This is a genomic window from Nocardiopsis lambiniae, from assembly GCF_031845465.1.
GTDB lineage: Bacteria > Actinomycetota > Actinomycetes > Streptosporangiales > Streptosporangiaceae > Nocardiopsis > Nocardiopsis lambiniae.
Genome location: NZ_JAVREP010000006.1, coordinates 229,189 through 286,859 on the forward strand (window position 1 = coordinate 229,189; position 57,671 = coordinate 286,859).

Consider the following 57,671-nt stretch of genomic DNA (forward strand, 5'->3'; position numbering starts at 1 on the left):
CCTCGTGGAACGGCCCTTCGAGCAGGTCAAGCTCGACCTGGGCCACCAGGAGGCGGGTGCGGTCCTGGTGGGCATCGGCGGCTCCTACGACGCCTCGGAGGAGGGCCGCACCCACCAGGCGCCCGGGGACGTCGCCCTGCTCGACACCCTGCCCGGATGGACGATCCACGTGCCCGGCCACGCCGACGAGGTGCGCGACGCCCTGCGCGACGCGCTGCCCGGGGACGACCGGGTGTACCTGCGCCTCTCGGGCACCGCGAACCGGACGCCGATGCCCCTCACCAAGGAACTGACGGTGGTGCGCTCCGGCTCACCCCGCTCCGCCGGGGTGGTGGTCGCCGTCGGGCCCATGCTCGACCGCACCCTGGAGGCCACCGCCGACCTCGACGTCACCGTCGCCTACACCGCCACCGTGCGGCCCTTCGACCGTGCCGGGTTGAACACCCTGGTCGCGGCGGCCGGCAACGCCGACGTGATGCTGGTCGAGCCCTACCTGGGCGGCACCTCCGCGCACGAGGTCGCCGAGGCGTTGTCCGACCGCCGGCACCGGCAGCTCGGCCTGGGCGTGGCCCGGGAACTGGAGCTGCGGGCCTACGGCACACCGGCCGATCACGCTCGGGCGCACGGGCTGGACGCCGAGGGGATCGCCCGGTCCGCGAGGGACTTCTTCCTGTAGGTCCGTGTCCGGAGCACCCCTCGATGTCCGGTGGGGGCGAAGGACTGATATCCAGGGACACGGATCAGCCCGGGGCCTTGCGTGGTGCGGCCCCGGGCCCGCCCGTTCCGGGCGCCCCCTTCCACCCGGGACCGTCCAGGGCACCCGGCGACACCCGGGACAATGGAGACGATGACGAATCTGGTCAACCTTCAGGACGTGTCCCTGGCCTACGGGCCCCTCGTGCTCCTCGACTCCGTGTCCCTCGGGGTCGACGAGGGCGAGCGCATCGGTGTGGTCGGCCGCAACGGCGGCGGAAAGTCCACGCTGATCTCCGTGCTGGCCGGGGCCCTGCCCCCCGATTCCGGTCGCGTGGTGCACAACCGCGGTCTGCGCGTGGGTTTCCTGCACCAGCGGGACGACTTCCCCGACAGCACCGTCGGGGCCTTCGTGCTGGGGGAGCGGGCCGAACACGAATGGGCCGGCGATGCCCGGCTCCGCGACATCCTGCGCGGCCTGCTCGGCGGCTGGGACCTGGACGCCCCCATGTCGGGGCTGTCCGGAGGCGAGCGCCGACGTTCCGGTCTGGCCCGCCTGCTGGTCGGCGACCACGACCTCATCGTCCTCGACGAGCCCACCAACCACCTCGACATCGAGGGCATCCACTGGCTCGCGGAACACCTGCGCGGTCGTGCCGAGTCCCTCGTGGTCGTCACCCACGACCGCTGGTTCCTGGACGCCGTCACCACCCGCACCTGGGAGGTCGGGCGCGGCGCCGTCGAGCGCTACGAGGGCGGGTACGCCGCCTACGTGCTGGCCAAGGCCGAACGCGAACGCCAGGCCGCCGTCTCCGAGGAGCGCCGCCAGAACCTCATGCGCAAGGAACTGGCCTGGCTGCGCCGGGGCGCGCCCGCGCGCACCTCCAAGCCCAAGTTCCGCATCGAGGCGGCCAACCGGCTCATCGAGAACGAGCCGCCGGCGCGCGACGCCGTCGAACTCGTGCGGTTCGCCAGCTCCCGCCTCGGCAAGAGCGTCATCGACCTCAAGAACGTGACGGCGACCGTCCCCGGCCGGACCCTGCTCGACCACCTCACCTGGCAGCTCGGCCCGGGCGACCGGGTCGGCCTGGTCGGGGTCAACGGCGCCGGCAAGTCGACGCTGCTCAAGATCCTCGCCGAGGAACGGGCGCCCGACGGGGGCAACGTCCGCACCGGGCGCACCGTCAAGCTCGCCCACCTGTCGCAGAACGTCGTCGAACTCGACCCCGAGGCCCGGCCGCTCCAGGCCGTGATGGACGTGCGCGAGCACGTGACCATCGGCAAGCGCGACTACACCGCCAGCCAGATGCTGGAGCGCTTCGGGTTCCGCGGCGAACGCCAGTGGACCCCGATCGGCGACCTGTCCGGCGGTGAGCGCCGACGCCTCCAGCTCCTGCGGCTGCTCATGGACGAGCCCAACGTCCTGCTGCTCGACGAGCCCACCAACGACCTGGACATCGAGACCCTCACCGAGCTGGAGGACCTGCTCGACGGCTGGCCCGGCTCCATGGTGCTGGTCTCCCACGACCGCTACTTCCTGGAGCGGGTCACCGACAGGGTGCTGGCGCTCATGGGCGACGGGAGCCTGGCGTTCCTGCCCGGAGGCGTGGACGAGTACCTGGAACGGCGCGCGGGCGCCCTGGGCGAGGTCGCCGTGCCCACGCTGGGCGGAGAGCGTGCCGAGCCGGAGCCCGAGGCCCCCGCGGTGTCGGCGGCCGACCGCCGCGCGGCGCAGAAGGACATGCAGCGCATCGAGCGGCGCATGGACCGGATCGGCGTCCGGGAGGCCGAGCTGCACGAGCTCATGGCCTCCGCCGGGGACGACTACACCCGGCTCGCCGAACTGGACGCCGAGGCCAAGGCCCTGGCCGCGGAACGCGATCAGCTGGAGGAGGCCTGGCTCGAACAGGCCGAGACCGTCGGCGACTGACGGTGCCCGAAGGTCCCGTTCCGAGAAGAATCCCCGGGGGTCGGTGTGTTCGGGGGCCGGGACGGTTACCGTGGGCAGCATGGTCATGTGGGCTTCGGACAACCGGGCGGGGAAGGTGCGGGAGGGGTTGACCCTGCTGCTGTCCCAAGGGCTGATCGACGATTTCGAGATCCGCCCGGACGACGACCTGCCCTACCGGGTCACCATGCCGGTGGGGATCATCTCCCTGACCGAGCACCAGGCGGCGCACTTCCTGCTGGGCGCGGTCACCGCCCGCTTCGGACCCCTCGCCCGCGACCGCGGCCCCGGAACCCCCTGACCGTCGACGGACACGGCGAGGGCGCCGGGGCCGTGGGGCTCCGGCGCCCTCGGTGGGGACGGGGTGGGGGGAGGGGTCAGCGGACCAGGCCGGCGAACTCCTCGGCGATGACCGTCGCGCCCGCCTTGTTCGTGTGGATGTCCGGACCCAGGTCCGCGTTGCACATCCACGTGAAGTCGCAGATCGCCTTGAGGTTCGTGGGCATGGTGCCGTCGGCCGGCACGTCGAAGTCGGTGGAGTCGAACGCCGCCTCCACGTCCGCCACGTCGATGTCCTCGGCGGCGTAGGCCGACCGCAGGGACTCGTTCATCGTCTCCAGGACGTCGGTGGCGTATCCCGCGAAGGTCGCGTCGAAGGGGATGTCCCCCTCGACCTCGCCCAGGCGCGGACCCTCGTCGGCCGAGGCGGACTCGGCGGGCTCGTCCGAACCCTCCTCCCCCTCTTCTTCGGCGTCCTCGTCCGTCTCGGGTTCGAGCAGCATCGCGGCCAGGAACGGGTTGTAGTAGGTCATCGCGATGATCTGGGTGTCCGGACCGGCCGCGGCGCGCAGGCGGGAGGCGATGACGGGGATCTCCGTCTCGATGCGCTCCAACCCGTCGTCGACGCACTCGGTGTCGACCACGGGCCGGTCGCCGCCGGCCGCGCCGTCGATGCCCCGCACGCAGCGGGTGAAGTTGTTGCCGCCGATGGTCAGCGTGACCAGGTCGACCCGGCCCGCGTGCTCGGAGAGGAACCCCTCGGCGACCTCGATCTGCGAGCGGCCCTCGTAGAGGTCGCCACAGTGGGGGATCCCGCCTTCGAGGAACGTGGTGGTGTCCTCGCCACCGCAGCCGCCTCGTTCGTGGCGCAGGGTGGAGTCCGCGTCGTACAGGGTGCGGTACAGGATGTCGGTGTACCCGTCCGGGGTCTCCCCGGGACCGTTCTCGCCCGGTTGCACACCCACCGTCAGCGAGTCGCCCAGGGAGAGGTAGTGGCGCTCCTCGGCCCCGGCCGGCCCACCATCGTCGCCGCCCGCGCAGCCGGTCGTCGCCACGGCGGTCGCGGCGGCCGCGATCAGGGCGACGTACCGGACGTTCCACCGGATTCTCACAGTCGTTCTCCAACCAAGTGAAGCAAGGGATGCGCGCCCGGAGACGGACCCGGTGAGAGGACGGGTACCGCCGGGTAACAGACTTACCGACCGGAAGGTTCGGTGTCGAGGGGGGCCAAGAGGCATCTCAGTAACGATGCCAGGTGCTCGCGGTCCTCGGGGGGCATCGGGGTGAGGATCGTCTCCTCGTACCGCAGCAGCGACTCCAGCGCCGCGTCGATGCGCTCGGCGCCCTGGTCGGTCAGGCGCACCAGCACGCCGCGCTTGTCCGCCGGGTCGGGGCGGCGGCGGACCAGGCCGGCGGCGGCCAGCCGGTCGACACGGTTGGTCATGGTCCCGGAGGTGACCAGGGTGGCGCGCAGCAGCCGACCGGGGCTCAGTTCGTAGGGCGGGCCCGAACGGCGCAGTTCGGCCAGTACGTCGAACTCCCAGGGTTCCAGGGAGTGCTCGGTGAACACCGTGCGCCGGGCCCGGTCCAGGTGTCGGGCGAGCCGGGACACACGACTGAGCACCTCCAGTGGCGTCACGTCCACGTCCGGGCGTTCGGAGCGCCACGCCTCGATCAGCCCATCCACCTCATCGCGCATGGACCCAGCATATCTCTTGACATCAAGATAGTGGGGCGGGTATGCGACGCACACCCGCCCCACGAGAGATTCCGTGCCTCGGAGCGCGCTCAGCGGCTCCGCTTGGTCCGCAGCCTCGGCTTGGCCTCCAGACTCGACAGGCCGTTCCACGCCAGGTTGACCAGGTGCGCCGCCACCACCTCGCGCTTGGGCCTGCGCACCTCCAGCCACCACTGTCCGGTCAGCGCCCACATGCCCACCAGGGCCTGGGCGTACATCGGGGCGAGCGCGGGGTCGTAGCCCCGCTCGGCGAACTCGTCCACCATGATGTACTCGACCTGGCTGGCGATGTCGTTGATCAGACTCGCGAAACTCCCCGTGCCGGAGGCCACGTGCGAGTCACGGGTGAGCACCCGGAACCCGACCGTGTTCTCTTCCACATAACGCAGCAGGGCCAGAGCCGCCTTCTCGATCTTGTTGCGCGCGCTGTCGGCGTCGAGAGCCTCCGAGACCATCCCCACCAGGGTGCGCATCTCCTGGTCGACGACGATCGCGTACAGACCCTCCTTGCCACCGAAGTGCTCGTACACCACGGGCTTCGACACACCCGCGCGCGCGGCGATCTCCTCCACGGAGGTCGCGTCGAACCCGCGTTCGGCGAACAGTGCCCGACCGATCTCCAGCAACTGTCGCCGACGCTCCTCGCCCGTCATGCGCTTACGGCGCACACGGACCCTCTGCTCGCTGTCGGCTGCTCCCATTATGGTTCGGAATCCTAGACGCTGACCCGCTTGGCGGCGAGCCGTTCGTTGTCGGGCCAGCGCACCTTGGTCGCCCAGCCGAACTTCTCGAAGACCCAGATGACGCGGGCGGAGATGTCGATCTGACCCTTGAACACACCGTGCCGGGCGCAGGTCGGGTCGGCGTGGTGCAGGTTGTGCCAGGACTCGCCGAACGAGGGGATGGCCAGCCACCACACGTTGCGGGAGCGGTCGCGCACCTCGAAGTTCTCCTCGCCGATGGTGTGGCAGATGGAGTTGATCGACCAGGTGACGTGGTGCAGCACGGCCACGCGGACCAGGCTCGCCCAGAAGAACGCGGTGAGCGCGCCCCACCAGGACATGGTGACCAGACCACCGATGAGGGCGGGGGCGCCCAGGGAGAAGAGCACGATCGGCAGGAACAGCTTGTCGACCAGGACGATGTCCTTGTCCTTCAGCAGGTCCGGGGCGAACCGGCGCGGAGAGGTCTTCTTGTCGTCCAGGTACATCCACGCCATGTGCGCGTAGTAGAGGCCCTTGGCGACGGACTTCCAGTCGTCGCCGAACCGCCACGGCGAGTGCGGGTCGCCCTCGGCGTCGGAGTACTTGTGGTGGCGGCGGTGGTCGGCGACCCACTTGATGACGCTGCCCTCGATGGCCATCGAGCCGGCGACCGCCATCGCGATCTTGAGCGGGCGGTTGGCCCGGAAGGAGCCGTGGGTGAAGTACCGGTGGAACCCGACCGTGATGCCGAGGCCGCTGATCACGTAGAAGACGCCGGCGATGGCGATGTCGAGCAGGCTCAGGCCCCAGCCCCAGAAGAACGGCACGGTGGCCAGCAGGGCGATGAGCGGGATGAACACGAAGGCGAACACCGTGAAGCGTTCGGCGCGCCCTCGCAGTTCCGGCTCGTACTCGGGGATGGGAGTGCGCTTGGAAGCGCCCTCCGATGTCGTGGCCGACCCATCGGTGGGCAGCTCGGGAGCGGCGGTCATGGTGGTCCCTACCTCGTCGTCAACGGCAACGTCGTCGGTGGCCAGGACCGCGTGACACGGAACACGGGGATCCGTCGCGATGACCCGACCTATACCTACGTAACCGTAACCTACGAACCCGTAGGTTTGGCAAGGGCCGTGCAGAAGGCGCTATCTTGGTGACCGTCACGCAGTCGCGGCGCATCCGCGCCCGACGTGTTCCCGGATGATGTAATCGGCAGCATGTGGGGTTTTGGTCCCCATCGTCCAGGTTCGAGCCCTGGTCCGGGAGCCGATGGTCACGGCCCGCGATCCCCCGGAGCGGCGTACATCACAGCCCTACCCGGAAACCGGGTCCGTACGCGGGGAGCGATCGCACGCCTCTCCCGGGACGGCCATGGCCACCGCTGCGGGCCTGTGACGCGGATGTATCCTTCCCATGTCGGCCGCACGACGGTGCCGGCCGCGCTCGGCATGCGGGTCGCCCCGCCGGAACGCCGACCGCGAGAACGTCTTCTTCTTAGCCAGCTATCACGAGGGGTCTCCTCCAGTGAGCGTGAACCGCCCGGCTGCCGTCATCGTCCTCGCCGCAGGCGAGGGCACCCGGATGAAGTCCCGGCTCCCCAAGATGCTCCACGAGATCGGCGGTCGCAGTCTGGTCGGCCACGTGCTGGCCGCCGCCCGCGAACTCGATCCGCTGCACACCGTCGTGGTCCTCGGGCACGCTCGTGACCGCGTCGGCGCACACCTGGAGGAGATCGCCCCCGAGGCCCTCACCACGGTCCAGGAGGAGCAGAAGGGCACCGGCCACGCGGTGCGCATCGCCCTGGAGGACCTGGCCGGCCGGGGCATCGAGCCCACCGGTACGGTCGTGCTCACCTGTGGCGACACCCCGCTCCTGCGCGGTTCCACGCTCGCCGACCTGGTCTCCTTCCACGAGAAGGAGGGCAACGCCGTCACGGTGCTGTCGGCCCGCGTCCCCGACCCCCACGGCTACGGACGCATCGTCCGCGGGGCCGACGGCGACTTCACCGCCATCGTCGAGCACGCCGACGCCACCCCCGAGCAGCTCGACGTCGACGAGATCAACTCTGGCATGTACGCCTTCGACGGCGCCCTGCTGGCCTCCGTCGTCCAGCGCCTGAACAGCGACAACGCCAAGGGCGAGGAGTACATCACCGACGTGGTGGGCCTCCTGCGCGGTGACGGCCACAAGGTCGGCGCCCGGATCGCCCGGGACGCCGACGAGGTCCAGGGCGTCAACAACCGCGTCCACCTCGCCGAGGCCCGCCGGCTCCTCAACGACCGCGTCCTGAACGAGCACATGCTCGCCGGCGTCACGGTCGTGGACCCCGCCACGACCTGGATCGACGTTCAGGTGCGCGTCGGCCGCGACACCCTCATCGAGCCGGGGAGCCGCCTGCGCGGCGCCACCGTCATCGGTGAGGACGCCGTCGTCGGCCCCGGCGCGGACCTGACGGACACCCTCGTGGGCGACGGCGCCACGGTCCGCCACACCACCGCGGACCGGGCCGAGATCGGGCCCGAGGCCGCCGTCGGTCCCTACACCTACCTCCGGCCGGGCACCCGCCTGGCCGACCGGAGCAAGGCCGGTGCGTTCGTCGAGATCAAGAACGCGAACGTCGGCACCGGCTCCAAGATCCCGCATCTGACCTACGTCGGCGACGCCGACATCGGCGTCGGCAGCAACATCGGCTGCTCGTCGGTGTTCGTCAACTACGACGGGGTCCACAAGTCCCGGAGCGTCATCGGCGACCACGTGCGCATCGGCAGCGACAACACCATCGTCGCGCCGGTCACCGTGGGCGACGGGGCCTACTCCGGGGCCGGGAGCGTGATCCGGGACGACGTCCCGCCCGGCGCGCTGGCCGTGTCCGAAGGACACCGGCAGCGCAACGTGGAGGGGTGGACCGTGCGCAAGCGCTCGGGCACCGCCTCGGCGGAGGCGGCGGAGAGGGCCCTTTCGGCCGAAGACGCCGAGCGGCACAGAGCCGGCGACCAGTAGTGACTGTGGGGGAGAAACGCGTGACCGGGATGAAGGCCACCGGCCAGAAGAACCTGATGTTGTTCTCGGGGCGTACGCACCCGAGCCTGGCCGAGGAGGTCGCGAAGGAACTGGGGATCGATGTGGTCCCCACCCGGTTCGACACCTTCGCCAACGGTGAGATCTTCATCCGTTACCTGGAGTCGGTCCGCGGGTCCGACGCCTTCGTCATCCAGGCGCACTCCGACCCGATCAACGAGTCGATCATGGAGCAGTTGATCATGGTGGACGCGCTCAAGCGCGCCTCCGCCAAACGGATCACCGTGGTCACCCCGTTCTTCGGGTACGCGCGCCAGGACAAGAAGCACCGTGGCCGCGAGCCCATCTCGGCCCGCCTGATGACCGACCTGTTCCGCACCGCCGGCGCCGACCGCATGATGGCCGTCGACCTGCACACGGACCAGATCCAGGGCTTCTTCGACGGGCCGGTGGACCACCTGTTCGCGCTGCCGATCCTGGCGGACCACATCGCGAACCGGGTCGACCGCTCCGAGATCACCGTGGTCTCCCCCGACGCCGGTCGGGTGCGCACCGCCGACCGCTGGGCCGACCGGCTGGGCGCCCCGCTGGCGATCATCCACAAGCGCCGCGACCCGGACGTGGCCAACCAGGTCCGGGTCCACGAGGTCGTCGGTACGGTCAAGGACCGGGTGTGCGTGCTGGTGGACGACATGATCGACACCGGCGGCACCATCGTGAAGGCCGCCGAGGCCCTCTTCGAGCAGGGTGCCAAGCAGGTCCTGGTGGCCGCCACGCACGGTGTGCTGTCCGGCCCCGCCGCCGAGCGCCTCCAGAACTCGCCCATCTCCGAGGTGGTCATCACCAACTCGCTGCCGGTGCCCGAGTCGCGGTCCTTCGAGAAGCTCACGCAGTTGTCGATCGCGCCCCTCGTGGCGCGCGCGATCAGCGAGGTCTTCACCGACGGTTCGGTGACGAGCCTGTTCGAGTAGGACCTCGCGCGGGTGGGGGATCCGGGCGGATCCCCCACCCGCGCGTCCGTTCCCCCCGGCGACACACCGGTCCCGGTCGTTGTGCTGTCGGTGACGGAACGTCGGTGGGGTGTGTTCGGAGTCGTCGGCGGAGCCAGTAGACTTGGCCGAGTGTCCCCGTGCCCGAGCGGAGCCTCGTTCGGCTTCGTGAGGACGCGCGGGCAGGGGTGCGCGACGAGCGTTCCCGGGCCGGACGGGTCCGGTGACGGCTCGCCGGGCACGCCTGGAACCAGGGCGGTCGCGTCCCCTACCGGGGAGACCCCGCCACTGACCCGCCCGAGAGCGGGAATCGTTCGTACTACTGGAGTCGTGTTCCCCGTGCTGCGGGGTTGAACCCGAGGAGTTTTGTCGTGTCCGAGGTACGTATCGCTGCCGAGCCCCGCACGGAATTCGGCAAGGGCGCCTCCCGTCGCGCCCGCCGCGCGGGTAAGGTGCCGGCCGTCCTCTACGGCCACGGCACCGAGCCCCGCCACCTGAACCTGCCGGGCCACGAGCTCATGCTCGCCCTGAAGACCCCCAACGTCCTGCTGCGTCTGGAGGGCCTGGACAAGGACAACCTCGCCCTGCCCAAGAGCGTTCAGCGCGACGCCATCAAGGGCTTCCTGGAGCACATCGACCTGCTGGTCGTCTCCAAGGGCGAGAAGGTCGAGGTCGAGATCTCCGTCAACCTGGTCGGTGAGATCAAGGGCACCGGCGTGCTCACTCAGGAGCTCGTCACCGTGACCGTCGAGGCCGAGGCCACCCACATCCCGGAGGGCATCGAGTTCGACATCGCCGGCTTGGAGATCGGCACCGTCGTGACCGCCGCCGAGCTGAAGCTGCCCGCCGGTTCCATCCTGGTGACCGACCCCGAGGCCATCGTCCTCAACGTCTCCGCCCCGCGCGTCGAGGAGGAGGGCGCCTCCGAGGGTGAGGCCGCCGAGGGCGAGACCGCGGGGTCCGCCGCCGAGTAGTCCCAGCGCGTACATCACACCGAGCGTGCGGTTCTCCGGAGCCGCGCGCTCGGTGTTTTCTCTGTAGGCTCGCCCCCATGTGGGGATGGTGGAGGAAGAAGGACATGGCGGAGACCGAGCGTCGGCTGGTCGTCGGCCTGGGCAACCCCGGCCCCAAGTACGCGGGGAACCGGCACAACGCCGGTTTCATGGTGGTGGACGCCCTCGCCGGGACGGAGCGCTGGAAGGCGCACAAGGCGCACGCCGAGGCGGTGGAGACCCGCCTGGACGGTGTGCCGGTGGTGCTGGCCAAGCCGCGCACCTACATGAACCTGTCCGGGGGTCCGGTGTCGGCGCTGGCCGCGTTCTACAAGGTCCCCTTGGGCCGGGTCATCGTCGTGCACGACGAGATGGACATCGACTTCGGCGCCCTGAAGTTGAAGAAGGGCGGCGGCTCGGGCGGGCACAACGGGCTCAAGTCCGTCACCGCGTCCCTGGGCGGGCCGGGCTACGTCCGGGTCCGTTTCGGGGTGGGCCGTCCCCCGGGCCGCATGGACCCTGCGGCGTACGTGCTGCGCGACTTCTCCTCGACCGAGCGCGCCGAGCTCGATCTCAACGTGGAGCGCGCCGCCGACGCGGTGCGCGTGCTCCTGGCCGACGGCCTGGAGCGGGCCCAGAACATCTACCACACCGCCGTCTGACACCGGCGGCGAACGGGAGGGGCCGCGCGGGGATCCCCGCGCGGCCCCTCGCCACGTCCGGCGGTACCCGCCCGGGTCAGCGGCGGTGGACCGGCGCCGGCAGCCGGAGGAGATCGCCGGGGACTGAGGAGGGTTTCGGTCAGGACATTGCAGGGACCTTTATGACCCTTCCTTGACACGTTGAGTGACGCCGGTTGGTCTCGGGCGGGATACATTCTCGGGCCGACCGGCCTCTCTTTGCCGACAATCGGCAACTCAGCGCGACTTTTCAACTACTTTTGGTTACGATCCAGGGCGTCGACCCTGAACCCATCGCCATCGCCGCACCTCGCTCACACCCTCCCTGGTGGGCTCTGCACGGCCGGAGGCGATGACTGGAAGTAATGATTTTCGGACGCGCGCAGGTCTTGGGGGACACATGGTCGCAAACAGTGGGGTGAAAGAGGTTCGCGAGCGGCCGGCGGTACCGGCCGCCGGTGTCGTGGGCGATACGGCCGTCATGCCGGCGATCCGGGCCCTGCCCGCACCGCCCAAGGCCTGGACCCGCTCCTACGTCGCCGGCCTGGTCCTGTTCGACCTGCTCTGCGCCCTCGGTGCGGGTCTGATCGGAACCACGGTCCGCTTCCACGGCGCGCTGACCGCGGCCACCACCCTCCCCTACCTGTGGTTCTCCCTGGCACTGCCGGCCGTGTGGGCCCTGTTCATCTACCTGTCCGGCGGGTACGCGCGCCGTTTCATCGGGGTGGGCACCGAGGAGTACCGACGTGTCGCCGTCGCCGGCCTCACCCTGGCCGCCTCGGCCGCCATCGTCGCCTACGCCGTCAAGTTCGACCTGGCCCGGGGGTACGTGCTCCTCACCCTGCCCGTGGTGGTGTTCGCCACTCTCGCCCTGCGGTACGCCCGCCGCAAGGCACTGCACCGCCGACGCCGTTCCGGCGAGTGCATGAACGGGGTCGTCGTGGTCGGCCACCGGGTGGCCGCCGGTGACCTCATCCGGCGCTTCCGCGACGAGGTCTACCACGGCATGCGGGTGGTGGGCGTCTGTCTGCCCGAACACGAGCTGGGGGAGGGCCTCGCCGAGATCGAGGACTGCCCCGTCCTGGGTTCCTTCCGTGGCGCCGCCGACGCCGCCGCGCTGGTCGGCGCCGGTACCGTCGCGGTCCTGGCCTGCCCCGAGATGGACGGCGTCGAACTGCGCCGACTGGCCTGGCGGCTGGAGAAGACCGACACCGAGCTCATCGTCGCCTCCGCCCTCATGGAGGTCGCCGGCCCGCGCACCACGATCCGTCCGGTCGCCGGGCTCCCCCTGCTGCACGTCGAACATCCCGAGCTCGTCGGAGCGCGCCGCCTCCTCAAGGGGGTCTTCGACCGCTGCGCCGCCGTGCTGGCCCTGATCCTGCTGTCCCCGCTGTTCATGGCACTGGCCGCGCTCATCCGGATGGAGGACGGAGGGCCGGTGTTCTTCACCCAGACGCGCGTAGGGCGGGGTGGCTCCGAGTTCCCCGTGTACAAGTTCCGTACCATGGTGGTCGGGGCCGACGCGTTGAAGGCGGCGCTGCGGTCCCGCAACGAGCACGACGGTGTGCTTTTCAAGATGCGACGCGACCCCAGGGTGACCTCGGTCGGGGCATGGTTGCGCCGGTACTCGCTCGATGAGCTTCCCCAGCTCGTCAACGTGGCCCGGGGTGAGATGTCCCTGGTCGGCCCGAGGCCGCCGCTTCCGGAGGAGGTCGCCCGATACGGGCACGACGTCCGCCGCAGGCTGGTGGTCAAACCCGGGCTGACGGGGCTGTGGCAGGTCAGTGGACGGTCCGATCTCTCCTGGGAGGAATCGGTCCGCCTGGATCTGCGCTACGTGGAAAACTGGTCGCTGACGTTGGACATCCAGATCCTGTGGAAGACGTGGTCAGCGGTGATCCGTGGGGCGGGGGCGTACTGAGCCGGTGAAGAACATCCGAGACGACCATGAGGTGGCCCGCGATCTGGCGAGCGAGGCCGGTCAGCTGCTGCTGCGCCTGCGCGCCCGGCACGGTTTCGACGAGCCCGACGTGCTGCGCACGCTCGGGGACCGGACCTCCCACGAGTTCCTGTTCTCCGCGCTCGGGCGGTTGCGCCCCAGCGACGCGGTGCTCTCGGAGGAGGGTGTGGACGACCCTGCCCGGCTGCGGGCGCGTCGGGTGTGGATCATCGACCCCCTCGACGGCACCCGTGAGTTCGCCGAGGCCGGCCGGGTCGACTGGGCCGTCCACGTGGCCCTGTGGGAGAACGGCGAACTGGTCGCCGGGGCGGTGTCGCTGCCCGCCCAGGGCAGCACGCTGTCGACGGTCGACCCGCCCTGGCTGCCCGAGGAGCGTCCGGCCGGACAGCGGCTGCGGATCACGGTGAGCCGTTCCCGTCCGCCGGCCTTCGCGCAACGGATGGCCACCCAGTTGGGCGCCGAACTGGTCCCCATGGGTTCGGCGGGCGCCAAGATCTGCTCGGTGCTGCTCGGCATGGCCGACATCTACGTGCATGCCGGCGGTCAGTACGAGTGGGACACGGCGGCGCCCGTGGCGGTGGCCACGGCAGCCGGGCTGCACGCCTCCCGCGTCGACGGCTCGCCCCTGCGCTATAACGTGGCCGACCCGCTACTCCCCGATGTCCTCGTATGCCGATCGGAATTGTCGGGTATGTTGTTGGCTAGCATCCGCGACGGCGCGGACCTGGACAGCGCCGGTCCGCACGCGGGGGGCTAGACGACAGGCCCCCGCCGTCGGTCGAACCGGTGCCCCCAGCGGTATCTCTAAGGCGGATTCATGGGTCAGGCGAGTCAGCAGGCGCCCGGACGCTACCAGCTCTCACAGCTGGACGTTCTGGAGGCCGAGGCGATCTTCATCATGCGCGAGGTGGCCGCGGAGTTCGAGCGGCCGGTGCTGCTCTTCTCCGGCGGCAAGGACTCCATCGTCATGCTCCGACTCGCCGAGAAGGCCTTCTGGCCCGGCGCCGTCCCGTTCCCGGTCATGCACGTCGACACCGGGCACAACTTCCCCGAGGTCATCGACTTCCGCGACCGTCGGGTGGCCGAGGCCGGGGTGCGTCTGGTCGTCGCCTCCGTCCAGGAACAGATCGACGCGGGCAAGGTCGTCGAGTCCACCGGCCGTTGGGCCAGCCGCAACCGGCTCCAGACCGCCGCGCTGCTGGAGGCGATCGAGGACCACGGGTTCGACGCCGCCTTCGGCGGCGCCCGCCGCGACGAGGAGAAGGCCCGCGCCAAGGAGCGCGTCTTCTCCTTCCGCGACGAGTTCGGCCAGTGGGACCCCAAGAACCAGCGCCCCGAGCTGTGGAGCGTGTACAACACCCGCATCGCCCGGGGCGAGCACATCCGGGTCTTCCCCATCTCCAACTGGACCGAGCTGGACGTGTGGGCCTACATCCAGCGGGAGCGCCTGGAGCTGCCCTCCATCTACTTCGCCCACGAGCGCAGCGTGTTCGAACGTGACGGCATCCTGCTCGCCGACTCGCCGCTCATCGAGCGCGACGACACCGAGGTCCCCTTCACCGAGACCGTGCGCTACCGCACCGTCGGCGACCTCACCTGCACCGGGGCGGTCAAATCGACCGCCGTGGAACTCGACGACATCATCGCCGAGATCGCCGCGACCCGGATCACCGAGCGCGGACAGACCAGGGCCGACGACCGTGCCAGCGAGGCGGCCATGGAGGACCGCAAGCGCGAGGGCTACTTCTAGGGAGTGTCCCGCGGACACCCGCCCACCCTCCCCTCCTTCGGCCGCACCTCTTCCCACATTGGACCAGCGAGCATGAGAAACGACATTCTGCGGTTCGCCACGGCGGGCTCCGTGGACGACGGCAAGAGCACCCTGATCGGTCGCCTGCTGTACGACTCCAAGTCGATCTTCGAGGACCAGCTCGACGCGGTGGAGCGCACCAGCGCCGCGCGAGGCGAGGAGCACACCAACCTCGCGCTGCTCACCGACGGTCTGCGGGCCGAGCGCGAGCAGGGCATCACCATCGACGTGGCCTACCGGTACTTCGCCACGCCCAAGCGGACGTTCATCATCGCCGACACCCCCGGCCACATCCAGTACACGCGCAACATGGTCACCGGGGCCTCCACGGCCGACCTCGCGATCATCCTGGTGGACGCCCGCAAGGGCCTCCAGGAGCAGAGTCGCCGACACGCCTTCCTCACCACGCTGCTCCAGGTGCCGCACCTGGTCCTGGCGGTCAACAAGATGGACCTGGTCGGCTACGACCAGGCCCGGTTCGAGGAGATCAAGGCCGAGTTCGCCGACTTCGCCGCCAAACTGGACGCGCGCGACCTCACCTTCGTGCCGATCTCGGCGCTGCACGGCGACAACGTCGTGGGGCGTTCGGAGAACATGCCCTGGTACAGCGGCCCCTCGTTGCTGCACCACCTGGAGAACGTGCACATCGCCTCGGACCGCAACCTCATCGACGCCCGGTTCCCGGTCCAGTACGTGATCCGGCCGCACAAGTCCGCCGACCCCGAACTGCACGACTACCGGGGATACGCCGGCCAACTGGCCGGCGGTGTGCTCAAGCCGGGCGACGAGGTCGTGCACCTGCCGTCCGGGCTGAGCACGCGGATCTCGAAGATCCTCACGGCGGACGGGGACGTCGCCGAGGCCTTCGCGCCGATGTCGGTCACCCTCCTGCTGGAGGACGAGATCGACATCTCCCGGGGCGACATGATCTGCCGTCCCAACAACACCCCGACGGCGTCGCAGGACATCGAGGCGATGGTCTGCTGGATGACGGACGCGCGCAAGCTGACCCCGCGCTCCAAACTCATCGTCAAGCACACCACCCGCACCGCGAAGGTCATGGTCAAGGACCTGCGCTACCGGCTGGACGTCAACACGCTGCACCGGGACGAGCAGGCCGACCACCTGGCGCTCAACGAGATCGGCCGGGTGCGGCTGCGCTCCACCCAGCCCCTGTTCGTCGACGAGTACTCCCGCAACCGGCAGACCGGCGGGTTCATCCTCATCGACGAGTCCACCAACGCCACGGTCGGCGCCGGGATGGTCGTCCGGGCCGACTAGCGCACTCGCCCCGGCGCGACGGGATGCGTGAAACGGGGGTCGCCCACCGGGGCGACCCCCGTCGCCGCGTGTGCGGTGCTCCCCGCCGTACGGGACCGCCGACCTCCCGCTCAACGTTCGGGGTCTGCGGTACGGGTCGGGTCGTGGAGACCCCGCGCGTCCACACCCCGCCCCCGGATCGATGAGGAAGCGACGGCCCCGGCCCGGGACCGCTCACGTACCGGAGAACGTCACCTCCAGGGATGATCACATATAGCCCACACTTAGTCACCGAAAGTAATAGCCTGGGCGGGTGGATGAGGCATATCGGTTGGTGTTCGTCGGCGGCATGGGCCGCTCCGGGTCGACCCTGATCGAGCGACTGCTGGGCGAACTGCCCGGGTTCTGCTCGATCGGCGAGACGGTGCACCTGTGGAGACGCGGGTTGTTGGAGAACGAGCGGTGCGGCTGTGGTCTGCCGTTCGCCGACTGCGGCTTCTGGGCCGAGGTCGGACGGGAGGCCTTCGGCGGCTGGGGGCGACTGAACCCCCACGAGGTGCTGGGGCTGAAGGACGGCGTGGACCGCACGCGCTTCCTGCCCGTCCTGCTCAACGGCTCCGAGGACGGTCTGCTGGCCGCGCGCAGCGCCCGCTACACCGAGCTCTATCACCGCCTGTACTCGGCGATCGCCCTGGTCAGCGGAGCGAGCGTGATCGTCGACGCCAGCAAGCACGCCTCCTTGGCCGCCTGTCTGCGGTGGCGTTACGGGGCGCGGATGCGGCTGCTGCACGTGGTGCGCGACCCCCGGGCGGTGGCGCACTCGTGGAGCAAACGGGTGCCCCGTCCCGACGCCTCGCCGGAGAGCAGCGAACCGGAGATGGCCCGCTACTCCGCAGGTCGCTCGGCGGTGCAGTGGGTGACCCAGAACACCTGCTTCGACGCCCTCGCCCGCCAGGGGGTCCCCACCCTCCGGGTGCGCTACGAGGACTTCGTCGGCGCCCCCACGGAGGAGTTCGCGCGCATCGCCGGATTCGCCGGGCACACCGGCTCGTGTCCGGACCTGGGTGACGGTGTGTCCCTGTCGCGCGGGCACGCGCTGTCGGGCAACCCGATGCGCTTCTCCTCCGGGCCGGTCGGGGTGCACGCGGACCAGGGCTGGCGTGAGGCGCTGCCCCCGTGGCGCCGTCGTCTGGTCGCGATGATGACGACCCCCGCGCGGCGGCGGTACGGCTACTGAACCCGGCCCGTTTTGTCTGGTGGAGGTGTTGCGCCCGAAAAAGATAACGTATGGTATTCATGTGAATACCATCTGTAGTGACGCATAGGGGGCATGTGTCGTGGACAGCGGACCGGTACGGGTGATGGCGTCGGCGGGGGCATTGCTCCTCACCCTCACACTGACCGGAGCGGGCGGCGACGTGCCCGATCCGACAGGCCCCCCATGGCCCTCCCGGGGCCTGTTCACCACACACGCCTCGGGGACGCCCGTCGGCACCGAACGCCGCTGCACCGTCTCGGAGATCCTCGAACCCTCCTGCGGCGTCTGGTGGGGCGGCAGCCCTCACGAGAACCGGCTCGAAGAACTCGAACACAACGCCGGTCGCCGCATGGACATCGTCTACACCTGGCGCGGCATCGACCAGGCGAAGATCCCCGGGGACCGGGAACGCCGGATCCTCGCCGAGGGCCGGTTCGTGCACACCAACATCGAGGCCCGGCGCTTCACCCGGCCCGGCCACCCCGCCGTCTCCTACCGGGCGATCCTGCGCGGGGAGTTCGACTCCGTCCTGCGCGACCAGGCCCGGGGCGTGGCCGAACTGGAGGCGCCCTACTTCCTCACGTTCGACCACGAGGCCGACGCCAACAAGCGTTACAACAAGCGCGGGACCCCGCAGGAGTTCACCCGCGCCTGGCGGCACATCGTCGACATCTACCGCGACGAGGGCGCCGACAACGCCATCTGGGTGTGGAACGTGACCGGTTGGGAGGGCAACCTCGGGCGGCTGCCCGGCCTGTGGCCGGGCAACGACCACGTCGACTGGATCAGCTGGGAGGCGTACAACATGACCGGCTGCGACCTCATGCCGAACTGGAAGCACGTCGACTCCTTCGAGGACGCGCTGCGCCCGGCCTACGAGTGGATCCAGAACGAGGGCCCCCGGCACGGGATCGATCCCACCAAACCGGTGATGATCGGCGAGATGGGCACCACCGACATCGGCCCGCGCGAGACCATGCGCTGGTACACCGACGTCCCCCGGGTGCTGCGCGAGTACGAGCGCATCCGCGCCGTCAAGGTGTGGGACAGCAAGGTCTCCAGCGGCTGTGACTTCAGGATCGGCGCCAACCGGTACGCCCGGCAGGGGTTCGAGGCGGCCGGCCGCGACCCCTACGTGAACCTGCCCGACCGGGTGCGCCGCCTGGCCGAGCACGCCCACCGGGACTGACCGGCGGGGCGTGCGGAAAACCCGGTGACGGGGCGGGGTGTCCCGTGGTCGAATCCGCTCCATGAGTACCGACCTGTGGAACATCGTGGACGTCGAGGCGACCTGCTGGAAGGGGCCGCCGCCCCCGGGCTCCGCCAACGAGATCATCGAGGTCGGGCTGACCGTGGTGGACGCCGCCTCGGGTGAGCGGAGGGGGAGGCACGGGGTGCTGGTCCGGCCGCGGCGCTCCGAGGTGAGCCCGTTCTGCACCGAGCTGACGGGGATCACCCCGGAGATGGCGGCCGGCGGGGTGGGCTTCGCCGAGGCCTGCCGTTGGCTGGCCGATGAGCACGGCGCGGCCGAACGTCCGTGGGCGAGCTGGGGTGACTACGACCGCAGACAGTTCGAGCGCCAGTGCGCGATGACCGGGGTCGGCTATCCGTTCGGCGTTCGCCACGTCAACGCCAAGAAGGTCTTCGCCGAGGTCCACGGGATGCGCAAGCGGGCGCCCGGCATGGCCCGGGCCCTGGAGGTCGCCGGGCTGCCCCTGGAGGGGCGACACCACCGGGGCGAGGACGACGCGTGGAACATCGGGGCCCTCGTGGCGCACCTCGTCGCCCGCGACGCCTGGCCGGACGCCGCCGTGGTCGTGGACCGGGCGCCCACGACCTGAGCGTTCAGCCGGTGTCGGTGATGACGACGCCCGCCCGGGCACCCATCGCCCACCGGGAGGGCGCGTGCCGGGGTGACTTCTTTCGGAGGTCACCCCGGGTGCGTGGTCGGTGTGGGTCAGTCGAAGAGGTCTTCGGCGTGGTCGACGTCGAGGGCCTTGTCCACCCAAGAGTTGAGGGTGTCGATGTCGTTGCACGACTCGATGCGGGTGCGGACCTCGTCGGAGACGGTTCGGCCGCGCTTGGTCAGGATGCGCAGCACGCTGCCGGCGATGCCCTTCTCCAGTCCCTCTTCCCGGCCCTCTTCCCGGCCTTCCTCACGGCCTTCTTCGCGGCCGATGCCGACGTACTTGCGGGCGAAGTCGCTCTGCCATTCGTAGGTCTCCACGGACATCAAGCCCTCCAGCTCCTGACGAGCCGCCTCGTTGAGGCCGGCCAGTACATAGTCATAGTAGAACGGACGGTTCCTTCCACCGGTGGAATCCAACGCCTCCACCAGTGCCTTCAACACCCCCGGGTCCGTGTCACCGTGGGCGTAGGCCGACAGCACCGCCAACTCCGGCAGCTCTCGGGCCTGGCCCGGGTCGGTGATGACCGGGGTGTCGTCCGGGCCGATCACCAACGGCCGCAGCGTGAACCCCGGATGCCCGATCTCGATCGGATGGGCGCACCACCGCGCGATGGCCTGGTCCGGGCACAGCACCACCAGCACCGCCGGGCACTCCAGCCGCCCGTACAGGGTGGCCAAGTAGGCGGGCCAGCTGAAGTGCTTCTCCGTGTCGCGGTCATTCTGGCGTTCCACCACCACCGCGAGCACGGGCCGGTCGCCGTCGCGCAGCAGGACCGCTCCGTCGGAGTTCCACTCCTTGGGGTCGCAGTTGGTCAGCACCGAGGAGGTCAACACCGCCTCGGTGTGCTCGGGCACGGGGTAGCCCAGCGCCTCGCGCAGCAGGACCGGGACCATCTCGGGCCGGTTCTGCACGATCCGCAACGGGATCTCATGGGATCGACTCGGCATCGAACTCCTTCACATCGGTCGTTTCCACAGGGGGGAGGCGGACGCGGGCACCGGGGGTGAGCGGTACCCGTGCCCGCCGGGTCCAGCGGGCATGAGGCAGGGTGAACGCGGCCCGGGGCGCGGCACTCACGGGCCGGGCGGTGGCCCTGGACGGCGGCGGTGGCCTCGATGAGGAGCAGGCCCCGTCCGCCCTCGGCCGGGGCCCATTCCGGGGTGAGAGGGCGCGCGTGGGCGCGTTCGGTCGGGAGGCGGACGGTGGTGCGCCGGGCCGGTGCCGGGTTCGCGGCGTACCGGCGTACGCGGTTCGACCTGCGGCGCGGTCCGAAGAGGGAGGACCGCGAGTGGCGGTCTCGGGGAGGGGAGGACGGTACTTCGAGTATGTGCGGGGCGCGACTCAAAAGCCCGGCACTAGACTGGCTCACACCGGCAATCCTTTGCTTGAAGGGGTGATTTGCCGGCCACGACCCCGGGCGCTCAACTAGGCGTCGCGGGGTCTCTGTGTTCGGTCGTGGTTTCCAAGCAGAGATTAGGGGATGGGAAAGACGACAGGGCCGGTTACGGGTGAGTAGCGCCGGAAAACTTTTTCTGATCGGTGTTTGTGCAGGTAGAGGTCGGTCTGAGAATTTTTCCGACCAATGGTTGCAAAAGTGCTATTCGGTCATTGAGGAAATGAAAATATTTCGCATTGGACCGGATGGGGTAAGGGGTTCGTGGAAACGACGCTCGGCGGTGTGAGAAACGGGGCGGCATGATCCGCCGCCCCGTCATCCGGCGGAACCGTCACGCCGACGTCCGCACGACCTCGCCGCCGATGGGAAACGGCCCCGAACCTCGGTCGAGCCTCTTGCGCATCTCGACCGAGGTCGTCTCGTGGCCGAGCGACGAGTGGGGGGCCGCGCACCCGTGTTGAACCCGACGACGTTGCGGCCGAGGGTGTGGGCGCCCCGTCCCTCGGCGACACGGGGTGGTACGCCCTGCTCGGCGGCCTACCCTCGGGTCCGGGCGTTGAGAACGCTGTCGACGGCGGTGTGCAGTACATCGAGTTCCGTTTGCAGGCGGGACTCCTCGGCCGGCATGGCCTGGGCGATCGAGAGCCCGTTGACCACCGTGATCAGGAACCTCGCCCGACGGGAGTTGTCGCCTTCCGGGAGGGCGCCCTCGTTCTGGAGGACCGTCAGGCAGTACTCGATGCGGCGCCGCATCTCCCGTTCGAGGGCCAGGTACTCCTCTCGGGCCGCCTCCGTCGGTTCGTTCGAGGCATAGCGCTCGAAGGCCAGCAGCCATGACCGCCGAGCGTCGGTCTCGGCCCCGACGGGCGCGAGTACGCGCTGAAGGGAGGCGGTGAGCCGCTCCCTGGCCGGTATCGACCGGTCGTGGATGCTGTCGTTCGGAAGCACCATGTCGTACACGAGGGCGAGCACCGCGTCCATCAGGGCCCGCTGTGTCGGGAAGTGGTGTCGCAGCGACCCCGTGCTCACGCCCGCCCGCGCCGCGACCGACCGCACGCTCAACGCCGCGCCGGGCTCGTCTCCCAGCATCGTCGCCGCCGCCCACAGGATCCTGTCCCGGCTGCCGAGGCCCTCCGGTGGCTTCTGTTCCATGACGTCCTTCCAATACACCGTGCTAGTACAGTGTGATACTATCACCGCGATAAGACCAATACAGTGTATTGGTCTGGCTGTCATCGCAGATGAGGAGGGCTGGACGTGCTCACGGAATGGAAGCGGCGCAGAGCCGCGAAACGCGTTCGACCCGGGGACGGTCGTGCTCTCCGGCCCTTCCGCTGGTGGCAGCTGCTGTCCGGACGCAAGCTGTTCCACCTCCCCCTCGTCGGCGAGGGCGGACGCCGGTCGGTGTACACCGTCGACGTCCGCCACTGGGGCAGGCAGGGGGGAGACGAGGGCAAGGCGCACCTCTACCTCGACGGTGCACACCGCGCCGAGTCCACGCTCCCCGCCGGGTTCCCCGTCGAAGGCGGCACCATCGAGGTGGCGTTGAGCGGGTTCGGGCTCAAACGCGCCCACTACGTCACCGCCGAGGGGGCGGATCAGCGGCTCGTTCCGGATCCGAGGTCGGCGGTGGGCCGCCGTCTGCGCTTCGACCGCGAGCACCCGGTGGTGAGCCGCTGCGTCGGGGCCGTCTCCGTGGTGCTGCTCGTCATCGGCGTCGGACTGAACGTCCTCCAACTCCTCGAACCGATCGCCGGTATTCCGCCGGTGGTCGAGCGCTTCGGACGCTTCGAGTCACCGATCCACCTGCCGCTCTGGCTCAACCTCGCGTTCGGGTTCGGGGCCGCGGTGGCCGGCATGGAACGCGGACTCCGGCTGCGCTACCACTGGCTGCTCGACGCGGCCGGTAACTGACCCGCGCACCCGCCCCACCAGGAGAGGAAAGACCCGACATGACCGACCACGCCCACGACGCCGTGGACGAACACCGTCACCGGCGGCGGGGGGTGCGGTCCGACACCGTGGTCCGCTCGACCCCACTGTCGGAACGCTCCCTCGCCCCCGACCTGGCGCGGGGCATGATGCTGCTGCTCATCGCGCTGGCCCACGTCCCCTACTTCCTCTACACCGCTCCCACCGGTGCGATCGGGGTCCATCCCGTCGTGGGGAACACGGCCGACAAGATCGCCCAAGCGCTCACCCTGATCGTGGTCGACGCCCGCGTGTACACCATGTTCGGCTTCCTCTTCGCCTACGGGATCGGGCAGATGTACGCCCGCCAGACGGCCAGGCGCACCGACCCCCTCGCGGTCCGACGCCTGCTGCGCCGGCGCCACCTGTGGATGATCGCCTTCGGGGCGGTGCACGCGGCGCTGCTCTGGCAGGGCGACATCATCGGCGTCTACGGACTGATCGGGCTGATCATGGTGCCGCTCTTCTTCGGCCGCACCGATCGCACGCTGAAGGTCTGGATCGGCATCCTGCTGGGGCTCGCGGCCGTGTCCGCCCTGCTCAACATCGTGGGCTCGCTCCTCGTCCCGACACTGGCGGAGGTGAGCCTCGCCGATCAGCAGCGGCTCAGCATCGCCGAGCCGGACTACCCGGTCTCGGTCGTCGAACGCCTGTCCGCCTGGCTCTACACGCTGGTGGGCGGTTTCTTCGGGATGGCGCTTCCGGCGGTGTTCCTGATGGGGGTACTGGCGGCACGGCACCGGCTCCTGGACGAACCCGGCCGTCACCTGGTGCTGTTGCGCCGCCTGGCGCTGTGGGGCGTCGCCGCCGGATGGACGACCGGCGCGGCACTCGCGCTCCAGCACACCGGGGTCGTCGACATCGCTCCGGACGTCGCGCTGGTGAACCTGCACCTTCTCGCCGGGATCTTCACCGGGGTCGGCTACGCGGGGATCTTCGGGCTGATCGCCCACCGCCTGTCCGGGCGCGCGGCGGCCTCCGCCGGGCCGGTGCACTGGATCGCCGCGCTGGGCCGCCGGTCCATGAGCGGTTACCTCGCGCAGTCCCTGGCATGGGGTCCACTGCTGGCGGCCTGGGGGTTGGGCCTGGGAGCGCACCTGTCCAGTTGGTCGGTCATGCTGTTCGGCGTCGCCGTCTGGGCCGCGACGGTGGCCGTCGCCGCCGTGATGGAGCGACGCGGTCTGCGCGGCCCCGCCGAGGTGGCCCTGCGCGGGCTGACCTACCGGGCGGTACGGCCTGCGGCGGGCGGCAGGGGCACGAACTGAACGGGCGCCCGGCACCCGGCGCGGGCGCCGCCCGCGCCGGGTGTTCCTCAGACGCCCTTGCCCCGCAGGTGCAGGGCGCGGGTGATCCAGCCCGGGGGCACCCCCAGCACCACCAGCAGGGCCAGGTACGCCCGCCCCTCGGCGGGGCGGGCCCGCAGGGTGGTCCGGATCCACCGCAGGGCGTCGCGGCGTCGTCCGGCGGAGGCCTCGGCGAAGGCGATCTGACCGGCCACCCGCGCGTATCCGCGCGGCACCAGCCGGAACTCCGGGTAGCGCTCCAACAGCCAGCGCAGGGCGGTGGAGATCGTCCGCCAGCGGCCGGAGAAGTGCGAGCGGCGGTGCCAGAGCACCCGCACGCCCGTCTCGGGGATGTTGCGGATGGGGCCGCGTCGGGCCAACCGCAACAACAGCTCGTAGTCCTCGGCGTAGCTGCCGGGGATCTCCTCGCTGACCGTCCCGCAGCCGTCGATCATCGCCCGCCGCCGGATCAGGAACGTCGACGGGTGCAGCTCGGTCAACCGCGACCCCAACAGGTCGCCGAAGGTGACGCTGGTGCGCTCCAGGGTGCGCACCGCCTCGACCTTGTCGTAGACCACCGTGATGCCGCAGCACACCAGGTCGGTCCCCGGCTCCTCCAGCATCACCCGCACCTGGGCGCGGAGCTTGCCGGGCATCCACGTGTCGTCGTCGTCGCAGAAGGCGACCAGGTCGGTGTGGGTCGCCAGCACCCCGGTGTTGCGGGCCCCCGCCAGCCCGGGGGTGAGGGTGTTGGTCACCACCCGCACGGGCCGGGCCCCGTCGGCGCGGGCCAGGGAGGGATCGGGCTGGTCGTTGTCGAAGACCACGATGGTCGTGATGGTGCCGGGGTAGTCCTGCTCGGCGATGGCGCGCAGGGTGCGCCGCAGCAGCTCGGGGCGGTCCCGCGTGGGGACGACCACGGTGACCTCCGGCCACTCCGTCCCCTCCGCGTCGCCCTCGGCGCCCTCCGCCGGTCGCGTCACCGCGTCGGCGACCGCGTCCTGCCGGATCCCCGTCGATCGCACGTCGTCCTCGGAGGGCACGGTCCCCGAACCCCTGGTGACCAGGTCGATGAGGGCCCCCGCGCGCAGGGCGGCGCGGACCGCCCCGTCGCCGTCGTCGGGGTGTGTCCGGAAGTCCTCGGGAGACGCCAGCGCCTTGTCCAGCAGGGCGGTCAGCTGCTGGGAGGTGGAGCAGGAGCGCACCCGCCCGGCCTGTTCCAGCCTGCTCACGAACAGCAGTTGGTGGTCGTCCACGTGCTCTCCCAGCTCGGGGTCGCGGGGGACCACGATGGGCAGGTGGCCGGCCTGGCGCGCCTGCACGATCGTGCCCGGCCCGCCATGGGTGACGACGACCCGTGCCGCCCTCATGTGCCCGCCCAGGTCCTCGCCGGGCAGGAAGGGCGTCCCCGACGCCACCGTCGGCGTCGAGCTGTGCCCGTGCTGGACCAGGACGCGCAGGTCCCGGTGGAGCCGGGCGTAGTCGTCGACCCAGCGCACGAGTCGGTCGAACGCGTGATGGTCGGTCCCGATGCTGACCACGATGTCGGGGTGGTCGCTGTCGTCGGGCCGGGGCGCGGGGCGGGTGGTCTGTTCGGTCACAGGAGCGGTCCTACCGTGATGGCGGTCGGCATGAAGGCGCGTTGTTCCTCCCACTGGGCGAGGGACAACCGGGTGAAGGGACGGCACAGCCGGGCGGTGAGCGTCGGGGTGTCGATCCGGTCGTAGACCTCGATGTAGACGGTCGGGATCCGGCGGGCCCGACCCAGGACGAAGAAGGGCAGGGCCACCCCGGCCCCGGTCGTCACCACGACGGAGGGGCGCTCGGTGCGCACGACCCTGGCGGCCAGCCGGGTGTTGCGCAGCAGGTTTCCCACGTCGCGGGTGGTGGGGTGGTGGGCCCAGTGGACGCGCTCGCCCGCGAGGGTGGCCTCGGCGTCGGGAGTGCGGAAGGTCACCCAGACGCGTTCGCGCTCCCGCCACCAGGGGCGGAGGGCGCACAGCTGGGTGAGGTGGCCCCCGCTGGAGGCCACCAGGAGAACCGGTCGCGAAGACATAATGTCATCATTACATAACTCAGAGTATTGATCGGTCAGTGGCGCAGACCCAGCACCCTCCGGCACGCCCAGACGGTGGCCAGGTGCCCCGGGGTTCCCAGCGCGATGGCCGCGACCAGGGCCACCGGGCCGCCCCCCAGGAGCCGGTCCAGCAGGAGGGGCAGGACCCCGAACCACAGCAGGCAGCCGCCGGCCGCCACCAGGACCGGTCGCCCGAACGGGCGCAACACCACGTGGGAGCGCAACTGCCACAGCGGCAACCCCTTGCGCACCAGCACCGCCGCCACCAGCGCCGCCGCGGCACCGGTCGCCCCCGCCACCGGGATCAGCAGGACGCACCCCACCACGTTGACCGCCAACGACAGCACGTTGTTGAGCAGGTTCACGCCGGTGCGCCCGGTCATCGTCAGGATCAGATCGCCCATGCCCAGGAGCGACGCGGTCAACTGTCCGGCGCACACCACCATCAGGGCGTACGCCCCCGCCGCGTAGTCCGGGCCGAACAACCCCATCACCTCGGGCGCGAAGATCAACGCCGTCAGGTACAACGGCCAGGTCAGACACATCAGCCACGACGTGCCCGCCCCGTACAGGAGGCGCACCCCGTCGTGGTCCCCCGTGGCCATCTGCTCGGCGAACCGGGGCTGGGCCGCCGACAGCACCGTCTGCGCGCCGAACTGGCCGACCACCATCACCCGGGTCGCCGCCGTGAAGACCGCCGCCCCGGTCAGCCCGCCCAGCAACGCCGTCAGCACGACGCCGCCGCGCTGCACCCCCATCTGCGCCACCCCGGCCACCGCGCGCGGCAGGGAGAACGACCAGAACTCGGCGGGGGAGACCGGGGAGCCGCCACCGTCCCCCTCTTCGGGCGGTGCGGCCCGGCGGACGATCCGCCCGAGCCAGAACCAGGCCAGGATCGCCGCCGGCAGGTAGGGGCCGGCCCAGGCCAACGCCAGCATCCCCGCCGACCCGGACAGCGCGATCGCCACCACCAGCGACACCTGGGCCAAGGGCCGACCCACCTTGTCCACCAGCGCCGTGGTCACCATGTCGTGGTGGGCCCGGGTCGCCGCCAGCGCGGTGTCCGCCAACACCGCGAACGGCAGGAAGACCGCCAACAGGCGCAGGTACACGGCGGCGTCGTCGGTCCCCACCATGTCGGCCATCGGCTCGGCGAACCCGGCCATCACCCCGGCCGTGGCGCACGCGGTCAGGACGGCCGGGGTCACCGCGATCCCGATCAACCGGGGCACGCCCCCGGAACGTCCCAGCACCCGCATCCGGGCGATGAAGTACACCAGCCCGTCGGGCGCCCCGAGGTTCGCGACCGTCGCGGCGATGAGGAACACCGACGTCGCGGAGAACAGCAGACCCGCCGCCTCCTGCGAGAACGCCCGTGTGATCGCCACGATCAGGGCCAGGTTGAGCCCGGCGCCGATCACCGCGCCCGCCATGTTGATCACGCCGCCGCGCAGGACACGGCCCAGCACGGGGTCGCTCCGTCGCGCGACGTCGGTCATGTGCGCCACGAGGGGGTCCGTCCCCACCACAGGGCCAACCGCCGGTCGCTCTCGGCGAACCGCTCCGTCAACTCCGCGCGCAGCCCCTCGGGCATCACGGTCCTCTTGCGCGCGTTGTGCCGCCCCGGCGCCCGGTCGGGGCCCGGCGGCAGGTCCAGGAACCCCTCGATCCGACGCAACTCCCGATCGGTCCCGTCGAACAGGTCGGCGTAGTCGACCACGTACATCCGGTCCCGGCCCAGGTGCCCCTCCATGCGCCGCAGTTGGTCCACGTAGTGGCCCCGGGCGACGTACCCGTGATGTTGGTGGGAGTGCGACACGTATCCGGGATCGGCCCTCAGCTTGTCCTCCTCGCCGGCCAGGCGGGCGGGCTCCAGCTCCACCGCCCGGGCGAACGGCTCGGTCTCGAATCCCCGGGCGTGCTCGTGCGCGTGGGCGGAGTAGGCCCGCTCGACGGGATCCCGCAGGATCACCACCACCCGCACCCGCGGCAGGTCACGGGCGATCCGCTCGGCGGCCAGCGGGTGGAACAGGTAGTAGGGGCTGGACTCGAACGCCCGCACCCGCGGGGCCTCCCCACGGGCCCGCAGCGACGCGCGCAGCGGGAAGTGAGCCCGGTACCGGTTCGCTCCCCGGTGATAACCGGTGTCGAAGTAGTGCACCCCCTTGCGCAGGACCGGTCCGGTCGCGGCGGGGTTGCGGCACAGGGACTTGAACAGCGAGGTGGTCCCGCTCCGCTGCGCCCCGCAGATCAGGAAGTCGGGCAGGGCGCGGCCGGGGCCGGTCACCGCGCCCAGGGCGTCGACGAGCGGCAGGACCGCCCGTCGCGCCGGACCGGCCAGCCGTCGAGGCAGGGAGGGAAAGGTGTTCTCCGGCATCACATCGACTCATTTCGGAGGTTGTACTCGGGTGTGGGACGGCCGCCCTCAACCGGTGTGGGCGGCCTCGTGCGTGGCGCGTTCCTGAAGGCCTTCCAAGGCGGGGAGGAGCCAGTCGTCCACGGCGGCGAGGTGGACGCCGAGCTCGTCCTGCCGGTCGTGCAGATAGCGGGTGGCCAGGTCGATGAGGTACAGCGCCATCACCGTGGACACCGTGTGCGACGCCAGCCCCAGCTCCGACATCAACGGATCGCGCAGCAGGCGGGCTCCGCTCTCCAGCCACCGGTGCACACCCGGGTGGACCCCGGCCTGGACGCATTCGTTGAGGTCGTAGTGGAGTGCGTCGAAACCGGCGGGCGCGTCCAACGACAGGCGCTCCCAGTCCCACACGAACGAGCGGCGCGCGGTGCCGGCGATGTTCCACCGGGTCAGGTCGCCGTGCCAGGCCCCGAAGGGGATGCGCACGTCGGGCAGGCCGCGCAGCGCGGCCCGCAGCGGCGCCGTCTCCGGCCTGGTCCCCAGCGCCACGATCCTTTCCTCCAGGGCGCGACGATAGGGGCTTTCGGACAACCGGCGCCGCCGGACCTCCACCAGGGAGGTGATCTGGGCGACGCAGCGCAGGAGCTGCCGCCGGGTCGGCCGGTCGGTCTGGTCGCCGACCGGCAACGCCTCCTGCACCAGCAGCGGACGACCGTTCCACTCGCCCTCGTACATCAGACGGGGAACGGTGACGTCGCGCATCCGGGCGTCGGCCAACAGGCGCAGCGCCCGGGCCTCGGCGACCACCAACCTGCCGGTGAGGTCGTTGACGGCGACCTTCGCGTAGCCGATGGTGCGTCCCGCCGGGGTGAGCAGCAGCAGGACGGGCTTGCGGTTGGCCCGGGGTGGGCCGACGTGGATGGCGATGGTCAGTTCGCGGTCCAGGGCCGCGGCCAGCGCGTGCTCGATACCGGGGCCGGCGCCCACGTACAGGCGGTCGCGCAACAGCAGCGGGGCGATCCCGGTGGCGAACGCGCCGGTCAGCAACAGGGTGCGCATCCGCTCCTTGAGCGAGTGCCCCTGGGAGAACGAGGCGATGCCCCGGGTCGCCGCCGACCGGTTGTGCGCGGGCAGGATGACCCGGGGATCGTAGGCGTTGGGCACCGGAAGGTACTGGTTGCCCCGGCGGCGCACTCCGGCGTCCCCGTGTCCGAGGAGACCGCCGCACGGCCACAGCACCGCCGCGAGGTCGGTCAGATAGGTCGTCTCGCCGTTCATCGGGACCCCCCGCCCGTGCGCGCGGTCCGTCGGCGGAGCAGGGGTTCCTCGTCCCGCCAGAGCAGGGCGACGGCCACCATGGTCACGGCCAGCGGGGACATCAACGCGACGTAGAAGAACATGTACCAGAACAACAGGAGCACGGTCAGCAGGGCGCCCCGGCCGGCGATCGTCACGGCCGACCGGTACCGCCAGGCCGTCGCCGCGAAGAAACCGAGGAACAGGGCCGTGCCCACCCAGCCGCTCGCGATGAGCGTCATCCACAACTGACCGGCGTTGCCGATGACGTGCTGACCGCAGCCGGGGCAGTCGGGCGAGGGCCCGATCGCGATCGAGTCGGAGCTGCCCAGGGTCTCCCGGGTGGTGCCCCAGCCCAGGACCGGTGACAGGTCGGCGGCGGTCACGGACGCGGCGTTGGTCGCCGCCCGGCCGTCGTCGCTGTGCGGGTTGTCGGCCCGGGCCCGCACCACGTCGGCCAGCGGTGAGACGGCCAGGACCGCCAGGGCCAGCACGATCACCAGGGAGCAGAGGGCCACCGGGACGACCCGACCCCGGCGCACGGCGACGTATCCGGCGTAGAGCAGGGACAGCGCCAGCCCCGCCCACAGGGCGCGGTTGAGGGAATGCACGATCGGCACCACGGACAGGGCCATGGCCGCCGCCACCCCCCAGCGCGCGAGGAGGGGAAAGCGTCCGGGGGCGAGCAGGGCGACCGCGGACCACACCAGGAGCAGGGAGATCATGTACCCCCACACGTTGGTGTACTCCCACGGAGCCTTGGGGCGGGCAGAGTCGTAGCCGAAAATGTCCATGACCTGGGCCGACGCCGGATGGATCAGGGTCTGCATGAAGGGGTCGGCGGACAGACGGCCGGGGAGCAGGTACTCCAGGGGAGCGGTGAACTCGAAACGGGGGGCGAACATCCCCAGATACCCGCCCGCGATCGTCACCAGCCCCAGCACCGTCAGAGCCGACACCACCGCGCGGGTGGGCAGTTCGCGTTCGGTCAGGTTGCCGACGTACAGCAGCAGCACCGTCAGGACCAGGTAGTTGGTGATCCGCAGCAGCGCTCCGCCGTACCCGCCGCTGCCCGGGACGGTGCCCGCCATCTCCAACGGGACCATCACCAGGCCCAGCAGCGACCACAACAGGAACAGGGCCCACAGCCAGAACGCCGGAGGAACGCGCAGGCCGACCGTCCGGTGTCGGCGCATCAGCTCGACGGCCATCGGGACGGCGAACACCCAGTAGGCGAACTGGCCCAGTCCCAACGCCCACCACAGCGGATAGCCGGCCAACAGCCACACCAGGGGGCGGCCTGTCGCGGCCGGGCCCTCGGCGACGGGGGACATCACGGTCGTTCCGCCTCCGGGCACCGGACCACCGGGCCCGGACACACCGGTCCGGGCCGACGACGGGTGGCGCGCCATCAGTGTCGAGTCCCGGTGGCGCTGTCGGCGGGCACGGTGACGATCTCGTCGTCCTCCGGAGCCTCCGGAGCCTCCGGGTTCTCGGAGTCCTCCGGGTCCTCCACGCTCTCCCGGTCCTCCACGGCCTTCGGGTCCTCCACGGCCTTCGGGTCCTCCACGGTCTCCGCGGGCGTGTCCGATTCCGCCGGGGTCTCCTCGGTCCGGGCGGTCCCCGCCGCGGTGACGTGCTCATCCGAGGCCGGGACGGCGCTCGCCGGGGTCGACGGCGGCAGGGGGCCGGGCAGCGGTTGCCGGGGCAGGACGACGACGCCGGGGACGTCGAGGCCGAACCGGTCGGCGGCGGCGAGCAGCCCGGTCAGGTCGGCGCGCGGGGTGCGGTCCAGCTCGACGACGGGGAGCATGAGGTCCGCCGAACCGGCCACCGCGTGGACGTCGGCGCGCTCGCTCGGCGGCGGCACGGCCACCACCACGTGGTCGGCGCTTTCGCGCAACAGCCCGATCAGATCGGTCATGCCCGTGTCCTGCACGGGCGCGGCGACGCCCGGACGCCCGTGGCGCAGTACGCGCAAGCGCGGCGCGGCCTGCGGGCGCACCTCCAGTTCGGCGGGGTTCTCGCCGTCGACCAGGGCCTCGGCCAGTCCCGGGCCCTCGGGCAGTCCGAGGAGTTCGCCCACGGTGTCCGAACGCGGGTCGGCGCACACCAGCAGCGTCTCCGAGCCGGTCCGGGCCAGCGCGGCGGCCAGGTTCACCGCGGCGGCGGCGCCCGCGCGTCCCGGCGTGGTGGCCGCCACCATCAGCACCCGGCCCGCGCGCGGCCCCTCCTCCTCGGGGGCGGTAACGGGGGCGTCACCGCCGCCGGCGCGGATCAGGTGGACCAGGGACTGGACCCGCTGACCGCCCCGGTCGTCCTCGCCGAGCAGACCGGGGGTGCGTCCGCCGCGCCGCGGGGAGCCGGGGGACAGGTCGAGCAGCACCGGCAGCCCGCCGATGCGCTCGATCTCCTCGGTGTCGTGCAGGCGCGGGTCGAGGCGGTCGCGGACCACGGCCGCCAGCAGTCCGGCCAGCAGTCCCAGCGCGGCACCGCCCGCCACCCACAGCGGCGGGTTCGGGGAGGAGGCCCGCTCGGGCAGTCCGGCGGGGGTGATGATCCGGCCGGGTTCGACGGTCTCGCGCAGGGCGCTCAACGGGCCGATACCGGCGCCCACGCCGCTGATCTCCTGGCGCAGCGCCTCCGCGCGGGGATCGGAGGCCCCGGTGACGGAGACGAGTTCGCCCAGCTCCCCTTCGAGCCGTTCCCGTTCTCCGCGCAGCGCCTTCAGGTGGCCGCCGATGAGGTCGTCCACCCGTTGGCGGCGTTGCTCCAGGTAGGCGTCGGAGTAGGCGGCGGCGCCCGCCCGCGCGACCTCGGGGGAGTGCGCGGTGTAGTGGATCTCCAGCACGTTGCTGTTGGAGGGGACGGTCACGTCGACGTGTTCGCGCATGGCGTCGGCGTTCACGGTGGTCCCGGTGGCCTCCGTCACGAGCGTGGCGGCGACCGAGGAGATCTCCTCGGAACGCAGGACCTGTGCCTCGGTGTCGAGGTTGACGTCACCGGCCACCCGCCCGGAGCGTTCGCCGGTGAACTCGGCCATGCCGGTCGGCAGTACCTGGACGGCGGCCGAGGAGGTGTAGGTGGAGGGAACGGCGAACACTCCGGCGAGGGCCAGGGCCACCCCGCCGAGCACACCCGCGCCCACCAGCCGCCACCGGCGGCGCAGCAGCGCGGTGTACTCCTTGAGTTCCGGTCCGGGTGATCCGGGGACGTCGGTGTCCATCGAGGTCTCTCCGTGTCCGCATGACAGCACTTTTAGTAAATGATTGCACACTCAGTGTAATCACTTGGGGTGTGCTCGCCGGTTGGGCCGCAGTCCGTTTCCCCGAGGGGAAACGACCGGAAAGAGGGGCGGGCCGCAAAGGGTGCGAGAACGACGAAAGGGGCGGTGGGTCACCCCCACCGCCCCCGGAACGCCCGTGATCCGTGCCCCCGCGCCCCGGCGCGGCGGGGTCGTGCGAGCGGAGACGGGGAGAGGAAAGCGGAAGGGCGCCGAGGCCGGTGGTCGCACACCGGTCCTCGACGCCCTTCGGCGTGCTCGCGGGGGGTCCGAGGACCCCCGTCGACGGGTCAGGCGCCGGTCGTCACCCACGGGGGCAACGCGGTCCCCGAGTTCCAGGCGTCGTCGCACACCTGCTGGCTGGACACCGTGTGCGCCCGCGCCGAGCAGTCCCGGTAGTCCATCAACTGGTCGTGGAACACCACGGAGACCGCCACCATGGCGATGGACACCACGATGCCCGCCACGCCCACGGCCACGCTCAACAGCGCCAGCGGGGCGTCGGAGCGGTTGCGGCGGGCGGCCCTGCGCGCCCGCAGGCCCTGGACCAGACCGAACGCGGACAGGACACCGCCGTAGGGCGGCAGCAGCAGCCCGGCCAGTCCGAAGAACAGGCCCCACAGCCCGCCCCGTTCGACACGGGGCGGTTCGGTGTCCGATCGCGGCTCCGGGCGATTGTCGGTCAAGGTCTCACTCCTTCGGCACGCCCCGTCGGGCGTCCTCGGTCCACTGCGCCTGGACGGAGGGTATCCGCCACCGACGACTTCGAGACGGGGCGGTGTCGTCGAGAGGCCCACGTCACACGGTGCCGGACGGTCACCTCCCCGTGGGTCCGACGCTACCCGGACCGATAGGGTGGGTACGCGGACGGGCCGTAACAGGCCCAGTGCCCGGGATCTGTACCGGGCGTACGCGACATCCGGATGCTGCGCCGTCCCCCGGTGCCCCCGGAGTACGGGAGAGGACTCCCGCACCGTTCTCTAGTACATGGGAGAAGCATTGTCCGCGCGAGTGGTGGTTCTCATATCGGGCACGGGCAGCAATATGGCGGCCCTCCTGGAGGCGGCGAAGGACCCGGTCTACGGGGCCGAGATCGTCGCCGTGGGGGCCGACCGCGAGGGGACCCGGGGCATCGAACTGGCCCGCGAGGCCGGCGTACCCGTGTTCGTCGTCCCCTTCCGCGACTACACCGACCGCTCCCGCTGGAACGCCGACCTCGCCGAGCGCATCGGTGCGCACACCCCCGACCTGGTGGTCTCCGCCGGGTTCATGCGCATCCTCGGCCCCGAGGTCGTCGGAAAGCACTCCGCGGTGAACATCCACCCGGCGCTCCTCCCCTCCTTCCCCGGCGCTCACGCGGTGCGTGACGCGCTCGCCCACGGTGTCCGCATCACCGGCACCACCATCCACTTCCTCGACGAGGGTGTCGACTCCGGGCCGATCATCGACCAGGTGGCGGTCCCCGTCGAGGACGACGATGACGAGTCGAGCCTCCACGAGCGCATCAAGGTCGTGGAGCGGCGCATGCTGGTCGACACGGTCGGCCGGCTCGCCCGCGAGGGCTGGACCATCGACGGTAGGAAGGTGCGGTTCGGTCGAGCCGACCGCACCGAGCAGAGCGTCGCCGACGCGACCGAACCGAAGGAGAACCGGTGACCCAGCAGGCCATCCGGCGTGCGTTGATCAGCGTGTACGACAAGACCGGTCTGGAGGTGCTGGGCGCGGGCCTGGCCGCGGCCGGAGTGGAGATCGTCTCCACCGGCTCCACCGCCTCCCGACTGCGGGACGCGGGTGTCCCCGTGACCCGCGTCGAGGACGTCACCGGCTTCCCCGAGATCATGGGCGGCCGGGTCAAGACCCTCCACCCCTCCGTGCACGCCGGTCTCCTCGCCGACCAGCACAACCCCGACCACGTCGCCCAGATCGAGGATCTGGGGATCGCCCCCTTCGACCTCGTCGTGGTCAACCTCTACCCCTTCCGTGACACCGTCGCCTCGGGCGCCTCCGAGGCCGAGTGCATTGAGCAGATCGACATCGGCGGCCCGGCCATGGTGCGCGCCTCCGCCAAGAACCACTCCAGCGTCGCCATCGTCGTGGACCCCTCCTCCTACGGCTCCGTCCTGGAGGCGGTGCGCGGCGGCGGGTTCACCCTCGACCAGCGCAAGCGCCTGGCCGGACTGGCGTTCCAGCACACCGCCGCCTACGACGCGGCCGTCGCCGGTTGGTTCTCCGACACCTACGCGCCCGACGCCGAGACCGCCTGGCCGGACTTCCGCGCCACCGTGCACACCCGCAAGACCGTCCTGCGCTACGGCGAGAACCCGCACCAGGACGCCGCCCTGTACGTCCCGGCGGGCGTGCCCCCCCACGGGCTGGCCGGCGCCGAACAGCTGCACGGCAAGGCCATGTCGTACAACAACTACGTGGACTCCGACGCCGCCCTGCGCGCCGCCCACGACTTCGACGAGCCCTGCGTGGCCATCATCAAGCACGCCAACCCGTGCGGCATCGCCGTGGGCGCCGACAACGCCGACGCCCACCGCAAGGCGCACGCCGCCGACCCGGTGTCGGCGTTCGGCGGGGTCATCGCCACCAACCGGACGGTCGGCGAGGAGCTGGCGGCCCAGATCTCGGAGATCTTCACCGAGGTCGTGGTGGCCCCGGCCTTCGAGCCCGCCGCGCTGGACATCCTCACCCGCAAGAAGAACATCCGCCTGCTCAAGGTGGGGGAGGCCGGCGGCCCCGTGGTGGAGACCCGCCGGATCAGCGGCGGTCTGCTCGCCCAGTCCGTCGACCGCATCGACGCCGCAGGGGACGACCCGGCGAGCTGGACCCTCGCCACCGGCGAGCCCGTCGACGAGGCGACCCTGGCCGACCTGGTCTTCGCCTGGAGGGCGGTGCGCGCCGTGAAGTCCAACGCCATCCTGCTCGCCTCCGACGGCGCCACCGTGGGCGTGGGCATGGGACAGGTCAACCGGGTCGACTCCGCCCGCCTCGCGGTCTCCCGGGCCGGCGACCGGGTCACGGGATCGGTCGCCGCCAGCGACGCCTTCTTCCCCTTCCCCGACGGGCTGGAGATCCTCACCGAGGCCGGGGTACGGGCCGTCGTGCAGCCCGGTGGTTCGGTCCGTGACGACGAGGTCATCGCGTCCGCCAAGGCGGCCGGGGTCACGATGTACCTCACCGGCACCCGGCACTTCTTCCACTAGGAGACCAGGCATGAGCGCGATCGTTCTGGACGGCAAGGCCGTCGCGAAGTCCATCCGCGAGGATCTGTCCGAGCGGGTGGCCCGACTCCACGCGAAGGGGATCACCCCCGGGCTGGGCACCGTGCTGGTGGGAGACGACCCCGGCAGCCACTCCTACGTGCGCGGCAAGCACCGCGACTGCGCCCAGGTCGGCATCGCGAGCATCCGTCGCGACCTGCCGGAGAACGCCACCCAGGAAGAGGTGGAGCAGGCCGTCCGCGAGCTCAACGAGGACCCCGCCTGCACCGGCTACATCGTCCAGCTCCCGCTGCCCCGGGGACTGGACGAGAACCGGGTGCTCGGGCTGATCGACCCGGCCAAGGACGCCGACGGCCTCCAGCCCTCCAACCTGGGCAAACTGGTGCTGATGCAGGAGGCGCCGCTGCCGTGCACCCCACGCGGCATCGTGGAGCTGCTCAACCGCTACGACGTCCCCCTCAAGGGGGCCGAGGTCGTGGTGGTCGGCCGTGGGGTGACCGTGGGCCGGCCGCTGGGTCTGCTGCTCACCCGCCGTTCGGAGAACGCCACCGTCACCCTGTGCCACACCGGCACCCGTGACCTGGCCGAGCACACCCGTCGAGCCGACATCATCGTCGCCGGCGCCGGGGTGCCCGGACTCATCACCAAGGACATGGTGCGCCCCGGCGCCGCCGTGCTCGACGTCGGTGTCTCGCGCACCGAGTCCGGTCTGGTCGGCGACGTGGTCCCGGACGTGGCCGAGGTCGCGGGCCACATCTCGCCCAACCCCGGCGGGGTGGGGCCGATGACCCGCGCGATGCTGCTGGTCAACGTGGTCGAGTCCGCCGAACGTCAGGCCGAGGCCCGCTAGCGGCCGACACCCGTGGACGACGGGAGGGGCGGTGACCGAGGTCGGTCGCCGCCCCTCGCCCGCTCCGCCCCTTCGTCGGCGTCGCGGGGCCTCCGGAGAACGGGGGCCACGGCCGCCGTCGTGCCCCGGACGTCTCCTCCGCCGGTGCCCCGGACCCCGTGGGCACCCCCTCAGCCGGCGGCGCGGTGGGTGTGGTGTCCGACCGGCAGCGGGCGCACCAGTCCCAGCGCCACCACCTCGTTGGCCAGCCGGGTACGCCGGTTCTGGCCCTCGGGGATGCGGAACTTCTGGTACAGCCGCAACAGGTGCTGTTTGACCGCGGCCTCGGTCACCACCAGGACCTCGGCGATGTCGCGGGCCGTCGCCGGGGCGACGAAGGCCTCCTCCGACAGGGCCGGCTGGCACAGCGCGGTCAGCACGTCCAGCTCGCGGCGGGTGAGCTCGGGGGCGGAGCTGCGGCGCAGTTCGACGTCGGGACTGATCTGCTCCTGCGGCAGTCCGCCGACCCGGCAGCGGGCGCCACCGAAACTCACCACGTCGCCCTCCTCCAGGACCCGGCGCGCGATCGGCCGGCCGTTGACGCGGGTGCCGTTGCGGGACAGCCCCATGTCCACCACGTAGACATAGGGGCCGCGCCGGACCAGTTCGGCGTGCAGGAGGGAGACGCTGGGGTCGTCGAGTCGGAGGTCGGCGCCCTCACCACGGCCGACCGTGGTGACCTCGTCCGCGAGTTCGCGGATCTGCCCGTTCTCTTCGACCCGGAGGTAGGGCCCGTCCACGGTGGCTCCTCCCGGGCTCGGATATCGCTGCCGGTGGGTGTGCGGACGCCGGTGGGGTCGAGGGGCTGAGGTTCGTGGGGTGGGCTTCATGGGGGGTGGGGTCCTCGCTCACCGGTGCGCTCGTCTCCCCTCTGGTTACCCGGGTGCCGAGCGTTCTACGCGCTTACTCCGGAGTTAGGCGGATAAGACGCGGAAATACGGCTCTGTGGCCGAACCGGAAGCGGGAAACGGTCGCCTGGGCGCCCCGATCGATGCCGGGCCGTTTCCGTGAGCCCTGAGGCGGCGGCGACACGGATCACTACACTGTCCTTGACCCTCCCGGTCCGAAAGCACCGCCGGTGACCGGAGTCACCAGGAACATGAGCCGTTCCGCCGTGGTGCTCCGTTTCGGACGCCCGAACAGCGATGGGTGGCCGGTCTGCGCCGGCTCCGGGCGGGAGATCGTGGACCAGGCGATGCGGAGCGCGGTGAACAGGGTGGAGTTGGCGGAGTTGTCGGACGCGGACGAGGAGACGTCCTCCCCCGAGGAGGGCCGGGTCCCGGTCTGGCTCACCCAGGTGCCGTACGCCCTCGTGCTCTCCGCCCTGGCGGCGGGGATCGTCATCGTGGCCGCGGCCTACTTCAAACGGGGGCCGGCGATCATCGCGGGCGCCCTGCTGCTGGCCGCCGCCTTCCGGGCCTTCCTGCCCCACGACTGGGTGGGCATGCTCGCCGTCCGTCGTCGCTGGGTCGATCTCGTCACGTTGATCACCATGGCGGTGCTGCTCATCGTGCTCGCGTGGGTGGCGCCGCAGTTGTCATCGTAGGCGTCTAATAAGCTTGATGTCGAGATACCGCGACACCGACGAGCCACCCCTCCCCGGAGAGCACGGACAGGGCGGGATCAGCGGATCGCCGCGCGCGCGGACGCCGGCACACCGGTCACGAGCCGAACGCCGCCCACCGCCGCACGAGGTGGTGGCGAAGATTGAAGGGACAGCCGCACAGCCATGGCCAAAATCAAGGTCGAGAACCCCGTAGTCGAGCTCGATGGCGACGAGATGACCCGGATCATCTGGTCCTTCATCAAGGACCGTTTGATCCTTCCGTACCTCGACATCGACCTGAAGTACTACGACCTGGGCATCGAGGAGCGCGACCGCACCGATGACCAGATCACCATCGACGCCGCCAACGCCATCAAGGAGCACGGCGTCGGCGTCAAGTGCGCCACCATCACCCCGGACGAGGCCCGGGTCGAGGAGTTCGGCCTGAAGAAGATGTGGCGGTCGCCCAACGGCACCATCCGCAACATCCTCGGTGGCGTCGTCTTCCGCGAGCCGATCATCTGTGAGAACGTGCCCCGTCTGGTGCCCGGCTGGACCAAGCCGATCATCATCGGCCGCCACGCCCACGGCGACCAGTACAAGGCCACCGACTTCAAGGTCCCCGGCCCCGGTACGGTCACCATGACCTACACCCCCGCCGACGGCAGCGAGCCGGTCGAGTTCGAGATCGCCCAGTTCCCCGAGGCCGGTGGCGTGGCCATGGGCATGTACAACTTCCGCAAGTCCATCGAGGACTTCGCCCGGGCCAGCCTCAACTACGGCCTGGACCGGAACTACCCGGTGTACATGTCCACCAAGAACACGATCCTCAAGGCCTACGACGGCATGTTCAAGGACGTGTTCCAGGAGATCTTCGAGACCGAGTTCAAGGAGAACTTCGACAAGGCCGGTCTCACCTACGAGCACCGCCTCATCGACGACATGGTCGCCTCCGCGCTCAAGTGGGAGGGCGGCTACGTCTGGGCCTGCAAGAACTACGACGGCGACGTCCAGTCCGACACCGTCGCGCAGGGCTTCGGCTCCCTCGGCCTGATGACCTCCGTGCTGCGCACCGCCGACGGCCGCACCGTCGAGGCCGAGGCCGCGCACGGCACCGTCACCCGCCACTACCGCCAGCACCAGCAGGGCAAGCCCACCTCCACCAACCCGATCGCCTCCATCTTCGCGTGGACCCGCGGTCTGGAGCACCGGGCCAAGCTGGACAACACCCCCAAGCTGCTGGAGTTCGCCACCACCCTGGAGGACGTCGTCATCAAGACCGTCGAGGGCGGTCAGATGACCAAGGACCTGGCGATCCTCGTCGGTGCCGACCAGGAGTGGCTGACCACCGAGCAGTTCCTCGCCGCCCTGGACGAGAACCTGGCCAAGCGTCTGGCCTAGGGAGGGGACCGGGGTCGCTCTGAGCCGGCGGCCCGGGTGACCTTCACCACGCCCGGCCGTCCCCTTCGGGGGGCGGCCGGGCGCGTTCCCGGGCCGATCCGCCGTGTCCGATGATTTTTTCCGGCGTGTTTCCCGGGTTCTGCGGACATCGGCCGCTCCAGAGTGGGAGGATGACGGCGCTGGGTCACCAAGGCAGTGCGACGTAGGCCACGTGAACTTGATTCGCACCTTTCACGAACTTTGACCTACAGTGGAGTCACGCCGGTGAGAACCGGCAGGCCAGAGCGGGTTTCCCCGCTCGGTCGCAAGGACCGACGTGCCGGCCGTGCGCCCGCTGGGGGGTAGGCGCGCACAGTACGGAACGTCACGAAGAAGGGCCCGGTGCTTCGGCACCGGGCCCTTCGCCTTTCCCCGCCGGTCCACCGCGTGGACCGTGAGGATCAGTCCTGCAAGGCGCTGTCGGGGATCGGCTCGCCCTCGCGCATCGCCGCGAACATCTCCTCCGACCGCGTCTGATCCCACCGGACCACCGAGCCGACCCCGGGCAGGGTCGGGGTGTCGCCCACCGGGATCGTGGTCGTCCGCGTCCCGCCGCGCATCGCCAGCAACATCGTGGCCAGGTGACGCAACCTGTCGCCCTCGTCGACCACGAACAGGTCGGTGCCCTCCATCACCAGCGGTACCGACGTGAACGGGTTGAACAGGGTCGACGGAGCGCTCGCCTCCTGCACCAGGGCGGAGAAGAACTCGCGCTGGCGGGCGACCCTGTCCAGGTCGGCGCGCGGGGTGGCACGGGTGCGCACGTACCCCAGCGCGGTGCCGCCGTCCATCGTCTGGCAGCCGGCCTCGACGTCCAGGCCCGCCTTGGGGTCGACCATCGGCTCCTCCGGGCACAGCTCCACACCGCCGACCGCGTCGACCAGGCCGACGAACCCGCCCATGCCGATCTCGACGTAGTGGTCCACCCGCACGCCCGAGGCCTCCTCGAACGTGCGCACCAGCGGCGCGGGGCCGCCGCAGATCTCCTCGCCCCCCTCGTCCGTGCCGCAGACGGCGTCGGCGAAGGCGGTGTTGATCTTGTTGTCCGCGTAACCGGGGATGGCCAGCGGCACGTAGGAGTCACGGGGGACGCTGACGATGGTGGGCTCCGCCTCGCCGTCGTCGGGGATGTACAGCAGCATGATCGTGTCGGTGCGCCGACCCTCGGCCCGGCCGGTGGCCAACTCCCGGATCTGGTCGTCGTCCAGGCCCTCGCGGCTGTCGGAGCCGACGATCATGAACACGGTGCCGTCCTGGCGCTCCGGACGGCCCTCGTAGTCCTGGAGCGCGTCGATCCGTTGCAGGCGCGCGTTGGCCCACAGGTAGAACCAGGCGGGCAGCACCAGCACCGCGAGCAGCAACACCACCAGGGTCACCACGGTCACGTTCCGGACGTTGCGGAGGCGCCTGCGATCGCGGCGCCGGGTGCGCCCGGTGCCGTCGTACTCGCGCCCGGCGTGGTGGGTGCGCCGCTCGGGGCGCGGCCTCCGCAGCGGCGGGACGTCGCCCTCGGAGGGCATCCGCCGGGTCTCGCCGACGACCCGCCGCTCCGACTCCTTCTCCCGGTAGAGCTTCTCGAACGCGTCGGGCCCGCCCGCCGCGCCCTTGCGCCTGAACACGCCCGGTCTGTCGTGTTCACCGGTCGGGCCGGACTCCCCCCGGTGCCGTCGGTCTGACATCGAACCGCCTACTCTCCTCCGCGATGCGAAGGTCCGTGGTCACGGCCTCCACTCTGTGGGATCGCAGAAAGAGTAGCGGGGTTCCACGGATCGTCCCCGATCCGGGCATCGGGGACGATCCCGAGACCCGTATCGGGGAACGGTTCAGCGGAGCCGGTGGGCGCCGGCCGCCGGCAGGGCCGCGCGCACCCGTGGCGCGGGTCGGCCCCGATCGGCGGCCTGGCCGGCCAGGGCGTCGCAGACGTCCGCCACCCGGTCCTCGGCGACCAGGGCCAGCGCGGTGCCCGCCCACCCGGTCATGCGCACCCCCCGCGCCCCGGCCCGGCCGGCGGCCTCCACCGCCGCCTCCACCTCGGGAAGCGCGAGCCCGGACCGCCGCAGCGACAGGTGCGACGCCGTCAGCACCACGCCGACCTCGCCGAAGCGCTCGGCGCGCAGCAGCCCCACCACCGCGTTGAGCCGGTGCACCTCGGTCACCGCGTGCTCCACCCGACGGCGCGACGGGGGGGAGGGCAGCGCGGTCAGCGCGGCGGGCAGGTCGCGGACGGCCCGTAGCGGCCCCAGGGTCCTCTCGGCGCGCTCCAGGTCGGCGGTGTACCCGGCCCGGGGGTCCCGTCGGTGCAGCGCCCCGGTGTCCACGACGAGCAGGCACAGGTCCTCGGCGGCCGGGTCGAAGGGCAGCACCGTGGTGCCGGAGGTGCGCAGGTTCACCCGGACCGCGCAGCCGGGGCGGCCGGCCAGGGCCACCCGCTGGTCGACGGTGTCGCCCTCCGGCGGCGGGCCTCCGGCCAGGTCGGCCAAGGCCAGCGACACCGCCGCGCCGACCGCGCCCGCGTACCCCAGCGAGGCGTGCTCGGGCAGGTCCGCGCCGAGCATCACGCGCAGCCCCGTGCCGGCCTCCAGCAGCCCCGTGCGCCGTGCCGCGGCGGTGGCCCCGGCCACCGCCCGCCCCGTCGTCCCGCGAAGGCGCAGCGGACCGTTGAGCGTCGCCGCGCGCACGGCGGGGTCGCCGGGGACGGGGCCCACCGCCGCGGTGACCCCCCAGGGCAGCGCCGTGTACAGGCCGACCCCTCCCGACGCCGCCGTGTGCTCTCCCATCAACGCCAACCGCCCGGGGGCGTGCCAGACCCCGGCGGCCGGCCCGCCGTACAGCGTGTCGAACGCCTTCGCCAGTTCGTCGGCGTCCGGGGTCCGTGTCGGCCATTCCCCCCGGGGCCCCGCCGACCGCACACCCAACACCGCTCTCCACCGCGCCCCCGCGCCCCCCACGTCGTCTTCCTTCCCCCGGTCCGTTCCCGTCCCCACAAGTCTGCCCAAGTCCCGGAGCGCCCGGTGTGGGGCCTTCGGGGTCGGTGGGTAGGCCACTAGGGTGACGGATCGGCGAAGGTGGGGGAGGGCGCGGTGACCTCGGTGCTGGACAGGGCGCGAGAGACGGTCCGGCACCATCGGCACGCGGCGATGGACACCTACTGGGGGTTGCGTCGTCGTCGTCCGTCCGTCGACCATCTGGTGCGGGCCTACGAGCGGTACGCCGATCGCAACGGCAACCAGTTGGCCGGCGCGGTCACCTACTTCGCGTTCCTGTCGTTCTTCCCCCTGCTCGCCCTGGCCTTCGCCGCGGTCGGGTTCGTCCTGGCCACGTTGCAGATCGAACTGGCCGGGCAGTTGGAGCAGGCGCTGGACGACGTGCTCCCGGGATTGTCGGAGCAGTTGCCCATCGAACAGATCGCCGGCGCGCGGGTGGGCGCCGGTCTGTTCGGCCTGGTGGGTCTGCTCTACGCCGGCCTGAACTCGGTGTCGGCGCTGCGCGAGGCCCTGCACTCGATCTGGCTGAAGAACCTCAACGACGGCCCGAACCTCTTCCTCCGCAAGGGCGCCGACCTGCTGGTGATGATCGGACTGGGGTTCTCCCTGCTGCTCACGGTCTCCGTCACCGGTATCGCCCAGGCGGCGACCCGGTGGCTGCTGTCCCTGGTCGACCTGGACGACTCGATCGTGGCCAACCTGGCGTTGCGCCTGCTGGCACTGGTCATCGCCATCGCCGCGAACATGCTGATCTTCATGCTGGCGTTCGCCGTGTTGTCGGGCAGCGGGCGCCCGACACGGATGATGTGGCGGGGCGCGCTGCTGGGCGCGGTGGGGTTCGAGATCCTCAAGGCGACCGCGGCCCTGCTGCTGTCGGGGACGTTGGACAACCCGGTCTACGCCTCGTTCGCGGTGCTGGTGGGGCTGCTCGTGTGGATCAACCTGGTGATGCGCCTGGTCATGTTCAGCGCCGCGTGGACGGCCACCTCGCTGGTGGTGCCGCCGCCCTACACGGGGTCGCTCCCACTGCCGGAGGAGAACGGCATCGACTGGACCCGGCCCGCCCCCGTCACGCGGGTGCCCCCCGAGGAACTCGCCGAACACCACCGGACCCGCCGCGTCCTGGCCGTGGGTCTCTCCGCGGCCGGCGCCCTCGGGGCGGGCGGGTTCGCGGCGTGGCTACTGCGTCGACGGAACCGTCCTGTCGCCTAGTGTGACGGTCCGTTCGCGGAAAATGACAGTGAAGACCCCTCATTCCCGTATGTACGAGGTGCCGACCGGGTAGTCCTCCCCTGTCCCGGCCGAGAGTCCCGCCGGGGCAGGACCGTCCGCCGACCGAATCGATCGGTGGGAACCCCCCTCGGAGGGCAGATGGGAACCGCATTCAAGTCGTCCGAACGCGCGACGATCGGTGTGGAGTGGGAGCTTCAGCTGGTCGATCGGCGCAACCGCCACTTGCGGCAGGAGGCACAGAAGCTTCTCTCCGAACTCCCCGAGCTCAGCTCCGCGGCGGAGGCCCCTCCACTGCGCCACGAGCTGATGCAGTCCCAGGTGGAGGTCGTGACCGGGATCTGCGAGACGGTCGACGAGGCCAAGGCCGACCTGTCCGGCAGCATCGACCGGATACGCCGGGTCCTCTCCCCCTGGGGGGCCACGCTGACCTGTTCCGGCACCCACCCCATCGACGACTGGCGCGATCAGGAGTTCAGCCCCGGTGTCCGCTACCGGGAACTCGTCGATCAGATGCAGTGGGTCGCCCGGCGGATCCTCACCTGCGGCGTCCACGTGCACGTGGGGGTCCGCCACCAGGACAAGGCCATTCCCATCGTGAACGCGCTCACGAGGTATCTCCCGCATTTTCTCGCTTTGAGCGCGTCCAGTCCCTTCTGGTCGGGTCACGATACCGGTCTGGCCTCCGCCCGCTCCGTCATCTTCGGCGCGCTGCCCACCTCCGGTCCGCCGCCGAACCTCCCGAACTGGTCCGCTTTCGAGGAATACCTCGAAACCCTTCTCCGTGCGGGTACCATCGCCTCTATCAAAGAAGTGTGGTGGGACATCCGGCCGCACCCGGATTTCGGCACCATCGAGATCCGGATGTTCGACGGGATTCCCACACTGCGCGAGGTGGGAATGGCCGCCGCGCTCTCACAGAGCCTGGTGGAACTGTTCGATCACCAGCTCGACCGCGGCTACGGTCTACCGAGCCCGCCGTCCTGGCTGGTGAGGGACAACAAGTGGCGGGCCACCCGCTACGGGCTCGACGCTCGTGTCATCACGGACACCCACGGGACCACCGTCCCCGTCCGTGACGACCTCTACGAGTTGGTGCGCGAGCTGAAGCCGGTCGCGACCCGTCTGGGTTGCGCCGAGGACCTGGACCTGATCTCCGAGATCCTGGACAAGGGCGCCTCCTACGAGCGACAGCGCGCGGTCATCGCCGAGGGCGGCACCCTCGACGACGTCGTCGACATGCTCGCGGCGGAGCTCGACGACGGCCCCACCCGTGCAGGAGTCGGTGCCGGCGACGGCACCCGGTAAGACATGGGCGAACGCGAAAAGGGGACCCTCGCATGCAGGGACGAGACCTGCCGGAACAGTTGACCGCTTTTCTGGCGCGCCGTGAGCGGGACTTCATAGGCTTCCGCCGTGACCTGCACATGCACCCCGAACTCGCCTTCGCCGAACATCGCACCACCGGCCGGATCGTCGAGTACCTGCGCGGGGTCGGTCTGGCCCCGAAGGAACTGCCCGGGGGCACCGGGCTGGTCTGCGACATCGGTGCGGGACCCGGTCCCACCGTGGCCCTGCGCGCCGACATCGACGCCCTGCCCCTCACCGACGAGAAGGACGTTTCCTACCGGTCCACCGTCCCGGGCGCCGCACACGCCTGCGGACACGACGTGCACACCACGGTCCTGCTGGCCACGGGGGTCTTCCTCGCCCAGCAGGACCGTGCCGGCGCCCTCCCCGGCCGGGTCCGGCTGATCTTCCAGCCCGCCGAGGAGCTGCCCGGCGGCGCCGTCGAGGTCATCAACGCCGGAGCGCTGGAGGGGGTCGACCGCATCTTCGCCCTGCACTGCGATCCGCGCCTCATGACCGGCCGGGTCGGGCTGCGCACCGGCGGCATCACCGCCGCCTGCGACCAGCTCATGGTCCGCCTCTCCGGCCCGGGCGGGCACACCGCCCGTCCCCACCTGACCGCGGATCTGGTCTACGCCATGGGCAAGGTCGTCACCGAGCTGCCCGCCGCGCTCTCGCGCCGCATCGACGCCCGCGCCGGGTTCAGCCTGGTCTGGGGGCGCATCAGCGCCGGCTCGGCGCCCAACGTCATCCCCGACGACGCGGTGGCCGAGGGCACCGTGCGCTGCCTGGAGGACGAGGCCTGGCACGCCGCCCCCGACATCGTCAAGGGGCTGGTGGAGTCGGTCGCCGGCGCCTACGGGGCCGAGGCCGAGGTCACCTACCGACGTGGTGTCCCGCCCACCATCAACGAGGCCACCAGCGTCGACATCATGCGCGAGGCCACCGCCCTGGCCCTGGGGCCGGACGCCGCCGCGCCCACCCCCCAGAGCCTGGGCGGGGAGGACTTCGCCTGGTACCTGGAGCACGTTCCCGGCGCCCTGGCCCGGCTGGGCACCCACTCCCCGGACTGGGACGGGCCCATGCTCGACCTGCACCGGGGCACCTTCGACGTGGACGAGCGCGCCATCGGAGTCGGCACCCGGTTCATGGTGACCACCGCCCTGACCGCCCTGGGCGTCGACGGCCGCCGCACCGGCGTCGAGAACGCCGAGGAGGCCGTCTCCTTCTGAACCCCGGCTTCGCCCGGCCCCCGGAACCCCGTGGGCACCCTCCCGGGTGTCGTGCCGAGGAGGCGCTGTGACCTGGTGTCCCGGGGCGTGCGGACCACGGATCTGCCGGGTTCTCGGTAACTTCGCGTCAGGGTGGCGGGGCGTGTGCGGCGCCGATGGCATTCTGAACGTATGAACCAGCCACTCACAGTCGAACAGATCCGCCGGGCGCCCAAGGTCCTCCTGCACGACCACCTCGACGGCGGCCTGCGCCCGTCGACCGTGGTCGACCTGGCCCGGGAGATCGGCTACAAGGACCTTCCCACCTACGACCCGGCGGAGCTGGGCGTATGGTTCCGTGAGGCCTCCGACTCCGGGTCCCTGGAGCGCTACCTGGAGACGTTCGCGCACACCACCGCCGTCATGCAGACCCGCGACGCCCTCGTGCGCGTCGCCGCCGAGGCCGCCGAGGACCTGGCCGCCGACGGTGTGGTCTACGCCGAGCAGCGTTACGCCCCCGAACAGCACCTGGAGCGTGGGCTGACCCTGGAGGAGGTCGTCGAGGCCGTCCAGGAGGGGCTGGAACTCGGCGAGAAGCGGGCCGCCGACGCCGGGAGGAGCATCCGCACCGGCCAGTTGGTCACCGCGATGCGCCACGCCGCGCGCTCGTCGGAGATCGCCGAACTCGCGGTCCGCTACCGCGACGCGGGCGTGTCCGGGTTCGACATCGCCGGGGCCGAGGCCGGCAACCCGCCCACCCGGCACCTGGACGCCTTCGAGTACCTGCGCCGTGAGAACTTCCACTTCACCATCCACGCCGGTGAGGCGTTCGGGCTCCCCTCCATCTGGGAGGCCCTCCAGTGGTGCGGCTGCGACCGGCTCGGCCACGGCGTGCGCATCATCGACGACATCACGGTCACCGAGAACGGAGTCCCGCGCCTGGGTCGTCTGGCCCAGTACGTGCGCGACAAGCGCGTGCCGCTGGAGATGTGCCCCAGCTCCAACGTCCAGACCGGCGCCGCCGCGTCCATCGCCGAGCACCCCATCGGGCTGCTGCACGACCTGCGCTTCCGGGTGACGGTGAACACCGACAACCGGCTCCAGAGCGGGACCACCCTGTCGGAGGAGTTCGCCCGGCTCTCCTCGGCGTTCGGGTACGACTGGGACGACATCCAGTGGTTCACGGTCAACGCCATGAAGTCGGCGTTCCTGTCCTTCGACGAGCGGCTGGCGCTGATCAACGGTGTCATCAAGCCCGGGTTCGCGCAGTTGAAGTGGGCGGCCGACCGATGACCGGACCGGCGTCGGGCGGCAATCCCACGGTGCACTACTCGCTCTCCTCGCGTGTCCTGGCCGCGGGATGGATCGTCGTCGCCGTGCTGCTCCTGGCCGACCTGTTCCTGCGGGGAGAGGGACCGGAGATCTGGACCTACGCGTCCATCCTGGTGGTCACCGTCGCCCTCGTGTACCTGGTGTGGCTGCGTCCCCGCGTGGTGGTCACCGAGCGCGGCCTGCGGATGATCAACCCGCTGCGCGAGACCTTCGTCCCCTGGGCGGCCGTGCAGTGGGTCGACGTGGTCGACGTGCTGAGGGTGCACACGCCGGACCGGATCGTGCGCTCGTGGCCGCTGCGGGAGACCAAGCGGCAGCGGGTCCGGGACAACATGCGCCGTGAGGGCGGGTTCGTGGACCGCACGGACGAGGGGGATCCTCGGGAGCTGCGCCCCATGGACCGGGCCGCCCTCCAGCTGCGACAGGACGCCGAACGCCACAAGGCGCGTCCGCTCCCCGGCCCCATCCGGGACATCGAGGAGGCCGGCCCCGCCGCACTGGGCGCCGAGGACCGTCCGCAGACGATGGTCTCGGTGGAGGTGATCGTCGTCCTGGGCCTCACCGTGACCCTGATCGTGGCGGCGTTCCTGCTGCTCTGAACCGTTCTCCCCGGATCCGGACCCGGGCGCCCGCACCCGGGGGCGCCCGGGTCCGTCTTCGTCGGGGCGCAGGGTTGACGAGACCCCCTCCGCTCTGGTTAGGTAAGGCATGCCTAATGGAGAGTGTTCCGGGCGGACGGGCTTCGCGCGGATGGCCATCCGCCCGGACCTTCTCCCCAAGGCATCGCGCTGTTCTCACGAACAACGGGAAGAACCGGTGTCCACGCCTCCGTGAGTCCAACGGGATCTGCGGGGATCTCGCACGGAGGCGACACCGGGACGGGGCGCACACGCCTCCGGACGGAGCAGGCCGGTACCGTCCACCCCAAGGCCTCGGGGTGTACGCTCGCCACGCCGGTACCGGACGGATCCGTACGGAGGCGGCCTCGGAACGACGCGTCCGGGGGTCGCGTCGCGCACGAAGGGACCTGCGGGGGTCTCGCGCGACGCGCCCCGGAAGGCGCTCCTCCCCCTCCCGTCCTCGGGGAACGCGTATCAGGGTCCGGCGCACGCGCCGGGCCCTCGCCCGTGTCCGGAGCGGGTCAGGCCCGGATCAGCAGCCGCTTGAGGAGTTCGCCCAGTCGGTGGGCCCGCCGCCGGACGATCTCCATGGCCCGGTCCTCCTGGAACGGATCCAGGATCGCGCCCATGGCGTCGTTGCTGATGATCGACAACCCCAGGACCTCGGCGCCCATCTCCACGGCCGCGATGGTCTCCAGGGGGATCGACCGGCCCGCGACGTCGGCGCCGGCCTGGCGCAGCACCTTCGACTCGGTCGGGGTCTGCAACTGGGGCCCCAGCGTGGCCGCGTACACGCCCTCGGCCAGGGAGGCGTCCACCTCGTGGATGAGCCGGCGCAGTCGGGGGCTGTAGGCCGAGGACAGGTCGACGAACGACGGCCCGGCCAGCGGTGACCGCGCGGTCAGGTTGATGTGGTCGCTCAGGACCACCGGCTGTCCCGGGGCGATGTCCACGCGCAGGGAGCCGGCCGACCCCGTCAGGACGACCAGTTCCGCCCCCGCGGCCACCCCGGTGCGCACCGGGTGCACGATCTGCATGGGGGTGTACCCCTCGTACAGGTGCAGGCGTCCCATGAACACGACCACCCGTTTGTCGCCCACCCACATGCTGCGGACCTTGGAACTGTGGCCCTCGGCGGTCGGCGCGTGGAAACCGGGCAGCTCGGACGAGTCGAACTCGATGTCCGGGGAACCGAGCGTGTCCACGGCGTCCGTCCACCCGGAACCGAGCACCACCAGGGCGTCGAAACCGTCGGCCCCGGCGCGTGTCAGGAGTGCGTCCGCCGCCGTGGCCGCCAGCTCTCTGGCCTCTTGGGTCGTCCTCGGTGGCTGCTCTGTTTCGCTCACACAGCGGATGCTACCGCCGTGTAGGCGGATGATTCCGGAACGCAACGCAGGGGGGGCGGTTCTGGGAATGCCGGCCGAACATCGCGGCTCCGCACCGGGGTGGGTGCGGAATCCGCCGGTCCGTATGACCGACAATGGGTGTAAGCGAGAGAACCAGGTGCTGCCCCGTCATGCCCTCATCACGTCCCCGATCGGGACCCGGGGGTCGGCGGTCCGGCCGAAGAGGGAGTGAAGCAGAGTGACGAAGGTCGTGATCATCGGGGGCGGTCCCGGGGGCTACGAGGCGGCACTGGTCGCCGCGCAGCTCGGCGCGAACGTGACGGTGGTGGACCGGGACGGCATCGGCGGAGCCTGCGTCCTCACCGACTGCGTTCCCTCCAAGAGCCTGATCGCCACCTCCACCCGCACCACCTACGTGCGGGAGTCCGAGACCCTCGGCATCCAGGTGGACGACCAGATCGACGGCAAGTCCTCCGTGCACGTGGACCTGACCGCGGTCAACACCCGGATCAAACTCCTGGCCCAGGCGCAGTCCGACGACACCCGCGCCCGTCTGGTCAAGGAGGGCATCGAGGTCGTCAACGGCGAGGCCCGCCTGGTCGACCCGCACATCGTCGCCGTCGGCGACACCCGCATCCACGCCGACGTCATTCTCATCGCCACCGGCGCCCACCCCCGTGAGCTTCCCTCCGCCCGTCCCGACGGCGAGCGCATCCTCACCTGGCGTCAGCTCTACGACCTCGACGAACTCCCCGAGAAGCTCATCGTCGTCGGTTCCGGCGTCACCGGCGCCGAGTTCGCCAGCGCCTACCAGTCCCTCGGCTCGAACGTGACACTGGTCTCCTCCCGCGAGCACGTCATGCCCACCCAGGACGTCGACGCCGCCCGGGTGCTCCAGGAGGTCTTCCTGCGCCGGGGCATGACCGTGCTCAACCTGACCCGCGCCGAGTCGGTCGTGCGCACCGACGACGGGGTGCTGGTCACCCTCTCCGACGGGCGCACCGTCGAGGGCTCCCACTGTCTGATGACCGTCGGCATGATCCCCAACACCGACGGCCTGGGCCTGGAGGAGGCCGGCGTGCGCCTGGGACAGGGCGGGTTCGTCGAGGTCGACCGCGTCTCGCGCACCACCGTCCCCGGCGTGTACGCCGCCGGCGACTGCACCGGCGTCAACATGCTCGCCTCCGTGGCCGCCATGCAGGGCCGCATCGCCATGTGGCACGCCCTCGGCGAGGCCGTCTCGCCCCTGAAACTGTCCACGGTCGCCTCCACCGTGTTCACCCACCCGGAACTGGCCGCCGTCGGCGCCAGCGAGGACGACGTGCGCAGCGGCCGTATCGACGGCCGATCCGTCACCCTCCCGCTCAACACCAACCCGCGCGCCAAGATGAACGAGGTCAAGGACGGCTTCGTCAAGCTCATCTGCCGCCAGCACACCGGCATCGTGCTGGGCGGGGTCATCGTGGGCCCGCGCGCCAGCGAGCTGATCCTGGCGGTGTCGGTGGCGGTACAGCAGCGCCTGACCGTGGACGACCTCGCCCACACCTTCGCGGTGTACCCCTCCCTGTCGGGCAGTGTCACCGAGGCCGCCCGCTCCCTGATGCTGGCCTCCCCGGAGTGACCCGCCGGACCGGCCCGTCCCCGGCGCCGCGGACGGGTCGGTCTTACGCCTCCTTCACCTCCGAAGGCGTAACGTCCCGGTGTGATCTGTCCCAAGTGCCAAAGCCACATGCGCACGTTCGACCGTCAGGGCGTCCACATCGAACGATGTGACGGGTGTCAGGGCATCTTCCTGGACCGCGGCGAGCTGGAGCGCATCGTCGACGCCGAGCAGCGCCACTACGGTGTCGCGCCGCCGCCGGACCCGCAGGCCCCTCCGCTCACGCGCGGTCCCGCGCAGCCCGGGTACCCCCAACAGGGCCACCCGGCCCGCGGATACCCCGACTCGCCCCGCGGCTATCGCGGCGGCTACCCGGACTCTCCCCGCGGCTACAGCGACTCGCCGCGCCCCTATCGGCGCCGCAAGGGCTTCCTCGAACAGCTCTTCGACTAGGAGCGCCTCCGCCACGTGCACCCGCTGATCTGTACGCACTGCGGGGAGTGGGACCCGGCCCCCGACACCTCGTCGGGGGTCTCCGTGCTGCGCTGCTCCTCCTGCGCGCGCACCCGCCCGTTCCTGCGGTTGCCCCTGTACTGCGTCTCCGGGCCCAGCGGTACCGGCAAGTCGACGATCGCCGGCCTGCTGCTGGAGCGCCTGCGGGACCGGTTCGTCGTGCTCGAACAGGACCTTCTGTGGGTGGGCGGGTTGCGCGACCCCGCCGACCACCACCGACTGTTCCGCTCCACCTGGCTGCGCACCGCCGCCATGGTGCAGCAGAGCGGGCGCCCCGTCGTCCTGTGCGGCACGGTGGTCCCGCCCGAGTTCGAGCCGCTGCCCGAGCGCGCCCTGTTCACCGACGTCCACTACCTGGCGCTCACCTGTGCGCCGGAGGTCCTGGCGGAACGTCTCCGGGCCCGGCCGGCCTGGCGGGAGTGGGACGAGGAGCGCGTCGCCGAGACCCTGGAGTTCGCCGCGTGGGTGGCGGGCGAGGCCGACCGGCTCACCCCGCCGCTCACCCTGGTGGACACCACCGACGCCGATCCCGTGCGCACCGCCGACCGCGTCGTCTCCTGGATCGAGGCACTCCCCACGGCCGCGACCTGAACGAACACGAAGACCCCGGGCCGTGGGCCCGGGGTCTTCGTCGTTCGGGTCGGACGGTGGTCAGAAGTCGAAGCCGCCGAAGTCCCCGCCACCGTCGCCGAAGTCGCCTCCGCCGAAGTCACCGCCGCCGAAGTCGCCCTCGGCGCCGACGTCACCGGTGGGATCGCCCATCCCCATGCCCATGCCCATCATGGACCCCATCATGGATCCCATCATCATGCCGGCGAACATGCCCATCATCATGTCCATGCCGAAGTAGCCGCCGGCGTAGGGCGAGTAGGCCGGGCCCGCGTCGTAGTACGGCACACGGCGGCCGTCCACCTCGACCAGGCGCACGTCGTCGGGGTGCATGCCGCTGTTGACCGCCTGGGCGCAGACCGCGCAGGCCGGGACCGCGCGGGGCGAGCCGCCGGGCGGTGCCCAGGTGACGTCCTCCACGGACGGGCCGTGCTGGGGGTTGAAGAAGCAGGGGCCGCGCCGCTCCGGCACCGGGTCCCCGTTGAGCCGGGCCCGGGTCGCCGTCATGTAGTAGCGGCCGTCCTCCAGGGAGTTGGTGACCTGGCGGATCTCCTCGGGCTCGCGGATGGTGTCCAGCCGGGACTTGGCCTGGTCGTAGGCGTCCATCGCGCGCGAGTAGTCGGTGCGGGTGTCGTCGTCCACGGCGGAGATGTCGATCTCCAGCCGGGCGACGTCCTCGCCCAGGCGCACGACGTCCTCGGTGGCCATCTGCTTGATCTCGGCCAGTTCCTTGGCCTTGCGCTCGGCTTCCTTGCGGCGGTTGTTGCGGACGTACAGGACGATGCCCACGCCGATCAGCACCACGATGAGGAGCAGGACCCACAGCGTGGTGGCCCCGGCGGCGGCGGAGTCCTCCACCTGCTGTGCGGCGTCGGGGACGGCGACCAGGGTGTCGATCTGGTTGCCGCCGCCCTCGCGCAGCGCGATCTCGCGGATGGCCTCGGTGTCCTCGACGTCCGGTGACAGGACCCGGAACTCCTCCGAGCCGGCCAGCACGCCGTACAGGCCGTCGCCGACGTCGGACATGACCGGCTCCATCAGCGCGTTGAGCGCCGAGTCGGAGTTGATCGCGTCGGTCGGCAGGATCACGTAGTAGACGGGGACGTCCGCACCGGCCGCGGCGGCCTCCAGGGCTCCCTCCTCGGCGGCCGGGATCGCGTCGATGCTCGGATCGATGAAGACGCCGTCGCTCTCCAGCTCCTGGGCGATGGCGTTGCTGTCGGGGGCTTCCACGGTGTCGGCGACCGCGGGTGTCACCGCGGAGCTCACCACCGCGGCCGCGATACCGGCGGTCAGCACGGTGGGCGTTACCAGGCGGCGCAACATGTCGTTCCTCTCGCTTCCCTCACACCTCTGGGACGAATGGAGGGTCCCTCAGGTTCCCATGGTGACGGGTCTCTCCGCTCTCCCCGCGCACGCGCAGCGGCCCGCCGGACTTCCGGCGGGCCGCTGCGGCGGAATGAGGAAGGGGTCATCCCTCCGCGGTGCCCGCGGGTACCCTCGCGGTCTCCTCGGAGTCCTTCCGGTCGGCCTCGTCGGTCTCCTCGTCCAGCGGGACGAAACCGGAGGCGTCACGCGGCGCGTTGTAGCGGGCCAGGTCCAGGATGCCCTCGCGCTTGGCGACGATCGCCGGGATCAGTGCCTGACCGGCCACGTTCACCGCGGTGCGGCCCATGTCCAGGATCGGGTCGACGGCCAGCAGCAGACCCACGCCCTCCAGGGGCAGTCCCAGTGTGGACAGGGTCAGGGTCAGCATGACGGTGGCGCCGGTGGTCCCGGCGGTGGCGGCCGAGCCGATCACCGACACGAACACGATGAGCAGGTAGTCCGTGAGGCCCAGGCTGATGCCCGGGAAGAACTGGGCGATGAAGATCGCCGAGATCGCCGGGTAGATCGCGGCGCAACCGTCCATCTTCGTGGTCGCGCCGAAGGGGACCGCGAACGCGGAGTAGTAGCGCGGCACGCCCAGGTTCTGCTCGGTGACGCGCTGGGTGACCGGCATGGTGCCCATCGACGAGCGCGACACGAAGGCGAGCTGGATCGCGGGCCAGGCGCCGGTGAAGTACTTGATCGGGGACAGGCCGTTGAGGCGGGCGACCACCGGGTAGACGACGAACAGCACCAGGGCCAGGCCGATGTAGACGGTCAGCGTGTACTTGCCGAGGGCGCCGATGGTGTTCCAGCCGTAGCTGTAGACGGCGTTGCCGAGCAGGCCGACGGTGCCGATCGGGGCCAGGCGGATGACCCACCACAGGGCCTTGAGCACGACCTGGAGCGCCGACTCGGTGAACGAGATGAACGGCTCGGCGGCCTTGCCGGTCTTGACGGCGGCGATGCCCAGGACGATCGCGATGACGATCAGCTGGAGGACGTTGAAGCCCAGCGAGGTGCTCGCGTCCAGGCTCAGGGAGCCGTCGTCGCCGACGGTGACCGAACCGGACGTGTCCGCGGCCAGACCCAGGAAGTTCGCGGGGACCAGGCTCTCGATGAACGCCAGCCACGAGCCGGTGGTGGAGGGCTCGGCGACGGCACCGGGGTCGACCGCGCTGTTCAAGCCCGGTCGGATGAGCAGGCCCAGGCCGATGGCGATGGCCACCGAGACCAGGGCGGTGACGGCGAACCACAGCAGGGTCTTCCAGGCCAGCCGCGCGGCGTTGGTGACGTTGCGCAGGTTGGCGATGGAGGAGATGACGGCGAGGATGATCAGCGGCGGGACGATGGTCCGCAGCAGTGAGACGAAGGTGCCGCCGATGGTCTGGAGGGTGACGGCGAGCCAGTTCGGCTCACCCTCCTCCCCGACGGGGCCGATCTGGAGGGCGACGAAGCCCAGGACGAGACCGAGGACGAGGCCCAGGAGGACCTGGACACCGAACGACGGAAGCGGGAAACGCCGCTTCCCGACCGTGGAGGTCTGTGCGGACACGGAAGTGACTCCAAGCGGATGGGTGTGGCCGGAGCGCGGGCACGACACGGCGATCGGCCTGTGGGCGTGCTGGATCTCCGGCTCGGGGAATGTGTGCGTGTGTCACCGGAGGAAGGGGTGACGGTGGGGGCGGGGGATGGGTGCGCGGCGCGCTGCCTCGACGGGCGCGCTCAGGCCTGGCTACACGCCTGACAACCGCGGCGGCACAGGTCGATGTGCCAGCGGCGGGTCAGTCCCCAGATGTTCGTCACAAGCGAGAACGATATACGGCCTTTTCTGCCTTTTCCATAGGTCGAGACCGAGGTTTCTTACATCCGATGACCGGATCGTCGCCCCCATCGGTGTTCCCGTCGCTCTTCCCGTGCCGGGTGCGGCGAGAATCACCCTCCCGGGGGTGTGGATGCGATGATGCGCGGAAAGCACCCCGGTGAGGTGAGGGACATGGCCACCGTGAGCGACGAGAACGATCCGGTGATCGGAGACGACATGTCCGCACCCGCCGTGGCCGCACCGTCGGCCAGGGAGTTCGGCCCCGACGTGACGGTCGTGCGCAAGGAGGCGTTCGCACGGCTCGAACAGACCTGGTTCCCGCCCGAGGCCGTGGAACTCGTCGAGGTGGTCTCTCCCGATTCGGTCGATCGAGATCGGGAGCGCAAGCCGGAGCTGTACGCCAAGGCGGGGATCCCGCACTTCTGGCGGGTGGAGCACGAGGGTGACGAGGCCGTGGTCCACGTCCACGCACCGGACCCGGCCCGGGGCGAGTACGGGAAACCCTCCATCCACCGCAAGAGGCTGGAGCCCTCCGTGCCGCACCCCGTGGACATCGACATCGACCTGTCCGACCTGCTGAACCACTGAGCCGACACGTAGGGGGGAGGCACCGCCGGCGCCTCCCCCCTACGTGTCCGGGCGCTAGGCGTCCTTGATGTCGCAGATGACGGCGCCGTTGCCAACGGCCTCGCCCGCGGTGACCTTCAGGCCGGTCACGGTGCCGGAGCGGTGCGCGGCCAGGGGCTGCTCCATCTTCATGGCCTCGATCACCACCACGGTGTCGCCCTCGGACACCTCCTGGCCCTCGGCCGCGACGACCTTGACCACGGTGCCCTGCATCGGCGACACCAGGGCGTCGCCGGAGGCGGCGGCCGTGCCGCCGCCGGACCGGGAGGCGCGCTTCTTCCTCCCCGCCGCCGGGGCTGCCGGGGCCGCCCCCACGTTGAGGGAGGCGGGCAGCACCACGTCGATGCGCTTGCCGCCGACCTCCACCGTCACGGTCTCGCGCGCGACCGGCTCGGCCTCGCCCGGGGTGCCGGACCACGGCTCGATGCGGTTGTCGAACTCGGTCTCGATCCACCGCGTGTAGACCTGGAACGGTTCGTCCGGGTCGGCGGGGGCGAACGCCGCGTCCTCCACCACCGCCTGGTGGAAGGGGATCACCGTCGGCATGCCGCCCACCACGAACTCCGCCAGCGCCCGCCGCGCCCGCTCCAGCGCCTGGGTGCGGGTGCGCCCGGTGACGATGAGCTTGGCGACCATGGAGTCGAACGCCTGCGGCACCGTGAACCCCGCCTCGCAGCCGGTGTCCACCCGCACGCCCGGCCCGGCGGGCAGGGCCAGGTCGGTGATGGTCCCCGGGGCGGGCATGAAGTTCCGGCCCGCGTCCTCGGCGTTGATCCGGAACTCGAAGGAGTGCCCGCGCACCTGCGGGTCCCCGTACCCCAGCTCCTCGCCGTCGGCGATCCGGAACATCTCCCGCACCAGGTCGATGCCGGTGACCTCCTCGCTCACCGGGTGCTCGACCTGGAGGCGGGTGTTCACCTCCAGGAAGGAGATGGTGCCGTCCACGCCCACGAGGAACTCGCAGGTGCCCGCGCCCACGTAGCCCGCCTCCTTGAGGATGGCCTTGGACGCCGAGTACAGCCGGTCCATCTGGTCGGCGGACAGGAACGGGGCCGG

At 71.0% G+C, this 57,671-nt stretch carries 51 protein-coding genes (2 of these 51 only partly in view); 30 read left to right on the forward strand and 21 right to left on the reverse strand.

The genetic code is table 11. The annotated features are described in order from the left end of the window. The 3 genes from RM479_RS11780 to RM479_RS11790 form a co-directional block, all read left to right on the forward strand. Positions 1–676, forward strand: the 3' portion of a protein-coding gene (locus RM479_RS11780) for a transketolase family protein (RefSeq protein WP_311511837.1). It extends 221 nt beyond the left edge of the window; only the last 676 of its 897 coding nucleotides appear in the window; its start codon lies beyond the left edge, outside the window; the stop codon is at positions 674–676. A 171-nt stretch (positions 677–847) separates the two neighbouring features. Further along, positions 848–2,623, forward strand: a complete 1,776-nt coding sequence (locus RM479_RS11785; protein WP_311511750.1) for an ABC-F family ATP-binding cassette domain-containing protein — start codon at positions 848–850, stop codon at positions 2,621–2,623. A 79-nt stretch (positions 2,624–2,702) separates the two neighbouring features. Then, entirely contained in the window at positions 2,703–2,942 is a 240-nt protein-coding gene (locus tag RM479_RS11790; protein WP_311511751.1) for a hypothetical protein, read from the forward strand. A 76-nt stretch (positions 2,943–3,018) separates the two neighbouring features. Here RM479_RS11790 and RM479_RS11795 read toward each other — a convergent pair whose 3' ends face one another. The 4 genes from RM479_RS11795 to RM479_RS11810 form a co-directional block, all read right to left on the reverse strand. Beyond that, the gene (locus tag RM479_RS11795) at positions 3,019–4,032 is read right to left on the reverse strand and encodes a GDSL-type esterase/lipase family protein (protein ID WP_311511752.1); all 1,014 of its coding nucleotides are present in this window, start codon (positions 4,030–4,032) and stop codon (positions 3,019–3,021) included. A gap of 83 nt (positions 4,033–4,115) precedes the next feature. After that, the gene (locus RM479_RS11800; RefSeq protein WP_274808177.1) at positions 4,116–4,619 is read right to left on the reverse strand and encodes a MarR family winged helix-turn-helix transcriptional regulator; all 504 of its coding nucleotides are present in this window, start codon (positions 4,617–4,619) and stop codon (positions 4,116–4,118) included. Positions 4,620–4,708: 89 nt separating this feature from the next. After that, positions 4,709–5,359: a TetR/AcrR family transcriptional regulator gene (locus RM479_RS11805; protein WP_311511753.1), complete on the reverse strand. Its 651-nt coding sequence runs from the start codon at positions 5,357–5,359 to the stop codon at positions 4,709–4,711. Between the two features lie 14 nt (positions 5,360–5,373). Next, positions 5,374–6,354 (reverse strand): acyl-CoA desaturase, encoded by a 981-nt coding sequence (locus RM479_RS11810; protein WP_311511754.1) that lies wholly within the window; start codon positions 6,352–6,354, stop codon positions 5,374–5,376. Positions 6,355–6,883: 529 nt separating this feature from the next. On the opposite strand from RM479_RS11810, the gene glmU reads away from it, so the two are divergent. The 11 genes from glmU (at position 6,884) to RM479_RS11865 (ending at position 19,167) form a co-directional block, all read left to right on the forward strand. After that, on the forward strand, positions 6,884–8,359 hold the full coding sequence (glmU, locus tag RM479_RS11815) for a bifunctional UDP-N-acetylglucosamine diphosphorylase/glucosamine-1-phosphate N-acetyltransferase GlmU (protein ID WP_311511755.1): 1,476 nt from the start codon (positions 6,884–6,886) through the stop codon (positions 8,357–8,359). Positions 8,360–8,379: 20 nt separating this feature from the next. Further along, positions 8,380–9,348, forward strand: a complete 969-nt coding sequence (locus RM479_RS11820) for a ribose-phosphate diphosphokinase (RefSeq protein ID WP_311511756.1) — start codon at positions 8,380–8,382, stop codon at positions 9,346–9,348. A 389-nt stretch (positions 9,349–9,737) separates the two neighbouring features. Beyond that, positions 9,738–10,340: a 50S ribosomal protein L25/general stress protein Ctc gene (locus tag RM479_RS11825; protein WP_311511757.1), complete on the forward strand. Its 603-nt coding sequence runs from the start codon at positions 9,738–9,740 to the stop codon at positions 10,338–10,340. A 77-nt stretch (positions 10,341–10,417) separates the two neighbouring features. Beyond that, positions 10,418–11,020 (forward strand): aminoacyl-tRNA hydrolase, encoded by a 603-nt coding sequence (gene pth, locus RM479_RS11830; RefSeq protein WP_311511758.1) that lies wholly within the window; start codon positions 10,418–10,420, stop codon positions 11,018–11,020. A gap of 499 nt (positions 11,021–11,519) precedes the next feature. Further along, on the forward strand, positions 11,520–12,959 hold the full coding sequence (locus RM479_RS11835) for a sugar transferase (protein ID WP_311511759.1): 1,440 nt from the start codon (positions 11,520–11,522) through the stop codon (positions 12,957–12,959). A gap of 4 nt (positions 12,960–12,963) precedes the next feature. Further along, a complete protein-coding gene (locus RM479_RS11840; protein WP_274808169.1) occupies positions 12,964–13,755 on the forward strand; it encodes a 3'(2'),5'-bisphosphate nucleotidase CysQ in 792 nt (263 codons plus the stop codon). A gap of 60 nt (positions 13,756–13,815) precedes the next feature. Next, positions 13,816–14,748 carry a sulfate adenylyltransferase subunit CysD gene (gene cysD / locus RM479_RS11845; RefSeq protein ID WP_311511760.1) on the forward strand — a complete coding sequence of 311 codons (933 nt, stop codon included), beginning with the start codon at positions 13,816–13,818 and terminating at the stop codon, positions 14,746–14,748. Positions 14,749–14,820: 72 nt separating this feature from the next. Beyond that, complete coding sequence (gene cysN, locus RM479_RS11850; RefSeq protein WP_311511761.1) at positions 14,821–16,089, forward strand: sulfate adenylyltransferase subunit CysN; 1,269 nt, start codon at positions 14,821–14,823, stop codon at positions 16,087–16,089. Between the two features lie 328 nt (positions 16,090–16,417). After that, on the forward strand, positions 16,418–17,305 hold the full coding sequence (locus tag RM479_RS11855) for a sulfotransferase (protein WP_311511838.1): 888 nt from the start codon (positions 16,418–16,420) through the stop codon (positions 17,303–17,305). A gap of 124 nt (positions 17,306–17,429) precedes the next feature. Then, positions 17,430–18,515 (forward strand): glycoside hydrolase family 26 protein, encoded by a 1,086-nt coding sequence (locus tag RM479_RS11860; protein ID WP_397221983.1) that lies wholly within the window; start codon positions 17,430–17,432, stop codon positions 18,513–18,515. Positions 18,516–18,576: 61 nt separating this feature from the next. Continuing rightward, on the forward strand, positions 18,577–19,167 hold the full coding sequence (locus RM479_RS11865; protein WP_311511763.1) for a 3'-5' exonuclease: 591 nt from the start codon (positions 18,577–18,579) through the stop codon (positions 19,165–19,167). 116 nt (positions 19,168–19,283) lie between these two features. Here RM479_RS11865 and RM479_RS11870 read toward each other — a convergent pair whose 3' ends face one another. After that, positions 19,284–20,183 (reverse strand): hypothetical protein, encoded by a 900-nt coding sequence (locus tag RM479_RS11870; RefSeq protein WP_311511764.1) that lies wholly within the window; start codon positions 20,181–20,183, stop codon positions 19,284–19,286. A 986-nt stretch (positions 20,184–21,169) separates the two neighbouring features. Then, on the reverse strand, positions 21,170–21,784 hold the full coding sequence (locus tag RM479_RS11875; RefSeq protein ID WP_311511765.1) for a TetR/AcrR family transcriptional regulator: 615 nt from the start codon (positions 21,782–21,784) through the stop codon (positions 21,170–21,172). 105 nt (positions 21,785–21,889) lie between these two features. Here RM479_RS11875 and RM479_RS11880 point away from each other — a divergent pair, with 105 nt between their 5' ends. Then, complete coding sequence (locus tag RM479_RS11880) at positions 21,890–22,546, forward strand: hypothetical protein (protein ID WP_311511766.1); 657 nt, start codon at positions 21,890–21,892, stop codon at positions 22,544–22,546. A gap of 38 nt (positions 22,547–22,584) precedes the next feature. Next, on the forward strand, positions 22,585–23,868 hold the full coding sequence (locus RM479_RS11885) for a DUF418 domain-containing protein (protein ID WP_311511767.1): 1,284 nt from the start codon (positions 22,585–22,587) through the stop codon (positions 23,866–23,868). 47 nt (positions 23,869–23,915) lie between these two features. Here RM479_RS11885 and RM479_RS11890 read toward each other — a convergent pair whose 3' ends face one another. The 8 genes from RM479_RS11890 to RM479_RS11925 all read right to left on the reverse strand — a co-directional run bounded on the left by RM479_RS11890 (position 23,916) and on the right by RM479_RS11925 (position 33,584). Then, entirely contained in the window at positions 23,916–25,487 is a 1,572-nt protein-coding gene (locus RM479_RS11890; protein ID WP_311511768.1) for a glycosyltransferase, read from the reverse strand. Then, on the reverse strand, positions 25,484–25,942 hold the full coding sequence (locus tag RM479_RS11895) for a UDP-N-acetylglucosamine--LPS N-acetylglucosamine transferase (protein ID WP_311511769.1): 459 nt from the start codon (positions 25,940–25,942) through the stop codon (positions 25,484–25,486). The genes RM479_RS11890 and RM479_RS11895 overlap by 4 nt, the downstream gene beginning before the upstream one ends. 35 nt (positions 25,943–25,977) lie before the next feature. Next, positions 25,978–27,462 carry a lipopolysaccharide biosynthesis protein gene (locus RM479_RS11900; RefSeq protein WP_311511770.1) on the reverse strand — a complete coding sequence of 495 codons (1,485 nt, stop codon included), beginning with the start codon at positions 27,460–27,462 and terminating at the stop codon, positions 25,978–25,980. Continuing rightward, on the reverse strand, positions 27,459–28,340 hold the full coding sequence (locus tag RM479_RS11905; protein ID WP_311511771.1) for a sulfotransferase domain-containing protein: 882 nt from the start codon (positions 28,338–28,340) through the stop codon (positions 27,459–27,461). The genes RM479_RS11900 and RM479_RS11905 overlap by 4 nt, the downstream gene beginning before the upstream one ends. Before the next feature lie 48 nt (positions 28,341–28,388). After that, positions 28,389–29,597 carry an aminoglycoside phosphotransferase gene (locus RM479_RS11910; RefSeq protein WP_311511772.1) on the reverse strand — a complete coding sequence of 403 codons (1,209 nt, stop codon included), beginning with the start codon at positions 29,595–29,597 and terminating at the stop codon, positions 28,389–28,391. Next, positions 29,594–30,949, reverse strand: a complete 1,356-nt coding sequence (locus tag RM479_RS11915; protein ID WP_311511773.1) for an O-antigen ligase family protein — start codon at positions 30,947–30,949, stop codon at positions 29,594–29,596. Before RM479_RS11915 ends, RM479_RS11910 begins: the two co-directional genes overlap by 4 nt. A 77-nt stretch (positions 30,950–31,026) precedes the next feature. Beyond that, positions 31,027–32,841 (reverse strand): Wzz/FepE/Etk N-terminal domain-containing protein, encoded by a 1,815-nt coding sequence (locus RM479_RS11920; protein ID WP_311511774.1) that lies wholly within the window; start codon positions 32,839–32,841, stop codon positions 31,027–31,029. 347 nt (positions 32,842–33,188) lie between these two features. Further along, positions 33,189–33,584, reverse strand: coding sequence for a DUF4190 domain-containing protein (locus RM479_RS11925; protein WP_311511775.1), 396 nt, complete (start codon positions 33,582–33,584; stop codon positions 33,189–33,191). Between the two features lie 325 nt (positions 33,585–33,909). Between RM479_RS11925 and purN the strand changes: the two genes are divergently transcribed. Genes purN through RM479_RS11940 form a run of 3 tightly spaced genes read left to right on the forward strand, consistent with a single transcriptional unit; the run spans position 33,910 to position 36,975 of the window. Beyond that, positions 33,910–34,554, forward strand: coding sequence for a phosphoribosylglycinamide formyltransferase (gene purN / locus RM479_RS11930; RefSeq protein ID WP_311511839.1), 645 nt, complete (start codon positions 33,910–33,912; stop codon positions 34,552–34,554). Next, the gene (gene purH, locus RM479_RS11935) at positions 34,551–36,107 is read left to right on the forward strand and encodes a bifunctional phosphoribosylaminoimidazolecarboxamide formyltransferase/IMP cyclohydrolase (protein ID WP_311511776.1); all 1,557 of its coding nucleotides are present in this window, start codon (positions 34,551–34,553) and stop codon (positions 36,105–36,107) included. The genes purN and purH overlap by 4 nt, the downstream gene beginning before the upstream one ends. 10 nt (positions 36,108–36,117) lie before the next feature. Next, positions 36,118–36,975, forward strand: coding sequence for a bifunctional methylenetetrahydrofolate dehydrogenase/methenyltetrahydrofolate cyclohydrolase (locus RM479_RS11940; protein ID WP_311511777.1), 858 nt, complete (start codon positions 36,118–36,120; stop codon positions 36,973–36,975). A gap of 170 nt (positions 36,976–37,145) precedes the next feature. Here RM479_RS11940 and RM479_RS11945 read toward each other — a convergent pair whose 3' ends face one another. Then, complete coding sequence (locus tag RM479_RS11945; protein WP_311511778.1) at positions 37,146–37,754, reverse strand: FHA domain-containing protein; 609 nt, start codon at positions 37,752–37,754, stop codon at positions 37,146–37,148. A 359-nt stretch (positions 37,755–38,113) separates the two neighbouring features. Here RM479_RS11945 and RM479_RS11950 point away from each other — a divergent pair, with 359 nt between their 5' ends. Beyond that, positions 38,114–38,560: a DUF3017 domain-containing protein gene (locus tag RM479_RS11950; RefSeq protein ID WP_397221949.1), complete on the forward strand. Its 447-nt coding sequence runs from the start codon at positions 38,114–38,116 to the stop codon at positions 38,558–38,560. Between the two features lie 183 nt (positions 38,561–38,743). Next, positions 38,744–39,961 carry an NADP-dependent isocitrate dehydrogenase gene (locus RM479_RS11955; RefSeq protein WP_274808146.1) on the forward strand — a complete coding sequence of 406 codons (1,218 nt, stop codon included), beginning with the start codon at positions 38,744–38,746 and terminating at the stop codon, positions 39,959–39,961. 440 nt (positions 39,962–40,401) lie between these two features. On the opposite strand, the gene RM479_RS11960 is transcribed toward RM479_RS11955, so the two are convergent. Both RM479_RS11960 and RM479_RS11965 read right to left on the reverse strand, forming a co-directional pair. Next, positions 40,402–41,679, reverse strand: a complete 1,278-nt coding sequence (locus RM479_RS11960) for an LCP family protein (RefSeq protein ID WP_311511779.1) — start codon at positions 41,677–41,679, stop codon at positions 40,402–40,404. Between the two features lie 144 nt (positions 41,680–41,823). Beyond that, positions 41,824–42,948, reverse strand: coding sequence for a galactokinase family protein (locus tag RM479_RS11965; protein ID WP_311511780.1), 1,125 nt, complete (start codon positions 42,946–42,948; stop codon positions 41,824–41,826). A gap of 132 nt (positions 42,949–43,080) precedes the next feature. On the opposite strand from RM479_RS11965, the gene RM479_RS11970 reads away from it, so the two are divergent. From RM479_RS11970 to RM479_RS11990, 5 genes are all read left to right on the forward strand, one after another. Further along, positions 43,081–44,196 (forward strand): YihY/virulence factor BrkB family protein, encoded by a 1,116-nt coding sequence (locus tag RM479_RS11970; protein ID WP_311511781.1) that lies wholly within the window; start codon positions 43,081–43,083, stop codon positions 44,194–44,196. Between the two features lie 159 nt (positions 44,197–44,355). After that, entirely contained in the window at positions 44,356–45,522 is a 1,167-nt protein-coding gene (locus RM479_RS11975; RefSeq protein WP_311511782.1) for a glutamate--cysteine ligase, read from the forward strand. A gap of 32 nt (positions 45,523–45,554) precedes the next feature. After that, complete coding sequence (locus RM479_RS11980) at positions 45,555–46,796, forward strand: M20 family metallopeptidase (protein ID WP_311511783.1); 1,242 nt, start codon at positions 45,555–45,557, stop codon at positions 46,794–46,796. Positions 46,797–46,967: 171 nt separating this feature from the next. After that, positions 46,968–48,068, forward strand: coding sequence for an adenosine deaminase (locus tag RM479_RS11985; RefSeq protein ID WP_274808140.1), 1,101 nt, complete (start codon positions 46,968–46,970; stop codon positions 48,066–48,068). Then, positions 48,065–48,706 carry a PH domain-containing protein gene (locus RM479_RS11990; RefSeq protein WP_311511784.1) on the forward strand — a complete coding sequence of 214 codons (642 nt, stop codon included), beginning with the start codon at positions 48,065–48,067 and terminating at the stop codon, positions 48,704–48,706. Before RM479_RS11985 ends, RM479_RS11990 begins: the two co-directional genes overlap by 4 nt. 542 nt (positions 48,707–49,248) lie before the next feature. On the opposite strand, the gene RM479_RS11995 is transcribed toward RM479_RS11990, so the two are convergent. Next, a complete protein-coding gene (locus RM479_RS11995) occupies positions 49,249–50,073 on the reverse strand; it encodes a purine-nucleoside phosphorylase (RefSeq protein ID WP_311511785.1) in 825 nt (274 codons plus the stop codon). Between the two features lie 238 nt (positions 50,074–50,311). Between RM479_RS11995 and RM479_RS12000 the strand changes: the two genes are divergently transcribed. The 3 genes from RM479_RS12000 to RM479_RS12010 all read left to right on the forward strand — a co-directional run bounded on the left by RM479_RS12000 (position 50,312) and on the right by RM479_RS12010 (position 52,777). Next, the gene (locus RM479_RS12000) at positions 50,312–51,694 is read left to right on the forward strand and encodes an NAD(P)H-quinone dehydrogenase (RefSeq protein WP_311511786.1); all 1,383 of its coding nucleotides are present in this window, start codon (positions 50,312–50,314) and stop codon (positions 51,692–51,694) included. Between the two features lie 81 nt (positions 51,695–51,775). Beyond that, complete coding sequence (locus RM479_RS12005; RefSeq protein ID WP_311511787.1) at positions 51,776–52,126, forward strand: TFIIB-type zinc ribbon-containing protein; 351 nt, start codon at positions 51,776–51,778, stop codon at positions 52,124–52,126. Between the two features lie 15 nt (positions 52,127–52,141). After that, positions 52,142–52,777 carry an AAA family ATPase gene (locus RM479_RS12010; protein WP_311511788.1) on the forward strand — a complete coding sequence of 212 codons (636 nt, stop codon included), beginning with the start codon at positions 52,142–52,144 and terminating at the stop codon, positions 52,775–52,777. Positions 52,778–52,837: 60 nt separating this feature from the next. On the opposite strand, the gene RM479_RS12015 is transcribed toward RM479_RS12010, so the two are convergent. Together RM479_RS12015 and RM479_RS12020 are read right to left on the reverse strand one after the other, a co-directional pair. Next, a complete protein-coding gene (locus tag RM479_RS12015; RefSeq protein ID WP_311511841.1) occupies positions 52,838–54,094 on the reverse strand; it encodes a chemotaxis protein CheA in 1,257 nt (418 codons plus the stop codon). A 172-nt stretch (positions 54,095–54,266) separates the two neighbouring features. After that, entirely contained in the window at positions 54,267–55,718 is a 1,452-nt protein-coding gene (locus tag RM479_RS12020) for a dicarboxylate/amino acid:cation symporter (RefSeq protein WP_311511789.1), read from the reverse strand. A 441-nt stretch (positions 55,719–56,159) separates the two neighbouring features. On the opposite strand from RM479_RS12020, the gene RM479_RS12025 reads away from it, so the two are divergent. Then, positions 56,160–56,576: a Uma2 family endonuclease gene (locus RM479_RS12025; protein WP_311511790.1), complete on the forward strand. Its 417-nt coding sequence runs from the start codon at positions 56,160–56,162 to the stop codon at positions 56,574–56,576. A 54-nt stretch (positions 56,577–56,630) separates the two neighbouring features. Here the strand turns inward: RM479_RS12025 and RM479_RS12030 are convergent, their stop codons facing one another. Next, positions 56,631–57,671, reverse strand: the 3' portion of a protein-coding gene (locus tag RM479_RS12030; RefSeq protein ID WP_311511791.1) for an acetyl/propionyl/methylcrotonyl-CoA carboxylase subunit alpha. Its footprint extends 723 nt past the window's final position; the window shows 1,041 of its 1,764 coding nt (coding positions 724–1,764); its start codon lies beyond the right edge, outside the window; it ends in the stop codon at positions 56,631–56,633.

Coding starts and splice junctions, on each gene's coding strand:
- RM479_RS11975 (WP_311511782.1), top strand. CDS start 44,356: ATGGGAACCGCATTCAAGTCGTCCGAACGCGCGACGATCGGTGTGGAG.
- RM479_RS11875 (WP_311511765.1), bottom strand. CDS start 21,784: ATGGAACAGAAGCCACCGGAGGGCCTCGGCAGCCGGGACAGGATCCTG.
- RM479_RS11790 (WP_311511751.1), top strand. CDS start 2,703: ATGGTCATGTGGGCTTCGGACAACCGGGCGGGGAAGGTGCGGGAGGGG.
- RM479_RS11960 (WP_311511779.1), bottom strand. CDS start 41,679: ATGTCAGACCGACGGCACCGGGGGGAGTCCGGCCCGACCGGTGAACAC.
- RM479_RS11940 (WP_311511777.1), top strand. CDS start 36,118: ATGAGCGCGATCGTTCTGGACGGCAAGGCCGTCGCGAAGTCCATCCGC.
- RM479_RS11990 (WP_311511784.1), top strand. CDS start 48,065: ATGACCGGACCGGCGTCGGGCGGCAATCCCACGGTGCACTACTCGCTC.
- RM479_RS11855 (WP_311511838.1), top strand. CDS start 16,418: ATGGGCCGCTCCGGGTCGACCCTGATCGAGCGACTGCTGGGCGAACTG.
- RM479_RS11980 (WP_311511783.1), top strand. CDS start 45,555: ATGCAGGGACGAGACCTGCCGGAACAGTTGACCGCTTTTCTGGCGCGC.
- pth (WP_311511758.1), top strand. CDS start 10,418: ATGTGGGGATGGTGGAGGAAGAAGGACATGGCGGAGACCGAGCGTCGG.
- RM479_RS11860 (WP_397221983.1), top strand. CDS start 17,430: ATGGCGTCGGCGGGGGCATTGCTCCTCACCCTCACACTGACCGGAGCG.
- RM479_RS11915 (WP_311511773.1), bottom strand. CDS start 30,949: ATGTCCCCCGTCGCCGAGGGCCCGGCCGCGACAGGCCGCCCCCTGGTG.
- RM479_RS11870 (WP_311511764.1), bottom strand. CDS start 20,183: ATGCCGAGTCGATCCCATGAGATCCCGTTGCGGATCGTGCAGAACCGG.
- RM479_RS11985 (WP_274808140.1), top strand. CDS start 46,968: ATGAACCAGCCACTCACAGTCGAACAGATCCGCCGGGCGCCCAAGGTC.
- RM479_RS11865 (WP_311511763.1), top strand. CDS start 18,577: ATGAGTACCGACCTGTGGAACATCGTGGACGTCGAGGCGACCTGCTGG.
- RM479_RS11905 (WP_311511771.1), bottom strand. CDS start 28,340: ATGCCGGAGAACACCTTTCCCTCCCTGCCTCGACGGCTGGCCGGTCCG.
- RM479_RS11810 (WP_311511754.1), bottom strand. CDS start 6,354: ATGACCGCCGCTCCCGAGCTGCCCACCGATGGGTCGGCCACGACATCG.
- RM479_RS11950 (WP_397221949.1), top strand. CDS start 38,114: ATGAGCCGTTCCGCCGTGGTGCTCCGTTTCGGACGCCCGAACAGCGAT.
- cysN (WP_311511761.1), top strand. CDS start 14,821: ATGAGAAACGACATTCTGCGGTTCGCCACGGCGGGCTCCGTGGACGAC.
- RM479_RS11800 (WP_274808177.1), bottom strand. CDS start 4,619: ATGCGCGATGAGGTGGATGGGCTGATCGAGGCGTGGCGCTCCGAACGC.
- RM479_RS11920 (WP_311511774.1), bottom strand. CDS start 32,841: ATGGACACCGACGTCCCCGGATCACCCGGACCGGAACTCAAGGAGTAC.
- RM479_RS11910 (WP_311511772.1), bottom strand. CDS start 29,597: ATGAACGGCGAGACGACCTATCTGACCGACCTCGCGGCGGTGCTGTGG.
- RM479_RS11955 (WP_274808146.1), top strand. CDS start 38,744: ATGGCCAAAATCAAGGTCGAGAACCCCGTAGTCGAGCTCGATGGCGAC.
- RM479_RS12025 (WP_311511790.1), top strand. CDS start 56,160: ATGGCCACCGTGAGCGACGAGAACGATCCGGTGATCGGAGACGACATG.
- RM479_RS11895 (WP_311511769.1), bottom strand. CDS start 25,942: ATGTCTTCGCGACCGGTTCTCCTGGTGGCCTCCAGCGGGGGCCACCTC.
- RM479_RS11805 (WP_311511753.1), bottom strand. CDS start 5,359: ATGGGAGCAGCCGACAGCGAGCAGAGGGTCCGTGTGCGCCGTAAGCGC.
- RM479_RS11900 (WP_311511770.1), bottom strand. CDS start 27,462: ATGACCGACGTCGCGCGACGGAGCGACCCCGTGCTGGGCCGTGTCCTG.
- RM479_RS11785 (WP_311511750.1), top strand. CDS start 848: ATGACGAATCTGGTCAACCTTCAGGACGTGTCCCTGGCCTACGGGCCC.
- RM479_RS11835 (WP_311511759.1), top strand. CDS start 11,520: ATGCCGGCGATCCGGGCCCTGCCCGCACCGCCCAAGGCCTGGACCCGC.
- cysD (WP_311511760.1), top strand. CDS start 13,816: ATGGGTCAGGCGAGTCAGCAGGCGCCCGGACGCTACCAGCTCTCACAG.
- RM479_RS11885 (WP_311511767.1), top strand. CDS start 22,585: ATGACCGACCACGCCCACGACGCCGTGGACGAACACCGTCACCGGCGG.